This window comes from Oculatella sp. LEGE 06141, assembly GCF_015207605.1.
Lineage (GTDB): Bacteria > Cyanobacteriota > Cyanobacteriia > Elainellales > Elainellaceae > Oculatella.
Genome location: NZ_JADEWO010000040.1, coordinates 1 through 56,646, shown reverse-complemented (window position 1 = coordinate 56,646; position 56,646 = coordinate 1). Strand labels below are relative to the sequence as shown.

Genomic DNA, 56,646 nt, shown 5'->3' with positions numbered 1-56,646 from the left:
TCGTGGTTCAGAATCGCCTGCCCCCGTCGATACAGCTCCTGCGCGTATTCCGTCCACATTCCCTGTCCCCAGTAGCGAAAGCAGCTCGTTTGCAGCAGCAAGTTATAGAGTAAGGCGTTACGGTAGCGATGTTGTTGGGTGATGGGTTCTGCCGCATCCACTGCATCAAGTAACGGATCGGTCACCTGATGAAATAACGCGCTGAGCTGGTTGAGGGGGGTCAACACATTCTCGTATCCCTTCACCCAACTGATGTGATTTGTCCAGGAAGCCCCATCCATATGGAAGTTGGCATCTTCTTGTTGTAGACGATCGATCGCCACCTGTACCGCTTCCGGATTCGAGCCGTCTGGATCAACCCGTTCCCAAACTCGATGTTGGCCGATCGGTTGACACGCTGGATAGGCTTCGGGGGCGCATCCTGCCGCCTCGATTAGCTCCAGATACTCCGTTCCCGTCATGCCAACGGTGCCAGAGGTGCCGCCATCCTGGTTTGCCATGTCATACCAGGCGCGTTTGAAGGCATCTGGAAACTCGTTCATCATTACTCCACCGTTTTCGCCATCCCCAATCTGGGTGACTAAAGGCGGAATCGTTACCCCATTCACCGTTTGCGGCGACAGGGTTTTGGCTTCGTAATAGGGCTGCATTTGCCCCACCAGCTTTGTATCGGAGCCTTGAGTTTTAATCAAAGCGGTAATGCTAATGGTTTCGCCGTGCGAGTTGCGAGCCACCAGGCGATGCGGCAAATGTCTGTAGCCCAACGGTTGACCCGCTGGCGTTTCTACAGAATGTTCCTGCACCATCAGCCAGCGGTAGCCGCAGTCCTTTAAGGCTTTGATGAATTCATACAAGGTGTCGGGATGGTTGGGCAAATGCATCTCTGGGGGAGAGAAGCCCTTAACCCGCGACAATGCTTCTGCGCCAAAAATAGCGGCAAAATGGTGCTGCCATGCCTGGATCTGTAGCTTTAGATCGGGAATGGGGGTGGAAGGCGCAACGGCGTGGCTCCACATGGTGCCCAGCCATTCGACATAGGGTTGATAGGCGCGATCGCACGCCACCCGCTTGAGGTTGTCTAACACATCGTCACGACCCATTTGCCGCAAACCCCAGAGCAAATTGCCAGAATAATCCAGCATGACTCGGGGATTACAGCCCTGGCTTACCAGTTCTGGAATCAAGTCGCCCATGCGCGAGTAGCACCAGGTAAACGCAGCCGCATTGTGGTTGTCGCCTTCCTGGGGATGCTCGAACATGTATTGCAAATTGCAAATCAGCTCTCCATTCGCTCCGGCGGGAACCGTAGGCTGATGCATATGGAGCGCGATCGCAAAACCAGCGGAAATCTGTTCTAGCTTAAGGTTCGTTTGGGGAAGCCAAATCGGCTGGTTTTGACCAGTAATAGAACGAATTTGCGCTTCTTCCCCACAAATGTTGGGCAATCCGTCCACTAGCTCAGGCAAATCTAGCATGGGTAGGTACGGCTCAGGCTTACTGCACCCTCAGCATACCGTAGGCTGACGAGAATGGACGGGTTGCCTCAGGCGGTCTCTGGTTTGCCCTGGATTAATAAACCAGCACCGAACCCAATCCGACCCGTTCCGCGCTTCGCACACCTCATTTCTAAAAATGCTTCGATATAGGGAGGCGTTTTTCTACTGCCCTGGCATAAATTTAAGAAAGCTTCAAAGAAGCTCAGGGCAAACGCGATTGCCTTTAAGGGAAGGGATTGACATCGTTCGGCTGATTTAGTGTTTGCCTGGGTAGCCTAACTCTAACCACCTGCACCCATACACCTATCATGGATGACTCCCAAGACCTGTTTAAAACGGCTAACTACCTGATTCGCAAGGCCGACCATGCTAGATGGCATCGGCAGCAAAGCAAGATCCATATTTTGCGATCGCAGCTTGGGTTTACCGACAAACAGCCCTCCCGACCGATGGCCTGTCAGGGTTGCGAGTATTATCACGGCATCGCCTACGGTCAACAGCGAGACAAGCGCACAGTTTTAATTTGTGGATTTCATCCCTACGGTTGGCAAAGCGGCGATTGCCCCGATTGGAGTGGTGCTGCCAAGGTCTGATCGGCGATCGAGAAACTTCAACCCCTGCCTGCCACATTACTGCAACAACTCCGTACAATAGAGTTCTCTGACGAAACAAATTACTCCAGAGGACAACGATGCCAGAGGCGGTTGGCGTTATTCAAACGTTAGGATTTCCGGCAGTGCTGGCAGCAGCAGATGCCATGGTTAAAGCAGCACGTGTAACCATTGTCTATTACGACATTGCCGAAAGTGGCAACCAGGTTGTTGCCGTTCGCGGCACAACATCCGAAGTGAGACCATCTGTAGAAGCTGGAATCGAAGCGGCAAACAAAACAGTGGGTGGCGAAGTCATCACTTACTACATCGTGCCGAACCCTCCAGATAATGTAGTGTCCGTGTTGCCAATTGAATATACCGAGAAGGTAGAGCGGTTTCGGTAGCAGAGCCGCACCGTAACGGCCCATCGCCAAATAGGTGTCGCACCTCTTGAGGATCTGCCGTGTCCTACAGGTGGCTTGGAGGTCGATTTAAAAGTGCTGCATTCGCCTCCCCAATTCTCAGAGTTTAGGGCTTAGCGCCTGTGGCAAGCTAGAAAAGGGGCGGTTCGAGTGACCATCAGCATCTTTAAAACATCTTCTTCAATCTTGCAGGGTATTGAATTCGCAATCCTAAACGGCATAACGCTGCGTTTATATGGTTTATGCTTGACGCTTGATTCTTTTATTCTGACCGGGCTAAAGCCCCTAGAATGAAGGGTGGCGTTTTTTTCCTTTTATCCTTTATCGATGTAGGAGCTGGCAATGGCTGTCGCGGTTGGAGCATTAGAGACAAAAGGCTTTCCCGGAGTACTGGCAGCGGCTGACGCTATGGTAAAAGCGGGTCGCATTACTTTGGTTGGCTATCAGCGGTGTGGTAGCGCCCGCTATTGCGTGATGATTCGAGGTGATGTTTCGGAAGTTAAGACGGCAATGGCAGCAGGAATTGACGCTGCTCAAACCGCGTTCGGCTCCACATTAGAGTCTTGGGTGATTATTCCCCGTCCTCACGAAAATGTTGAAGTGGTGTTGCCGATCGCCTACACGGAATCCGTTACCCAATTTCGCGATTCGGTTGAGCAACCCAGATTACCCAGTCGCGGTTAATTCACCTATCTAAAGCGTATCGGCTGGAAAAACCGCCGTAAACCAATAGAGCCGCTCCTGACGGAGCGGCTCTACTTTTTTTTGATGATCCCGCCTGAGCGCTGACTCCGGCGCATCTTTACCAGAAGATAATGAAACACAGCATTGCCAGAATGCCAGTGACCGTATAAAACCAGCCCACAACCTGCGTTTCCGACCAACCCGTTAGCTCTAAATGGTGATGAAGTGGAGCCATTTTGAACAAACGCTTACCGATGCCATTTTCATCCTTGGTGGCTTTGTAGTAGCTCACCTGGGCAATCACAGACAGGGTTTCTACAAAGAAAACGCCGCTTAACAACAGCAATCCAAACAGGGAGTGAGTCAGGAGGGCTACCCCGGCCAACGCGCCGCCCAGGGCTAGAGAACCCGTATCGCCCATGAAGACGCTGGCCGGATTGCGATTGTGGCTCAGGAAACCCAGAAAGCTACCGCTGAGGCAGGCACAAAAGACCATGAGTTCGGGAGAGGTGGGTGCGATTAACGCTCCCAGACCCAGTAGCGCGATCGCCCCTGTTCCGGCTGCCAGTCCGTCTAATCCGTCGGTCAGGTTTGTGGCGTTACTCTCGGCCACCAACGCAAACCAGCCAATGGGAAAGACGAGTAAACCAAGCGGCAACGCCAACCCAAACGGCAACGCGATCGTCATCACATCCGCCGGTTGGCTCCAAAATGCCCAAAGGCAGAACAGCAACCCCGCACCCACCTGAAGCGCCAGCTTCAGCTTGGGTGAAATGCCCTTGTTTGACTTGTAGCGCAGAATTTGCCAGTCGTCTAAAAAGCCAATGGTGGCGTAGGCGAGGGTCAGGGCTGAAACAGCAATGACTGGAGCGGCAAACTGAGACCAGAGCAGTGCGATCGCCACCGCCACCGGAATAATAAAAATGCCGCCCATGGTTGGCGTACCCGCCTTCTTGAGATGCGCCTGGGGGCCATCTTGACGGATAAACTGCCCTGCTTTCCAGCGGCGTAACATGGGTACGGCCCAGTAACCTACTACTGTTGTAACCAGGGCACAAATAATCAGCGGTAACGTCAGTGCAACTAGCCCAAAGGTGCGAGCGGCAGACCAATCTAGAATGAGAGCAGCACTAATTAACGCGATTCCAAGGCTGACAGCTAGATGCGTCCCTGAGAGGCCAGTGATTCTGTCACGAACAAATTTTGCATCCACAATTTCGCTACTTCCACACTCCACACCAAACAATACTCCAAAGCCTGTCAGGCAGTCTTCGGAAAATAGGCAGACATTTTTGAAAACTTAATGCAAATCTTATCAGGCTTAGATTAAATTCACTGAATTTAACCCAAGCCTGACCGTTTCTTTACTCTTCGAGTTCTAAAACATCGTCGTCGTCGTCATCGGCATCGTAGCTGTTGTCTTCGCCAGCCATCAGCGCGTTGATTTCTGCTTCATCATCTGCGTAGTCAACATCAGTAGACTCACGAGCCAGCATACGACCGCTCGACTCTAGCCAATCTAAAATTGAAGCATCTCGCTGCAACGGAATGGGCACAGCAGGGCGCTCGCGGGGTTCTTGACGCAGTGCAGGATTTTGCATACCTGTAATCTAATTCACCTTATGAAGTTAATGGGTTCAAACGATTGCCAGAAGGCAGCGGTGCCGCCAGAAACCATCTTTCAGCTCAATGACTAAAATTGGATGGCAAAGACTTTAATCAATCCACTTTTTCAAGCAGATATCGGACAGTGTTAGCTCAAATTTCATCTCATGTCAACGAAACTGTCAAGAGATCAGCCGCATAAACATCCAACCTGGATGCTCTCAGCCATTCTTAGCCTATATGTACCTATATATCAATGTAATCCGTGTAAATGACACCCCTCTTTGGGGTAGAGGTTAGAGGTAAAACATAATGATTGGGAAACAAGCATTGCTAGAAGCGATCGCAGGCAAAAATCGAGGATTGCTAGCCAACGAATTTGATCGACAGGTGATCCTGGCGGCGATCGCCCAACTGGAGGATCACAACCCCACACCTCGCCCCTTAGATGCAACCGACAAACTAAACGGCAACTGGCGATTACTCTATACCACCAGCAGCGATCTGCTCCGCATTGACCAACTGCCGCTGTTGAAATTGGGACAGATTTATCAATACCTCGACGCTGCTGCCGCCAGGGTCTATAACATTGCCGAGGTGTACGGGGTGCCTTACCTGGAAGGAATCATCAGCGTTGCCGCTCGCTTTGAACCCGTCTCTGAACGGCGAGTTCTGGTTAAATTTGAGCGATCGATTTTGGGTTTGCAGCGACTTGTTGACTACCGCTCCTCAGAGTATTTTATTCAGCAAATTGCTTCCGGCAAACGGTTTGCGGCGATCGACTTTCCAATCAACAGTCAAAATCAGCAAGGTTGGCTCGACATCACCTATCTGGATGACGATCTGCGGATTGGGCGAGGCAATGAGGGAAGTGTATTTGTATTGACCAAGGCCGTTTAAAGAGCCATAATCTGCCTTTTTGTGCCGCTTGCCTTCTCGATTGCTTACTGAATGATGCTCATGCGTTTATCTCAAGCTCAGCTAAATTTGCTTGAAACCTGTCCGCGTAAGTTTCAGCATACTTATCTGGATCAGTTAGGTTCGCCCATGACTCCAGAGCAGCAAGACCGCCTAACCTGGGGCAGTCAGTTTCACCTCTTAATGCAGCAGCGAGAATTGGGGTTGCCCATGGTGCCGCTCGACGCAGAAGAAGGGCAGCTTAACCGCTGTATGACGGCCTTCGTTGCCGCCGCTCCCGACCTGTTTCAACCCAGGCCAGGCACTCGGCAGAGCGAACATCGCCGCACGTTAGAGTTTCACGGTTATTTGCTGACGGTGATTTACGACTTGCTGATCTTGAGCGATCGCCAGGCTCACATTTTAGATTGGAAAACCTATCCTCGACCGTCCCAATCCGAACGGCTGCGCCAAAACTGGCAGACGCGCCTCTATCGCTTTGTGCTGGCCGAAACGAGTGCGTATGAGCCAGAGCAGATTTTGATGACCTACTGGTTTATTCAGGCAGAGCACGACCAGGTGTTAACGCCTCAGAGCCTGTCATTTCCCTATACGGCTGAGCAGCAAGAGCGCGATCGCCAAGACCTGACCACACGGCTCAACCAACTGACGGAATGGCTCCAGCGCTATGACCAGGGCGAACCGTTTCCCCAAATTAATGAAACGTCATCCTGCCCATCCTGCCACTTTGTTGCACGTTGTCAGCGGGAGGCTGTTGACCTGTCGGCAGAATCGGTTGATGTGCTGAATCTGGATGACATTCAAGAAGTGGCGCTATAGGGGAATGCCAGCGTATCAGGGTTGCCTGATGTGGGTTATGCAGGCGAGCTAGCTCTTAAAGGATGTTTTAGTGCGGATTGCCACTCGAGCCGCCCCCTTTTCTGACCTGTTTTATGGCTGTATGGCAGCAACGCTACCTGTCTTTCACTCAAAAATGCATAATTGATGACATTCGTAAAGGATTTTTCTATAAAAATTTGCAATCCTTAAAATTAGTTGTTACATTTCGGATGAACCCTACATTCTGTGAGTGAGTCCTTATGGGCAGGTTTTTTGGCATTATTCCGACTCCTCCACCGCTGCAAGCCAAGTCTCGTGTGAATGACCTGAAGGCTCGGCTGGATTGGGGTGAACCTGCTTTAACGATTATTGATACCCGCGATCGCACCCAGTTTAATGCCAGCCACATCATGGGAGCGTTATCCATGCCGCTCGATGAACTGGTCGATCGCGCCACACGCAGTCTCGCATGCCACCGAGATTTGTATGTGTATGGGGAAACAGATGAAGAGACAGCCGTTGCCGCCGCTAAACTGCGTCAGGCTGGTTATTCAAACGTGGCGGAATTGAGAGGCGGTGTAGCGGCCTGGAAAGCGATGGGGTACCCGGTAGAGTCGATTAGTAAGAACCGAGCCGCCTAACTGCCGTTGAGAGGAATCAACTCCGGTTTACCATGTTTACGGCCTTCTGGCGGTCTAGAGGATAGTCTGAGGGCGATTTATATGACCTCGATACCGCAGCTTCATCGCTAATCACCCTATAGTTGATGAAGAACGAAGTCAGACGTCATAGGAGATGGTCATGTTTGGTTTAGGGTGGCCTGAGGTTGGATTGATTGCGATCGCAGCAATTTTGGTATTTGGTCCTAAAAAAATTCCTGAATTAGGGAGCGCTTTAGGTAAAACGCTGCGCGGCTTTAAGGAAGAGATGAACAAACCCGAGGATGACGACGAAGAGTTCGATCGCGAGTAGCAGTGTGGGCGCTTTACCTGAACGAAACTATCGGCTGCCATTAATGCCATTCAATAGCGAAAGGGGCGTAGGTTATACGCCCCTTTCTATTACTATTATTTAGCCGTTTAGCGTCCTATCGTTGCCCTAGCTGCCGGATGGGACATAGCTTTCCGACTCTGAGCCAATCCCCTGGAACCCATTGGTATCCTTGCTTGAGCCAGCACCATTGGTTGAATACGCCGACTGAGGCGACGGGGTAGTAATGGTCGGCTCGATGACTGGACGACGTGCGTCAATCATCTGAATTGCCCGCTGAACGCTCTCTGGCAAAATAACCACCAAACTGCCCTCAGGGGCTTGATCCAATGCGGTATTTACTGCCTCTGTTTCGTTCAAGATCGTTGTGTGGGGAATATCGACTTGAGCCTGCTCAATTCCTTGCAAAATCAACTGAGCGGCTTCTCCGCGTGGCCGACCACGGGTGTCGTCGTCTTCTTTGATGATGATGCGATCGAACATCTTCACCGACAGTTGACCCAGTGTCACGAAGTCTTCATCACGGCGATCGCCAGGGCCACCCACCACACCAATGCGTTCCCCTTGCCAGTTACGAACAAAGCCGCCCAACGCTTCATAGCTGTGGGGATTATGGGCATAGTCTACCAGCGCGTGGAATTTGCCTAGATTAACCAAATTCATCCGACCGGGGGTTTGGTTAATGGATGCCTGGAAGGTGATCAGCGCCGCTCGAATTTCTTCAATCGACAGCCCTTGAGCAAAAGCGGCCAAACTGGCGGCCAGCGCATTAGCAATCATAAACGGAGCTTTGCCGCCCATCGTCAGCGGCACATGAACCGCCTGTTCAATTCGCAGCGTCCAATCGCCCTTCAAAATAGACAGATAGCCGTTCTCGTAGACGGCAGCCAAACCGCCCTGTTGGGTATGGGACTTCACGAGTTCGTTCTCTGGATGCATACTGAAATAGGCGATCTGAGCTTTCACTCGCTTCGCCATTGCTGCTACCAGCGGATCGTCTGCATTAAGAACCGCATAGCCATCGGGTCGAGCCGTCTCAACCACCACACTCTTTAGATGGGCTAAGTCTTCAACGGTGTTGATGTCGCCGATGCCCAGGTGGTCAGCCGCGACATTTAGCACAATGCCGATATCGCATTCGCCAAAGCCCAGCCCCGATCGCAAAATGCCGCCTCTGGCCGTTTCGAGTACCGCCACTTCTACCGTTGGATCTTGCAGAATCACCTGGGCACTTTGCGGCCCCGTCGTATCTCCCTGTTCCACCAGGTAATCGCCAATGTAAATGCCGTCTGTGGTGGTATAGCCTACCGTTTGGTCTTGCTGCTTAAAGATGTGCGCCAGCAGCCGTGTGGTCGTGGTTTTGCCGTTGGTGCCTGTAACCGACAGAATTGGGATGCGGGAGGCGCTGCCGGGGGGAAAGAGCATATCGATCACCGGCTCGGCCACATTTCGCGGTAAACCCTGGCTGGGGCAGAAGTGCATCCGGAAACCGGGAGCCGCATTTACTTCGACAATCACACCGTCGGTTTCGCGCAGCGGACGGGAAATATCGGCGGTAACGATGTCAATTCCGGCAATATCTAGCCCAATGGTTTTGGCAGCTCGTTGGGCAATCCAGATGTTTTCAGGGTGAATATCGTCGGTGCGATCGATCGCAATACCGCCTGTGCTGAGGTTGGCTGTTGCTCTTAAATAACAGACCTCACCGTCTGGTAAGACCGTTTCCAGGGTATACCCTTGCCGATCGAGCAACTGCCAGGAAGTGCGATCGACCTCAATGCGGGTGAGAATATTGTCGTGTCCTTCACCCCGGCGCGGGTCGCGGTTGGTTTCCTCAACCAGTTCCGCAATACTTGAGTATCCGTTCCCTACCACATGGGCTGGAACCCGTTCTGCCACCGCTACCACTTTGCCATTCACCACCAGAACCCGATGGTCTTGCCCGGTGTAATAGCGTTCAACAATCACCCCTTTTGAGATTTCTTTTGCGGCATCATAGGCTTCTTCAGCCGTTTTCCAGGAGTCGATGTTGATAGTAATGCCCCGACCGTGATTACCATCCAGAGGTTTAATCACAACCGGGAAACCGCCTACTTCTTCGATCGCCGCCTCCAGTTCGTCAAAGTAGTAAACAACGGTTCCTCTCGGCACTGGAACCCCTGCATCCCGCAACACTCGCTTGGTTCCTTCTTTATCGGAGGCCAGTTCTACCCCTAGAATGCCGGTGAAGTTGCTTAACGTGGCCTGAATGCGCTTTTGATGAACCCCATGCCCCAGTTGAATCATGGCTCTAGCGCTGAGCGGCAGCCAGGGAATGCCCCGCGCTTCTGCTTCTTGCACAATGCATTCCGTACTGGGGCCAAGAGCCGCCTGTGCCCCCATCGCCTTGAGATCAATCAGGTCTTGCTCTAGTTCAGACAGAGGGTAATGTCCGGTATCAATGATGCTTTGGCAGAGACGAACGGCAGCCCTGGCGGCATAGCGTCCCGCCTGTTCGTCTATGTACTCAATCACAACCTGATACGTTCCTGGCGTTGTGGTTTCTCGCGTCCGGCCAAAGCCAACAGGCATCCCGGCCAGGGTTTGTAGCTCCAACGCGACATGCTCAACAACATGCCCCATCATGGTGCCTTCACGCACGCGGCTCAAAAACCCACCCCGGCACCCTGGGGAGCAAAAATGGTCAATCAGGCTGGGTAGTGCTTCAACCAATCCTTCATAGAAATCGGGGATCTGGTTGCTGGGCTGTTCAGCCAGCCTTTCTAGATCCAGACGCATGAGGATAAGCTTTTGGTGTCGAATGCTCCAGTAGTTTGGACCACGCAGTGTTTGAGTTTTAAGGATTTTCATAACGCTAAGCAAGACTCATTCGGGGTGTAAGCGGCGGCAGCAATAATCTAGTCTCGGTCGTAAGAAAACTTCTAAACCGTTCACAGAGAACACTTCTTCCAGGGGATTAACAACTCAAGCCATGAATTCTGGCTAGTTGACACCCTACATCAGGAGACACAGAAATCCTTCCACTGGGAAAACGTTGCCGCCAACCCGTGGACAAGATAGAAACGATTACAGAAGCATTATGCTCTGGGTGCAACGTTGGTATGGATGCCGGACACAATGCAAATGACCACTACTCCTCACAAGGTGATGCTATTCGTCAAAAAAGCGCTTCTTTCTGGATCTAGAAGCCCGCACACAGACGCTTCTTAAGCATAGAGCCGGAATTCATTTAAGAATGATGCAAAGGGGACAAAACTAATCGTTTGTTGATGTTGTAGCGATCGCCCTGGCTCAGGATATGAACCCGCAGGTTGTGGATACTGAGGGGATCTCCAGGGCTAACATCGGCTTGATTGGTGTAAAACACATGGTCGGCATCAACGATGGTGACGGTGCCTTTGCCAATCACCTGAAACACGCCGTCGCTTTCAAACAAAGCGCAGGTATCTTCATCGATTCCAATGCCGAGTTTATCGGGACAGGTGGCGATCGCGCTCATCAAGCGAGCCATGCGGTTGCGGTTATGAAAATGCTGATCGACAATCACTTCTGGAATAATGCCTAGCCCGGTGGACAAATCTACCAGCGAACGGTTAGGCGACTCCCCACTACCGCCACCTGCAATCATTTGGTGCCCCATTACGGCAGCACCCGCACTGGTTCCAGCCAGGGTAATTTCTCCCAGTTGGGCACGCATCCGTACCCGCTCCATAATCGAGGTGTTTGCGAGCAAATCGCACAAGCGCAACTGGTCGCCGCCCGTCATAAAGACACCCGTGCAATCGTCCAGAAACGTTTGCCAAACAGGGTTATCGCTCTGCTCTCGTTCTCGCACGTCGATAACCTCGATCGACTTTGCGCCCATTTCTTCAAAAATGTTGTGGTATCGGGTACCAATCGCATCCGGTTCACGAGACGCACAGGGGATGATGCCGATCCGAGCATCGGTTCCTCCAGCACGTTCAAAGAAAGTGGACAAGATTTGCCGTCCGTGAACCTTATCTTCGGCACCGCCGATTACCAGTACTGCGGTTCTCTTGAGCTGAGGCATCCTTTGCAGAAATTCAGGTTTGAGTTGCAGCGTCATAGCGCTCCTGGACTAGAAATCAAGCCAAACTGCCCCAGCAGCCTAGCGAGGACGTGGTCTTTCAGTTGAGCGACCCACTAACGGCAGTCTCATGGGTCGAGAAAGTCACATGCTATGGAGCAGCACTATTAACGACCGAAACCCGGTTGGGCGATCGCTCGTATTGAATTAGTATCTCACTTCGTAAACATTTCTGCACATTCTGCTGACGTATGAGTCAGGGTTTCCACACAGCCTGTATTTGGCTGAGCCTGTAGAACGTTTTGCAGTGCCGATTCACCTCAGGCTAGCTAGCTAAGCAAGCTGGCTAGAAAACGGTTGAGGGATGAATTCATCCGGTTCACCTGCGGCATCCAGGGTTTGCCAAACGGCTTGTAAGAGCTGATCCAGGCCGATTCCAGCCACCGCCGAGATGATGAACACGGGAGCCTGACTCAACTGGTGGAGCTGTTGAGCGATGTCTGCGATCGCCTCGGTGTCTGCGATCGCGTCTACTTTGTTTAGCCCCAAAATTTGCGGACGGTTGGCTAAGCCTCGACCATAGGCTTCTAGCTCAGTCTGGATGGTTTGATAATCTGCCACTGGATCGTCAACCGTTGCATCAACCAGGTGCAGCAACAGCCGGGTTCGTTCAATATGGCGCAGGAAATCGTGACCTAACCCCGCTCCCAGATGGGCACCTGCAATAAGTCCAGGAATATCGGCAAACACCGTTCCATCGCCAGTAGGTTTCCGCACAACACCCAGGTTGGGAATCAGGGTTGTAAAGGGATAGTCGGCTACTTTGGGTCGAGCCGCAGAGAGAGCTGAAATCAACGTCGATTTGCCAGCATTCGGCAGCCCAATAATGCCAACTTCTGCCAGCAGCTTTAACTCCAGGCGAACCGTGCGATGTTCTCCAGGCAAGCCAGGTAAGGCATGTTCGGGGGCGCGATTGCGGTTGCTCAAAAAATGCTTGTTGCCCAGTCCACCTTTGCCGCCCTGCGCCACTTTTAGCGTTTGCCCAGGGCTAACCAAATCGCCCAGCACTTCGCCCGTTTCGGCATCGTAAACCATCGTGCCACAGGGAACCTCAATGGTTAGATCCTGCCCTGAGGCTCCAGTCATACTTTTAGGCCCGCCCCTCTGCCCGTTGCTGGCTTTAAAGCGGCGAGCATATCTGAAGTCTAATAAGGTTTGCAGTCGGGTAACGGCAACCAGAACCACCGAGCCGCCATGTCCACCGTTGCCGCCCGCTGGCCCGCCTGCCGGAACGTACTTTTCGCGACGAAAGGCCACCATGCCATCACCGCCATCGCCCGCTTCGACTTCAATTTCTGCCTGGTCAATAAATTGCATTGCAAGAAAACAGGTGCTTCGCTCTGTCCATCATTATCTGTCCATCGTAGCGAGTCTTGACGACAAAGAGCGATTCAGCCGCAGAATGCCAGCAACGCCAATTGGATGCGAGCGGTTAACCGTGTCGATTCACTTCGTCTTGCAGCCACGGGTCAACGGGTTGCCCGTCGCGCCGCGTCAGTTCGATATCGATCACCATCACCAGACCCGAACCAGGAGGGGCAGGCTTTTGGTGAAAGGTGATGTCGTAGGCTGCGGGATCTTCATTACGCTCCCGCAGCCAGTCTTGAACTTTGGTAGTTGCAAAAAAGGATTGTCCCTGCTCAAACATCCGGGTGATTTGCATTTGCAGGGTGAAAGGGTCAAGTCGAGCCATAGCTGCGGTGAGGTAGATTGTCTGCTATTGACCCTACAATCTTAGCGGTTGCAGCGTGCCCTTTGGGATTGCCCCTTAGCGTTGACGGTGGGCAGGAGGTATCGCTTGCTGATGGTATTCAGGCCGTACGTTGAACCCAATTTTTAAGGATGGGTGAGAGTTTTAAGGATTGGTAGAGGTGCCCTGCTGCAACCGGATCAGTTCGTCTTGAATTTGGGTAGCCAATTCAGGACTGGATTGCAGGTTGGTTGTAATGGTGTTGAAGCGGGTGATGGTTAACGCGTTGCCTTCAACAATGCCAATGGCTTGATTGCAGTATTGGACGGCAATTCGGCGGATATCTCGCCCCAGGCTCGTCAGGCTATCGGGTCGATGGCAGGCGATCGCTGGCACCTGGTTAGAGCCGCTAATCCGCTTAATCTCGTCATAGGCCGTTTGGCGAATGGGTTCGATCGCCAGCACGGAACGAGCGTAGTTTCGCACCTCTTCCGTGGTAATCGCTACGGTCTGAGCAGAGGCAGTATCGCTGAAAACCAGTGTAGACGCTTGCGGTTGCAGGGTGGGTACCCCTCCAAACAGCAAGCCTGCCACTGACAAAATCCCAATCGTGAAGGAACGGGGTAAACCAGAAGGGGTGCCAGTTGGAAACAGGGAATTGAAACGCAGTCTGATCATAGGGTTGATGTTACAGGTCAGAAATCGACATTAGTGTCCGCAATTGATTTGAATTATTTTAAGTGAGGGAAGTTCCAGGTCAAGGCATTTCCTGATACACCTGCAACTCTTTTGAAGCGTACCTTAAACCTTCACGAACTATACCTTATCTCCTGCAAAAGAGGTGACATAGCTCTAGCACTTTAGTTTGCAAAAAGCTGAATTCGTCTGCGCCTTTTTTAAGACCAAATTCTAGCTCTAGCAAAATCGACAAGGCGCGTTTGAGCTGATGCAGCGGCAGCGGTTTGACATCTTGCTGCAAAAAATAGATTTGTCTGGGGTTGTTAACCTCTGCGGCCTGGGCAATGGTGCGATCGTCCCGTTCTCCCGATTCGGTCATCAGCTTGACCCATAGCCATTTACGAAATTGCCCGACCAATACCGCCACAATTCGCAATGCTGGCTCGTTGCGGTTAAATAATTCGGCAATCAATGTCAGCGCTTTACCCGTATCGCCCTGGCGAATGGCGCTCGCCAGTTGCAGACTGTTTTGGCTATAGGCAGCCACCAGGGTAGCCACCACAGTTTCCGGTAAGGGCTGCTGTGCAGAACCAGCATAGAGCCGCAGCTTTTCCAGTTCGCTGTAGAGTTGTCGGGTGTCGTTGCCCACCGACTCAGCCAGCAGTTGAGCGGCTTCGGGCGTTAGCTTAACCCCCACTTCTTGCGCCGCTTGCCGTACTTGCTGCATCAACAGATCGGTTTTCCAGGGTGGAATGCTGGTAAATTCTTTCACTTCGGCGTGTTTTTGCAGCAGCTTGGTTGATTTCAGCCGACCGTCGGGCTTGGTGGCTGTGGTCAGCAGCAGCACGGACGTGTCTGGAATAGCGGGTAGCGTGCGTTCCAGTTCAGCGAGTGTTTCCTCTGGGCATCGCTGGCAAACGGTGGTTTCTACAATCCAAACCAGGCGGTTGCCCGTGCCAAAGGGGGGAGTCATGGCTTGGTTAAGCCCCTGTGTGAGGCCATCGGGCTGTTCGGGTGGGATTTTGTCGTAGTTAAAGCTAGCCCATTCTGCTGCTATGGTGCGATCGCGCAGGGCGATCGCTGCCCGGTTAAGCGCAAATTCATCGTCTCCCCAGTAAACGTAAATTGGCATACGGCAAGTCATTCCAGTACACAGTCTATTCTGGCGATTGGCATGGATTCGCGCGATCCATTCACAAAGCGGCAGGGGATACAGAGATATTTAGCAGGAGAGACGATGGTATGGTAAGAGCGTTTAACCTCTGATAGTCCCATACGCTGTACTCATTTTCTTGAAGAGGAACTGTCTGCTTCACGGGGCTGCTTCACGGGGATCGGTTGCAGACAACCCTTTGGGTTTAACTTCTCCGTTTTAAGGCAGAATATCGTTAGATTAAAGAAAATGCGATTTCATTGTTCTCTCAGTAAAGGCGAGGCGACCGAGATTGGATGATACCTACGAAGTTTATGTAAACCGGGTAGCTCGAATGATGCTACCAGAAGCCTATCTATCGCAGGTGCAGCACATCCAGGCTTCACCAAAGTTTAAGCGGCTTCCGAACGGTGAATTTCAGCCGGTTCCGTTTGCGGGCTATTCGGTGATTACGCCACCCTGGTGTGACGAGACTGGCAATGAAGCATTTTATGCGCGGCTGCAAACGTTGCAGCAGCAGATGTTGCAGCAGCTTCCATCGGAGTTGGTTGTGCCTGTGCCGCCCGACAGTTTTCACCTGACGCTGGCCGATTTGATCTGGGATAGCGCCTATCATCATGCGGCTGACGACGATCCAACCTTTGAACCGAAGTTGTGCGATCGCATCGCTGACAGCTTTCAGAAGTTTCAGGTGTATGCTCAATCAGAACAGCCAATTATTTGGCAAGCGTTTGGGCTAATTGTCCGCACGCGAGGCGTTGGCGTTTGCCTGGTTCCTAAGAATGAAGAATCGTACGAACGCATTTTGCAGCTTCGACGCGCTATTTACCAGAACTCGGCACTGATGGGGTTGGGAATTGAGCAGCAGTATCACTTCACGGCACATGTGACGCTGGGCTATTTCAGCGATGCTACTGCTACGGTCGATCGCGATCGGCTGGGGCAAACGTTGACTCAGATTAGCCAAAGCTGGCTCGATCCAGATGCGGAGGATCGGCAAGAGTTCCAGCTTCGGGTGAATCGAGCTGAACTGCGTAAATTTGAAGACATGACGCGCTACGATCGCGATCCTGGCTGGGCTGTGTTAGAGCTTTAACGGCTTCTTGCGCTGGCTGCCGCTCCCGCCATGAGCGGAATCAATGGACAATAGATGCCGTTATGTGAGACGCGAGGTAGCTTGCGTCTCTACCCCTATGGGGGCGTTGCCGCATCGGGGCTGTCAACGTTTTCACGCCTTGTTTCTGCCTGTTCAGTGTTGAAAGCGGTGATATCGTCCATGACTTCACTTAACCATCCAATCCTGGAACAAAGCTTTGCTGTGATTGACCAGGAAATCGGGGAGCATCACTTTACGCCATCCGAGTATGCGATCGTGCGACGGGCAATTCACAGCACGGCTGATTTTGAGTTCAAGCACTTGCTTCGCTTTAGCCCGGGGGCAATTGAGGGCGCGATCGCTGCCATTCGTCAGCAGGTGCCCATTGTGACGGATGTAACGATGGTGAAGCAGGGAATTTGCACTCTGGTCGAAAAAACGTTCCAGAACCCACTGTTATCTGCGATCGAACACGCTCCAGCTCAAGCGCCTCCAGGCCAGACCCGTACCGAATTAGGATTACTGCACTGTTGGCAAATGGCTCCAGAAGCAATCTATGTGATTGGCAATGCCCCAACGGCGTTGCTGAGGTTGTGCGATCGCCTCTCGTCCAGTTCTCTGATGCCAGCACTGGTAATTGGGGCACCCGTTGGGTTTATATCGGTGGTGGAGGCGAAAGCGGCCTTAGCGCAAAGCCCGGTTCCCCAAATTCGAGTGGAAGGGCGCAAAGGGGGGTCTGCGGCAGCGGCGGCCATCTTTAATGCGCTGCTGGTTCTGGCCTGGGACACCAAATAACTGTTAATAGGATGGTTTAGAACTATTGAATGTCTGCGATCGCCCCCCAAATCCGCAACCTTGAGGACTTGCAAGCCGATTCTGTTTCAAAGTTCCCCAAAATGGGAGTTGTAGCACCTGCGAACAAAGAAACTGCCGAAGAGACGCTTAGTTAGCATCTCTTCGGCAGCCATCATTGAAACAGTTGTTTAAACACTCCCTTTCCGGGACAAGCTAGCAGCAGTCCTGTCGGAACAGGAAGTGATTAATCTGTTGTGCAACTGGGTCTTCATGCTCAACCTTTTGGGGCATGAAGGAACCTATCGGTGATGCTAAATTTCGTCTCTTCGTCCGGCAGGAGCGGTTACATTTGGATCTCTGTAACGAGTCGGTTCCTCGGATTTGCGGAATAAGTTTGCTAAACCCAGTAAACCAATTAAGCCTAACCATCCCCAATTGTTCGAGTCGGTTCTACTCTCGGCAAAGGGCGTGGTGTCTACGGTCGGGTTCGTGGGTGATGGATCGGTTTGAGCATTAGCGGTTAGGGTAGCAGGTGCCAAGGCTACACCCAATGCTAAAATACCAGCCCCAACAAAATTGATAGTATTAGAGCGTTTTGTCATATGGTTCCTCTCTTTCGAGATCGGCTTTTAAGGGTAGTGATGTAAACAGACTGGAGAGGGTTGAAAAGCCTTCTCAAGTTTCAGTTCTCAGCCAATCGTTGACTGAAGCTGAACGGTGAATCAACGGTTTAGTAGCGAGCGCCAGGACGGCTGCTAACTTCATCGGTTTCGCGGTAGCGAACGGTTTCGTTCTTGCGAGTCAAACCAGCTAAACCAATTAGACCCAGTAACCCTAACCAGCCCCAGTCAAAGTCGCGATCGGCGGCTGTATCGGTTTGAGTAGGAGTCGTATCGGTGGTCGTTGTGCCTTCCTGAGCAGAGGCGGCGACGGGAAGAATAGCAAGTGAAAGGGCAAGCGCACCAGCACCAGCAACTTTTTGTAGGTTGAATCGTTTCATGTTAAAGTCCTCAAACTGTGTTGATGTAAACGGGATGAGCAGCTAAATCAGCGTGGCACTATGTAGCGACTCAAACGTTACGTAATTAACAGTAGTCATTTGTTGTATTGCCTAAATCAATCTTTAGCCATAGAGTTAAAAGTCGTTTAGCTATCTCTATAGAAACAGAGGCGTTTTTATCAGAAATGAGGTTAGCAATACTTCTGTTATACGCCGTTCTCAGAATTGTTATTTAGGGTTAGTTGCTTTCTCATCTAAATTGTTGAACTGCCTAATTTTTAGTGATTGTTTCTAATAAATTGGCGGACTTTAAAGCGGTTGATGAAGCAGACGTTACAGCAGTTCTCAATCGAGTAAGCCACATCGCAAAAATGGGTGTGGGGTGTGGGGTTTGAGGCGTGGTGAATGCAAATGAAAATGGCTGTAAGAACGATAGGCCAAACGGCTGCATCCCGGACGCAGGTGAAGTTTGCTCAATCAAAAAAGGCACGACAGCCGCAACTGCCATGCCTATGGTTTTGGGTGAAGACGTAGATTAAAGGATGTTATACGCGATCGCGATCGCTTACTCCGGTTCCCACCACAGGGTCACTATACCGGGTCGCATCGACCGTGTTTCGCTTGTTAAGGCCAGCCAATCCTAGCAATCCAGCCAGACCAATCAACCCGACCCATCCCCAGTTTGGGCGCTGCTCTAGTTCCTGGACACGCTGTTGCAAAGTCGCATTTTCCTGAAGCAGGGCTTCTTGCTGTTGCTGAATATCGGTTTGTTGCTGTTGCAGTAGCTCAACCTGTACTGGATCTACTGTGGGTTGAGTCGTTGTCCCAAGATCTTGACCTGGAACAGCAGGCTGTTGACTGGTGGGAGCGGTTGGGTCAATGGGCGATGGCTCCAGTGGAGTCAATGGACTCGGAGATGCAGGGTCTTCAAGAGATGGCTGGGTAGTGGGGGCGGTTGTCTCTTGGGCAACAGTGGGCAGTGTCGAGGGCACAACTGCTAAGCCAAAGGCGAGGGCACCTGCTCCAAAAACTCTCAGGAGTTTACTCATCACGAACTATCCTTTATTTGCTAATGTTTGTATTTCTGTTAATTTGAACTGCGATCGCTCGCAGCAGATAGCACCAATCCGAAGGGAACGAAATAAGTTTGAAAATCGATGCTCTCAGGTTACTGAATTCAGTTAATTTCTAAATCGTTCTCTGGCTAGAACTTAATTGGTGGGATGCCTCATGCTGAAGAGGGAGTACACCCCATCACTTGATTCGATCTGTTCAGGTAAATCTTTGACTATCCTAGTTTTTGGTAGATGTGAATAGAGTATTGACGACGATTCATGGCAGGACATAGTAAGTGGGCTAATATTAAACGCCAAAAGGCACGAGTTGATGCAGTTAAAGGAAAAACATTTGCCAGGATTTCTAGAGAAATTATTGTGGCAGCTCGCACAGGTGTTCCTGACCCGGCAGGAAACTTTCAGCTCCGAACGGCGATCGAAAAGGCAAAAGCGGCAGGTATTCCCAACGACAACATTGAGCGGGCGATCGCCAAGGGTGCAGGGACGTTTGGTTCTGGCAACGATGCCTTAGAAGCCATTCGTTACGAGGGCTATGGCCCCGGTGGGGTGGCGATCTTAATTGAAGCGCTAACCGACAACCGCAACCGCACCGCCGCCGATTTACGAGCCGCCTTCAGCAAGAATGGCGGCAATTTAGGTGAAACGGGCTGTGTAAGCTGGATGTTTGAGCAAAAGGGCGTGGCCACGGTAACGGGCGTTACCGATGAAGATGCGTTGCTAGAAGCGTCCTTAGAAGCGGGGGCAGAGTCCTATGAACTCACCGAGATGGATGACCAAATGGGAGCAGACGTATTTTGTGCGGTCAGCGATTTAGAACCGCTCAGCCAGGCTCTGCAAGACAAGGGCTACAGCGTACAGCACGCTGAACTGCGCTGGATTCCGGGAAACAGCCTGGATGTATCGGATGCCGAGCAGGCGCGATCGCTGCTGAAGTTGATGGATGCGCTGGAGGATTTAGACGATGTACAAACGGTAACGGCGAATTTTGAGATGTCGGACGAGCTGATGGCGGTCAGCATGGTGTGAGGTTGGCGCAAGTCTGGCATCGCCCCACCCCCATAACCTATCCAAACAAAAAATCCCCAGCCGAGGCCAGGGATTTGAATCAGGGTGCATCTACCATACACTTCTACTGATTTGCCATATCTCATCCGGAATATTTCTGCGGAATGTTGGGCAGATTTTTTTAACCTCGGCTTGCTCCTGCCAAAACAGGCATTCAGGCGTTGCCAACTTGAAGGCGTGCCGCGATCGCGTCACAATAAAAGGGGTATAACTCCTTAACGCCCTGTTTTATTCGTTTGTAGCAATCGTGTTCAATCAGCGTTTATCGACCGATTTAGTAGCGTCATCCTGGCGATCGCAACCGGATAGGCAAAGGGATGGCGTGGTTCCAATGGCTCTTGATTACGACGTGGCGATCGTGGGCGGTGGTATTGTCGGGCTAACGTTGGCTTGCGCTCTTAAAGATGCCGGATTGCGGATTGCAGTGATTGAAGCAAAGCCGCGCAGCGCCGGGTTTCAGCGAGAACGAGCCTATGCCATTACGCTGATGTCGGGGCAGATCTTCACCGGGTTGGGGATTTGGGAACAAATATTGCCGCAGATTACAACCTTCCGCCAAATTCGGTTGGCCGAGGCCGAGTGTCCAGCCGTGGTGAATCTTAATCCTGCCGATTTAGGAACACAGGCGTTGGGCTATGTGGCCGAACACCGGGTACTGCTGCAAGCGCTTTACGATCGCCTGGAGGGGGCAACCAGTGTGGAGTGGCTATGTCCGGCAGACGTGGTGAACACGATCTACGCGGCTGACCACGCCGAGCTAACGCTGGCCGTGGCAGGAGAAGAACGGCAGGTTCGTGCCCGCCTGGTTGTGGCTGCTGATGGGGCGCGATCGCAAATTCGCCAGCGGGCTGGCATTGGTACCCACGGCTGGCAATATTGGCAGTCGTGCATTACGGCAGTGATTCGGCCTGAACAGCCGCATGGCAACATTGCCCGAGAACATTTTTGGGCGAGTGGCCCCTTTGCCACCCTGCCGTTACCCGGCAACCGCTGCCAGATTGTGATGACGGCACCCCATGCGGAGGCAAAGGCGTGGATGAAGGTGGATGAAGCCGATTTTCTGGCAGAGCTAAATCGGCGGTATGCGGGGCAACTTGGCAAACTGGAACTGGTGGGCGATCGCTTCCTGTTCCAGGTTCAGCTCATGCACAGCAATCGCTATATTCGTTCGCGGCTGGCGCTGGTGGGCGATGCCGCCCATTGCTGCCATCCGGTCGGTGGACAAGGCATGAATTTGGGTATTCGTGATGCGGCAGCACTCGCCCAGGTGATTCAAACCGCATTGAAGCAGGGTGAAGATGTAGGCAGCTTGCGAGTGCTGAAGCGCTACGAACGCTGGCGACGCTGGGAAAATTTCACCATTTTAGGGTTTACTGACCTGCTCGATCGCGCCTTTTCCAACCACTGGTTGCCGCTGCTGATGGCACGGCGACTGAGTTTGCGCCTGATGCGATCGCTGTCTCCGTTACGGTTCCTTGCGCTCAAGCTCATGACCGGATTGAGCGGACGCTATCCAGAACTGGCGCAGCGGTAAGCCAATAGAGATTGAACCCATGCTCCTATCCCAGCCGTTAACGTTCGTGTCGTATCTGGCACCTAACTGGTTCTGGTTTTATGAAGCGATCGCCGCGGCGTTAGGGCGAGTGCTAACCATAGAACCGCGCATCACCCAAAGCCCGTTTGATCCGCTACACGACCCGCAATTGCAGCACGACCAGTTAGATGTGGCTTTCATTTGTGGGCTGCCGTTCGTTCGCTATCATCGCCAGTTTCCAGGTCAGTTAGCGGTGCTGGCGGCTCCAGTGATGCGATCACCCCGTTATCAGAGCCGTCCAGTTTATTTTGCGGATGTTGTTGTTAGTGCCGCTAGCCGTTTTCGGGCGTTTGACGATCTGGCTCACACCACCTTTTGTTTCAACGATCCTGGTTCAAACAGCGGCTACAATTTGATGCGCCAGCGGTTGATGCAAGCTAAAGTACCGCCTCAGTTCTTGGGGCGTGCGGTGCAATCTGGTTCTCATCAACAGTCGATTCGCTGGGTGAGGGACGGACGCGCCGATTGTGCCACGATCGACAGCACGGTGTTAGAACGAGAATTCCAGCAGTTTCCAGATTTGCTGAACCAGGTGCGAGTCATTGATGCGATCGGCCCCTGCCCCATGCCGCCCATAGTGGCATCGAAACGGTTTGGCTCAACGGTGATTCAACAGATGCGCTCTGCCCTGCTGCACCCCGATGCCGAACTGCAAGCGGCCATGGATCAAGCCGATGTGCAGCGCTATGCTGCGGTAGACATGGCAGACTATGAGGCGATTGGGCGTGCTTATGATGAAGCGATCGCCGCAGGTTATGCCACCATTGGCGCTGAAGCGGTGCCGTCTGGCGGTTAAATTCCGGCTCCGTCTAAGAAGTCTTCAATCAGGTGATCCGATCGCTCTCTAGTGGCTTGAATTGGTGCCGCGTCTCCATTGCGAACAGTTGGATGGAGTTGAGCTTTCAACTGGTTGGTTTGAATTTCGAGCGACTTAACCCGCTCGAACAAAATGCTGATGACTTGCGCTTCCAGGTCGGGCAACAGTTCGTCGGTGGGCAACTGACCCGCATCTCGTTTTTGATACATCACGCGACCAGGAATGCCAACCACAATGCTGTTATCAGGAGCGTCGCGCAGCACAACTGAGCCTGCCCCAATGCGAACATTGTTACCCACTTGAATATTGCCAAGAATTTTGGCTCCGGCTTCAACAACGACATTTTTACCCAGTGTTGGGTGACGTTTTCCCGTTTCTTTGCCAGTGCCGCCCAATGTGACGCCTTGAAAGATCAACGTGCCATCCCCCACGATCGCCGTTTCCCCAATGACCACACCAAAACCATGATCAATAAACACGCCGTTGCCGATTGTCGCTCCTGGATGAATTTCAATTCCGGTGAAAAACCGACCAAAATGGGAAATTAACCGAGGAATAAAAGGAACACCTCGACCATGCAACCAATGGGCACCACGGTGAATCCACAGGGCATGCAAACCAGGATAGAGGAATAGTTCCAACCCGTTGCGGGCGGCTGGATCTTTATCACGAATAGCGTGTAAGTCAGTCCGCAATAGCTGTACCAAAGAGGCTGGTGGCGGATTGGTAACTGGAGCAGACGTTGTATTGGCGCTCCGTTCAGTTGGCTGGGTAGAACCTATGCGCGGTAGTTGAGAATTAGACATTGAACTAAACCCTACTGTTGAATCAGAATTAGCAATACCAGCCGTCACCGTCTACATTGGGCTTACCTTTTACGGTCAGGTTCAGCGCTTTTAGATACTCCAAGCCGTTGTGGATTTGTCGAATGGTGCCTGTCCACTCCAGATCGAAATAGCCCGATGTGTCCAAATTGCGGCCTAGCATCGCTTCGGTGATGTTGACCCTTAGCCCGGAGGTGGCAATGAGCTGAGAGAGGATAGGCTGGTGCTGGCACTGTTGAGGGAGGTAAACGCGAAGCCGCAGGTGAGTAACGCTGCTGTTGGGAACAGCCGCAATTAAACGTAAGGGTGGGCGATCGCGACGAGAGTGGCTCAGTGCTGGCATAGCCGTTTACCCCATGCAATAGGCAAATACATGACCGAGTGGAACGTTCAACGGCTCATTAGCGTTTAAACCAGGGTTGGGCTAAAGCAACGGAGGTGACAGAGTGAGCGGGCGATCGCCCATCATTGATTTCCTCTGCAACGGCTTGTAAGTCAAGCCATTGAGTGATGGATTCATTGGCGTTGCGATGATGAAAAGACGCTCTGGGTTGAAACCAGGATTCAGCATCAATGGATTCGAGTTCAATTTGGTTGCGCCACATAATCAATTCCTCCAGGACGATTGGTTAACGGTCATCAGTTGGTTCGTTGGGCTGAACGGCGGCTGTGTACTGCTCCAGTTCTGGCGTAGCGGGACAACCTGATTGTCTCAGATCGAGCCGTTCTGGAATCGTTCTTTGCCCTACCATTCGGGCGGCTTACGGTTGCAAATCAGCAATTAGCTGAACTGTTTGGCCGAAAGTGGAGAGGACAAGACATTGGTATGAATAGTTACGAATAAAAATCGGGCTGGGGAAATTGATGATTCAACGCCCACTCGCCAATACTGCGAAGCTTGTAATCTACCGGATCGTGCAAGGTAAACGTCCGCAAATTGCGCCAGTAGCGATCGAACCCATGTTTGGCAGAAGTGGCTCTGGCTCCCATCACATCAAACATGCGGTTGGCAATGTCTAGCCCCACCCGTGTTGCCGCTACTTTGGCAGTGGCAATGGCGATCGCACATTCGCCCCGCTGCTCGGCAGTGAGATCCCACTCTTGTTCCCAGGCTGCTTGCAGCAGTTCTCCGGCGCGATCGGCCAAACAGGTGGCTCCGTTCAAATCCACCCACATCTCGCCGTAGTGATGCAGAATGTAGGGGTCTTCACCTACCTGCTTCACGCCAGCGGTAAGCCAGGGGCGAGTAGCGGTGTTGGTGTAGTCTCTGGCGGCAGCAAAGGCTCCCTGAGCAATGCCTAAGTAGATATTGGTGAAGGTGATCTGCGTTAAACAGGAGCGAATGGTGCGGAAGGGTTCTTTCCCCTGCCCTGCAATACCCAATAGTTCCTCTGGATGAACCACAACATTGTTAAACGTGACGCTGCCGCTATCGGTTTGCCGTTGTCCCATGTTGTCCCAATCATCATTGACGGTAATGCCGTCTCGCTGGGTGGGAATAGCAAGGATTGCCAACTTAGAGGTTTCCGGCTCCACCGCTGTGATCGGCATGATATCTGAACCTTTGGAACCCGAACAAAAGCTTTTGATGCCGTTAAGCCGGAAGCGATCGCCCTCTGGAGTCAGGGTTGCCCGTACATCTCGCGGGTTGAGCGCGTTGCACCAAAACCAGCCCTGCTTCACCGTTTCAGAGTAATACCAATCTTTCTGCTCGGTTGAGCCAAACAAGTGTGGTACCACCACGCCTAAATGGTGGTATGAAAACACATGGGCGATCGAGCTATCCACCCTGGCAAACTCGCGTACAATCTTCAGCGTCGTTGCCCAGCTTTCACCTAAACCACCATAGGCTTGCGGAATAATCAGATTCAGCAAACCGCTTTGCCGCAGGCGATCGCGTTCATGGTATGGTGTGCCGCCTTTAGCATCGCGTTCGACAGCGGTTTCTGCAAACTCTGCCGTTAAGGAATTGACCAGAGCTGTGTAGTCGTCGGTTGCACGCTTCGCTAGTAATTGCATGGCAGACTCAAATGAAGGAATCAGGTTCTAATAGTAGGTTGCAACGGCGTTTACAACTGTCGCATCTCGCGCTGAAGCACGACTCGGTTGAGCTATCCTTACGTTTCAAACCTACCTTTCAAAACTACGGTAAATCGGTAGAGATTTAGTACTTTTTGAAGAATATCACACAGTCGCTTCAAAAGAGCAAGTCTTGGCGGTTGGTTTAAAAGTCTCTCATCCGGTAGCCGCTGCTGTTCGCGCTCTTAACGCCCCCTAAAATAACCCGTTCACTGCCCTGGATCTGGGTTCAGGCTCTATGTATCGCTGTAGCTGTAGCGTCGTTCAAAGTAACGTTGCAAAATATCCAGCAGGGTGGTTAATGCCCAATAAATAGCGGCAGCTTCCAACAGAATAGGTAATACAACCGCAGAGGCTGAGCTAATCTGGTCGGCCACATTGGTTAATTCTTGTACCGTAACCACAGAAGCCAGTGACGAGGCTTTTACCACATCAATCAATGAGTTCCAGATGCTAGGAATTGCTCGTCGCCATGCCTGCGGCAAAATAACATAAATAAAGGTATGAAATGGCTTTAACCCTAATGAGCGTGCCGCTTCCCATTGCCCTTCTGATATGGAAAGGATAGCGCCTCGAAACGATTCGGCAATGTAAGCGCCAAAGTGAAGCGATAACCCAATGACGATCGCCTGAAACGGCGTAAACCGAATGATGTTAGCAAGCCCAAAATAAATGATAAAGAGCTGTACCAGTAGCGGCGTTCCCCGAAAAAACGAGACATACACGCCAGCAAACCAGGCTAAAACTCGCATCCCCGACAGAGCCAGGATGGCAACCAGCAAGCCAATGACCAGCGCCAGTGCCATTCCTAGCAGGCTAATCCAAAGAGTAGTCAGTGCCCCCTGGAGCAATAGAGGCAGTGAGCGAATGAGAAGGTCAATTACTGACATCTTCACCAAACCATTTTTCTGAGATGCTTGCCAGTGTACCGTCTTGTTTCATCTCCGTCAGTACCTGGTTCACCTCATCCCGCAATGGCTCATTCTCCTGATTGAATGCAAAGGCTGTCACTTCTTCGTTAAACGGCTCTCCAACGGCTTGAACGTTATAGTTGGCCTCTTTCAGTTCGGTGAGAACATAGAGGCGATCGTTCAATGCGGCATCCACCCGATTCTGCTGCAAATCGCTGAGAACTTGAGCAATCCCAGAGTAGTATTTCACCTCGGCTCCCGCTTCCTCTGCGGCAGCGGCATAGTTGCTTCCCTGTGTGGTGCCCACTACTTTCCCGTTGAGGTCAGCGACGCTTTGAATCTGCTTAGGATTATCGTTGCTAACAATGACTACCGCTCCAGAGACGGTATAAGGTTCCGAAAAAGCATACTGCTGCTGCCGCTCTGGCGTAACCGATACTTGATTGGCAACAAAATCAAACCGCCTGGCATCCAGCGAAGCCAGCATACTTTTCCATTGAGTGGGTACAAATTCAATGGGGCGGCCTAACCGATTCGCCACTTCCCTGGCTACATCAATGTCATACCCCGCCAATTCGTTGGTCTGCAAATCTCGAAAACTAAACGGAGGATAGGTTCCTTCTGTGCCCACCACTAAGGGTTGTCCGGCTGTATCGGTTGCGGTGTCGCTAGCGGTGGAGCCAGTGGGGTTGGAGGCACAGGCAATGAGAACCGCTGCACTGGCACACCCCAGGGCAAAGAGACGTAAAAAACGCGATCGCGTCAGTTTTTGAACCTGCTGTGTAGCGTTAGCCATTGGATACTTTGACCTTGAGTAATGTTAATAACTGGTTGGTGGCATCATTCATTGACACCAGACGGGTAAAACCGTCTGCTTCAATCTGCAATGTGCAGAACTGCTTTACCGACAAAACGGCGATCGAGCAATTTCTGTGCCCAGTCGGCTATTTCTAGCCAACTGGCTTCGGCATCAATATGAGGCTGTAACTGGCCGGCAGCCACCAAATCAGCTAACCGTTTCAGCCCGATCGCCGCCGATTCACGCTTCAACTCATGAAACAAAAGCAGACCATACAGCGTTGAGCCTGCCGTTGCATAAAATTGTGATGCGTTGAACGTGACCTCTGATCCGCCTGAGGTGCCAAATAGAACCGTGGTGCCATCTAAAGCCAACAATCCCAGCGCTGTTGCCAGCGTTGATCCGCCCACGGATTCCACAATCAGGTGAAAAGGGCCATGCGCTTTTGCGGCAGAGAGGTCGTCTCCAATCACAATGTGGTGCGCTCCTGCGGCTTTCACCAACGCCTCCTGCTCTGGCCGTCGGATGTGGGCTGTCACCTGCGCTCCTGAGAGGCGAGCTAACTGAATAGCAAAATGACCGACTCCACCAGAAGCACCTGTAATGAGCACCGGGCGACCTAAGAGCGAACCGCCTTTTGCCAAGGCGTGATAGGCGGTTAACCCGGCAACAGGCAGGGTTGCCGCTTGGGCAAACGAAACGGCAGAAGGCAGTTCAGCCAGCGAGTGAGTGGGGACGGCAACGTGTTCAGCCCATGCTCCAGAGCGAAGAAATCCTACGACTCTGGCTCCTTGCGGTGGCCCCGACCCATCAGCGGCAGATGTTTCAACCACTCCAGCCAAGTCCCAGCCCGGTCGCCATCCAGCCTCGGCTGTGGTCGATCGCCTCACTTCTCCCCGGTTGAGGGAAATCGCAGTAACTCGCACCAGAGCTTCATCTGGAGCAGGTGTGGGTTCATCTACATTCCGCAAGGCAAGCCGTCCAGAGACGTTGGGATCAACAACAACAGCACGGATGCTCATACGAAGTGCCTCATCTCAAGTTGATTGGTTTAAGTGATGCGTGCCGATAAACTACTTTAATCCTATCGGTTTACCGTATTATAATGATGAAAGGTGATACCATTCGTTACGTTTATCGCTGGTTTCCAACGCTACATTAAGGTTAAACAAAACCCTCAAAAATCATCGATTTACCGTAGTATACTCAGTGCCATTTGAGTGTCACTTGAACGGTACGCCACTCGAATGGTAGTGATATCAACGTTACAACGGTTTGACTGGTTTGATTGCCAATCCCTTTAATCCATTGAGGTGAGACCCATGCAGATTGCAAACGATGTCACGGAGCTGGTTGGTAAAACTCCATTAGTCCGCTTAAAGCGAATCCCCCAAGCGGAAGGATGTGTTGCTCAGATCGTTGTGAAGTTGGAGGGCATGAACCCGGCAGCATCGGTCAAAGATCGAATTGGTGTCAGCATGGTTCAGTCGGCTGAGGATGAAGGATTGATTCATCCAGAGCAAACCATTTTGGTGGAACCCACCTCTGGTAATACCGGAATTGCTTTGGCAATGGTAGCAGCGGCCAAGGGATATCGGCTAATTCTGACGATGCCAGACACAATGAGCCTGGAGCGTCGCGCCATGCTGCAAGCCTACGGTGCTCAGTTGGTGTTAACTCCTGGTAGCAATGGGATGAAGGGAGCAATTCGGCGGGCTGAGGAAATTGCAGCCAGCCTTCCCAATGCCTTTATGCCCCAGCAGTTTAGCAATCCGGCCAATCCTAAAATTCATCGCGAGACTACGGCTGAAGAACTGTGGGTCGATACCGACGGAGCTATTGATATTTTGATTGCAGGGGTTGGCACAGGCGGCACCATTACAGGCGTGGCAGACGTACTCAAGCAGCGCAAACCTGGCTTTAAGGCGATCGCCGTTGAACCCGTTAACAGTCATGTATTGTCTGGAGGGCAACCTGGCTCCCACAAGATTCAAGGGATCGGTGCTGGATTTGTGCCTCAAGTGTTGCAGCGTGACTTAATTGATGAGGTAATACAAGTGACCGATGACCAGGCGATCGCCTTTGGCCGTCGTCTGGCGCGAGAAGAAGGATTACTCTCTGGTATTTCGGCTGGAGCCGCGCTGGCTGCCGCGATCGAAGTGGGTAAACGTCCAGAAAACGCCGATAAGCTGATTGTGATGATTCAACCCAGCTTTGGTGAGCGTTACCTCAGCACTGTTTTGTTTAAGGATGTGCCCCCGGTTGAGTTTGTTACCCTCCCTTCGGCTGAAAAGACTCTGGCACCGACGGTGTAATGGTTGATGCTTCAGTGGTTGTAGAAGCTGTAAAACGATCATTGATACGTTTTCTCTGGAGAACCATGTGAGGAGAAAGTGTACAACTTGCTCCTTTTTTTGAACGATGTACAGCAAGAGGGGCGATCGCCCTCACCATTCAATTACTGGAATTGAATCTGCCGCAGCAATAGACTCATCATGTCGCCATTGTTGGGAGTGATGATCAGTTGATGGTTGGGAATGGCAATCAGCGGACTCCACAACCCCGCTTCCACATAATGCAAGTTATGCAACAGGTGAATCGTGTGACGAATAGCGCGAGGAGAGCCAATCAGCAGATGCTTAAGCGGGTCGCGTTCGGGGGGAAGGGCGATCGAGGGATGGCACGCTGGAGCGCTGGTGGCTCCAGGAGAATTCAGTAACAATTGCGTCATGGGTTTTCACTTCCTTGGAATAGGACAGGCCAGGAAAACCCAAAAATTTAGCCACCCCGTGCCAATGCTCATAGCAAATCGGGGTGGCTGGGAAGAGTTAAAATACTTCCTTAGCCCACCAACTGCCGTTTTCAGTTTGGCTGGGTCAGCGGCTCGGAGTTGTTGAGAGCAACTTCGGGTCGCGTTTGACTAAATTTTCGGGCGGTGCGATCGCGACTCAGTAGAGTGGCGATAAGATCTCAACCTACCGTATCTGTAAAACAGAGTCAATATCCCAAATTTTATGCTGATGAGCATCGGCAACTGTCGAGCCATCGCTCCGTTTCAGACCTCCTCACACTGCTGAAATGCCCGTAAACCTGTTGACCTGACCGTCGGGACGTGGATTTCGACTTCGCTCAATCCACTAAGCTCAATCGACTTGGCTCAATCCACTCCGCTCAATCCACTTCACCCTTACCACTACCGCAGGCTGAGCGAAGCCGAAGCCGAAGCCGAAGCCGAAGCAAGAGATGAATCAAACATTTCAGCAGCGGTTGTCAGTCAAGGCTAACAACAGTTGAGTGCCTGAAATTTTTATCCCCTCTTCAAACAATTTAATTCGACATAAGGATTGTGTGAAGATGCCTTAGCAGCTACAGCACAATAACGGTGCTGCTTTAGAATGACGAGCATTCATATAGACTGCTATCTGTCCAACTCAAGCTTCTCTGTCAAGCTGTGCGGTTCTGTGCAGTCCGGGTGTGCCGCCATTGCAGCAACCCAGGATAATTGTGCCATTCAATAATGACACTCGTTCGGTGGGTCTAAGAGGTTGTCTTAACAGTCTAGTTTGTAGCCCAACACGTGTAGGGGCTTAGCATACCCTGCGGGAAGCAATCTACGGGCAACAGTTCTGGGTCTATTACTACAAGGGCTATCTGCCAAATGCTGCGCCCCCACAGGAATGCTCACACGAATGTAGTATTCAATCCATGCACCGTTGAGGCAATCGATCGCGTCTATGTTCATCTAGCCCCTTAATCTACCACCATGAGCAATCCTTGTCTCAGTATCATTATTCCCACCTACAACCGTCCCCATTTAGTATCGCGTGCCGTAAACAGCGCTCTAGAGCAAACGCTGGAGGATGTGGAAGTGGTTGTGGTTGATGATGCATCTCCTGAGCCAGTGAGCCTGCCCGACCATCCCCGGCTGACGGTGGTTCGCCTGCCCGAAAACAAAGGAACGGCTGCCGCTCGAAATGTAGGTGCCCACACCGCACGAGGCCGCTACATTACCTACCTGGATGATGACGATCGGCTGTTGCCCCACATGGCAGAGGTTTCGCTCACGGCACTGGCTGAGTCAACGCTGCCCCAACCCGTAGCGGTACTGTCTGGGTTGGAGGTGGTTAATCAGAGGGGTGAAGTTGTTCAAACTCGCCTGCCGCCCACGCTGCCCCGTGGCTCCCATTTTTTCCTGGAAGCGATCGATGTAGGACAATCCTTCCTGTCAAAACAAACCCTGGTGGTTGAACGGGAACTGCTGCTCAGTATTGGCGGGTATGACGAGTCTTTTCAGTCTCGCGTTCATACGGAACTATTCCTGAGGCTAAATCCGGTCTGCTCTATCCTCGGTTTGCCGAATGTTACCTATCAACTGATGGTGCATGAAGGCCCCCGCATTTCCCGCAACCCGGCATTGCGACAGGTCAGTTTTCATCAACTCATCCGCAAGCACCACGCGATCTTTAGGGCGCATCCCAAAGCGTTTGCCGACTTTGTATTAAAACACGCTCTCATCTCTTACGAGATGGGGCAGAGTCAGGCTGCGATCGCCAATCTACTGTGGGCTATACGAATTCATCCGCGTCACGTTTTGGGTCAAGCCTCCTGGAATCTGCGAAAAAGCTTACAGAAACGTGGCTGGCAAATGCCGTCCGTTCCCTCAAGTAATTGAGTAGAAGCCAGGTAAAAGGGGCGAGTGCAATAGGGGCGAGTGCAATCCAGAAAACGGGTTAAACCGTCTTCAATTGCAACTCATTGTACCCTGAGCCAAGCCTCGTGATGGGTATCATTTTATGTTCATTCCCCTCCAGGAGAGCGACTGTGAAAAAGGCATCTGTACTGTATATCATTCGAGGTTATCCTCAAATCTCGCAAACCTATATCAAGACAGAACTTGAAGCCGTTTGCGACGACTATGATGTCACTATCGTGTCTCGCAAGCCTTCTAATGTACCGTACAACAATCACCTGCCCTATCACCATTTAACGGAACAGGATGCGATTAAAGACCTGATCGCCCAGGTGAAACCCGATGTCATTCACACTCACTATCTTAACCAGTTAGAGTTTGTGGCACCCCTGGCAACCGAACTGGGAATTCCGTTCACGGTGCGATCGCACTCCTACGACACGCTTGCCCTCCGTCCTAAACCCTGGCGAGGCCGCATCCGGCAATTTCTAGAACGAAACACGCCGCAATTTCAAAAAGTAGCCAAGATCAAAGAAAACCTGCATTGGGCCAACCATGAACTGTGCCTGGGCGTATTGGCGTTTCCGTTTGCCCGACCGTATTTAGAACAGCAAGGCATCCGGGCAAACCAAATCATTGATTGCTATCCGGTTGTGAACTATGCCCTGTTCTACGATCGCTCCCCCAACGGGAATGCCATCATGAATACGGGAGCGGCCATTCCCAAGAAAAAAATGGAGGACTATATTCAGCTTGCCTCCTGCTTGCCCGACCGCGAATTTAATCTTTATGCCCTTGGTTACGAGGTGCAAACGCTAAAAACGCTCAACCAGGCGAAGGGAAATCCGGTCAACATCATTTTGCCAGTCGAGCCAAACGAAATGCCTCCAGAGTATAAAAAGCATCAATGGCTGGTGTATACGGCTGCGTTTGATCTGGCAACGGTGGGGTGGCCGATGGCGATCGCAGAAGCCCAGGCCGCCGGAGTTGGTGTTTGTATGCCAAATATTCGTCCCGATCTGCAAGAGTATGTGGGGAATGGAGGGTTCCTCTACGACTCAATTGAGCAGGTGCAAGCTATTGTGACCCAGCCCGTTCCCACTGAAATCCGCGAGGCTGGTTTTCTTCAGGCGAAAAAGTCAGACATTCAAGACCACAAGCATCTGCTCACCGATTTGTGGGACAGGGCGGCGATGAAGTCGTCTGCGGTGGAGGACTTGACACGGTATCGCTAGAGGAACTATCGAGACTTTGCGGCTTATCACGAACAATTAAGAATCGTTTCAATTAAACCAGACGAGTTGGTTCGCAAGGATGCACTCTATCCTAAGGCAGATAAGGGTTTGGGCGATCGTTCAAACCCTTATCTGCGTCTAACCCCCGGTTAAGTCACCGCTCGCGATCGCTGCATCTTTGAGACAATCAAAAGCAACCTTAGCCTCAGATCCTTGGCTCAGTTCAGCCTTCCTGGGCAGTTCGCACCTCAGCATAATGGAGATCACTTTATGAAATTGGCTTACTGGATGTATGCCGGACCCGCCCACATCGGCACGCTACGCATCGCCAGTTCCTTCAAAAACGTTCATGCCATCATGCACGCGCCGCTTGGTGATGACTACTTTAACGTCATGCGATCGATGCTAGAGCGGGAGCGTGATTTTACCCCAGTCACCACCAGCGTTGTTGACCGAAACGTGCTGGCGCGAGGCTCTCAAGAAAAGGTGGTTGATAACATCACGCGCAAGGATGCAGAAGAACATCCCGACCTGATTGTACTGACTCCAACCTGCACCTCCAGCATTTTGCAGGAAGATTTGCAGAATTTTGTCGAACGTGCCCAGCTCGAAGCCAAGGGTGATGTGATGCTGGCAGACGTGAATCACTATCGGTTCAATGAACTGCAAGCCGCCGACAGAACCCTGCATCAAGTGGTTAAGTTTTACCTTGAGAAAGCCCGTCGCAAGGGCACCTTGCCAGACGGCAAAACCCAGAAGCCGTCAGTGAACATTATTGGTACTTCTACGCTCGGCTTCCACAGCCAGCACGATTGCACCGAACTGAAGCGGTTGATGGCTGATTTGGGGATTGAGGTCAACGAAATCATTCCCGAAGGCGCATCGGTTCATAACCTCAAAAACTTGCCCCGTGCCTGGTTTAACCTGGTGCCCTATCGTGAACTGGGTTTAATGACCGCCCACTATTTGCAGGAGGAGTTTGGCACCCCCTTTGTAGACATCACGCCGATGGGCGTTGTGGAAACGGCTCGTTGCCTTCGCAAAATTCAGCAAGTGCTGAACGAACAGGGGGCTGATGTGAACTACGAATCTTACATCAACGAGCAAACCCTGTACGTTTCGCAAGCGGCCTGGTTCTCGCGATCGATCGACTGCCAAAACCTGACGGGCAAAAAAGCCGTGGTCTTTGGCGACAATACCCATGCGGCGGCCATGACTAAAATTTTGGCACGGGAAATGGGCATTCATGTCGTGTGGGCAGGCACCTACTGCAAATACGATGAAGAGTGGTTCCGCGACCAGGTGAGCGAGTATTGCGACGAAGTGATCATCAGCGATGACAATGGTGCGATTGGGGATGCGATCGCCCGTGTTGAACCCTCTGCCATCTTTGGCACCCAGATGGAACGCCATGTCGGTAAACGCCTGGATATTCCTTGTGGGGTCATTGCCTCGCCAATTCATATCCAAAACTTCCCCATCGGCTACAAGCCATTTCTGGGTTACGAAGGCACCAACCAGATTACCGATCTGGTGTACAACTCCTTTACCCTGGGGATGGAAGACCACCTGCTGGAAATTTTTGGCGGCCACGACACCAAAGAAGGAATCACCAAGGGAATTTCTGCCGACTCTGACCTCAACTGGAGCAAAGATGGTCTGGCAGAACTCAACAAGATTCCGGGGTTTGTGCGCGGCAAAGTGAAGCGCAACACCGAGAAGTTTGCCCGCGAACGCAACATTGAACAAATTACGGCAGAAGTGCTGTACGCGGCCAAAGAAGCTGTCGGGGCTTAACTGAACGTCAACCGTTTCGGTTGCAACAGCTAGTTTGAGTAGGGTGGGCTAATGCCCACCCTTTTTTTCTCCGTAATTCGCCTACTTGACGGTGAAGTTACTCTTCCGCGATCGCAAGGATGTAGATCCTGAGGCAGGTAATTAAAATGAGTACTGATGGAAAGCAGCAAGTCGGCTCAATCCGGCCACTTTGGGCTGGTGTGCTGTCTACTCTGTTGCTGGTAGGATGCACCAGTGGCAGTGTCATTCCACCGTCATCCGATTTAAATCAAAAGTCGTCTGAGTTAAACGATGCAGCGAGTAGTTCGCCATCTGAGGTAGTTCAAACCGATACGCAAGCCCCTGCCGAACAGCAAGACTGGCGAACCCTTCTCCCTACTCAAGCCGTTGATGGTCTCACCTTCACCGCAGACGGTGAGCTTGCCTATGGAGATGAAGTGCTTCTATCCGAAATCCCGGTCAGCTACAGCAGCGATGACACCGTCACCTATGCCAAGCGGCTCATCGTTTCGCCGTCGTCACCGTCAGGCGCGTTTCGCTTTGTCAAAGCGTGTGAGGCAGAAGGTTCGGAAGATGGGTTGTGTTGGTCTGTATATTTGGTCAATACCCGCGAGGCCACCGCTGAAAAAGTGGATATTGGCAAGTATGGGGGATCTGCCTGGGTGCAGTGGACGGCAGATGAACGCTATGCCGTGTTGGTAGAGCAGCACGATGGAGCAACCTGGTTTGTGGTGGTTGATTTGGCGGCGGGTGAATCGCAACTCTCGGAAGAATTGCCGCCCAATGTGGAGATCAGCAGCTTTGAATGGATCGACGATCGCACCTTCCATGTAGACTTTCGCGATTGCACGACAGCGGAATGTGACTTCACCGGAAACGTTGAAGATATCTTTAGCGCCAATTCGTACTAACCTGTACTGGCGATCGCCACACCAAAGGATCTGCAACGGATCTGCAACTGATTCATTGTTCAAGGTTCGTTATTCTAAGGGAGTCACTTAGGCGACTCCCTTGTTTTGTAGTGTGGTTATGTCTCTTCCCCAAAAACCAACTAAAGCCGAAATTCAAGCGGCCTACGGTACCACCATCCCCGATATCATTGCTCCCCATTTGCAGGTGCTATTTTGCGGCATTAATCCCAGCCTTTACAGTGCCGCTGTTGGGCATCACTTTGCCCGTCCCGGAAACCGCTTTTGGCGATCGCTACATGTGGCAGGCTTTACCGACCGATTATTCTCTCCATTTGAAGATCGTGATCTGCTGCAATTGGGATATGGACTCACCAACATCGCCGATCGGGCAACCGCAACCGCCGATCAGCTGACCCATGCAGAACTGATTGCCGGACAGCAATCTCTGGCTACCAAAGTTGAGCGCTATCAACCCCGGTATTTAGCCATATTGGGAATTAGCGCCTATCGCACTGCATTTAAGCGACCCAAGGCGATCGTGGGGCGACAAGATGAACCATTGCATAGTGCCACAATCTGGGTGTTACCCAATCCCAGCGGCTTAAATGCCCATTATCAAATTGACGATCTCAAACGGGTGTATCGAGAATTGCTGCTGGCCGTTGGCTAGCCCCTATGGGTTACAACTGCTGCAATTCACGCTGCTTCGAGCGATCGGCTGTTCCCACACCCCGGTACGTTAAGTGGGAAGTAATGACAAACACCGCCAACCCAATCAATGGACTCAGCAGGGTAGGAATACCATCAAACTCGCTGGTAAAAATATCATTGGGAATATACAGCAGCGTGTTCTCAATGCCAAAGGTAACGGGCATGAGCGCAAACAGCACCAGTCGCGATGTAGAGCCAGTCAGGATACAGGCGATCGCCGCTGGCATGGTCGCCTTGGGCCAATACAGCCCACCCGCCAATGGTACCAATAACCCTGCAAACCCAATGTCAAACGCCAGCAAAAGCAGCACCCCAGTTTGAGGCACCCGCAGGGCAAAGAAAATTCCCAACAGTGTAATGGGAATCGCCATCAGGCGAGTCATGAGCAACAGCCTATCACCCCCGATGCGATCGCCCGTTTCCCTCACGCCAAACACGTTTTGAGCCAACACAGAAGACGTTCCCAAAATAGCGCCATCCCCCGTTGAGAGCGAAGCAGACACAATTCCAGCCAGCACCACCATTGCAATGACAGGCGGAATCACATTTTGCAGCAATGCATACAGCACTGGCCCGTCGGCTGTGACCCCCACTTGCTCTAGAATTTGATTCGCAGAAAGCGCCACAATTGAAAATGGCACACCAATGATGATGGTGCCGATCGATCCCATGAAACAGGCTCGTTGTGCCGTTTGTGGGCTATCAGCCGCAAATACACGTTCCATAAAGTCGATCGCCACAATATCACCCAGCCCCAGCGCAAACAGCGTCGCCCAGTTCACCAGGGCTCCGGCCTGCGGATCGGCAAGCTGTTCAAAGGCAAATGGCCCATTGCCGTTGGGAATGTTAATTCCAAACGTGAAACCGATATACAGAATCAGCGCAACTGAACCAATGAAGGCCACCAAGACCTGAATCGCGTCTGTGTAGGCAACGGCAAACAGTCCACCTGCCACCGTGTAAATGAAGATGATAATGGCAATGATCATCACACCTGCGATGTAGCTCGTTCCCAAAAACGTTTGGAACAGAAATCCACCCGCCACCAGGTTGCCTGCCAGCAGGAATGAAAAGCTAAGTACCATCACAATAGAGGCGATAAGCTCAGTCAGCCGACCATATTTCAAACGGTAAAAGTCTGGCAGCGTAATTAGCCCTAAACGGTTCAATGGTTTAGCAAAAAATAAACCCGTCAAAAACAAACAGAGAGCCAGTCCAATCGGTAATGCTGCCCCAGCCCAAAACCCAAATTCAGCCGCCAAATCTGTGTTGCCCAACGTTGCGTTGGAATCGACGGATTGAGCCATGAGCGTCGCCGTTGCCAGTGGCAGCAACAGTCCCCGTCCTGCAACGATATAGTTAACGCTGTCCCCTTTAATTTTCTTTGATGTATACACTCCAACACCGAGCATCAAGAAGAGAAAAATCAAGATGCCCCAAAACAGGATTCTGTCTGTCATTGAGGATTTACCCTGGCTATAAATTATTAAGAAAAGCTGAAGCCGGACAACCAAATCCTAGAAATAGCGACTCGATAAAACTGTAAAGAGGCACACATTCAACCAAAGTTGCTTGGGGGCAATGCATTCAAGAAATGTGGGCGATCGATTCAGAGCCTACGTAAAGAGTCTGGGGATGGCAAAACCTGCAACATGACAGCCAGTTTCATAGGACTGTGGCTTACCCAATCACTAACCAGTAACCGCTGCAAGTCAGCCCGTTCTTCTATCGCTCAATTACGGTTGGATTGTTCACGTCCTTGCTTTGTCCAATTGATCTAAATACAGCCTGATAAATTCCGTTGCGGCTTCTAGTTCTAGTATTTCAGGCGTGTCTCGAATACCAAGAATAAACGTTACCGAATCCTGGGCATCACTTATCCACTCAAGCGAGAATAACAGAGGATTTGTTTTGCAACAGGAGATGTATATGGTTTCTGTCCGTTGGCAGCGGGTTCTTGCTCCGCTGCTGCTTAGCTTGCTGCTGTTAGTCTCGGCGTGCAGCTCCCCCCAGGAGCCGTCTCGATTTGCCCAAACTCAAGAAGAAACCACTCAAAAAGGTGCGCCTCCAGCGGTCGATCCAGACGCGCAGAAAGGCGGCAGCTTTAATCAGTTCTTCCCCCGCTCGGTAGAAGGCTACGAGATTGTGCCAGCCCAAGAAAAACAGGGCTTTGCCGAATACAAAGTGAACCAGGACGGGGTCAATGTCGCCATGCTAGCCATTAGCGACACGACAGGTAGCGGTGCCGCCGATAAATTTCAGAGCAGTACCGAAACGATCGCAACCTATCCAGCAGTGGAACAGGGTCAAACCGCAACCGCCATTCTGGTGGGCGATCGCTACCAGGTAAAGGTGCTGTCGCGCGCGCCCTCCTTTACCCAAGAAGACCGAGCCGCCTGGATTGAAAAATTTGACCTGAACGGCCTCGCGAATTTGCAATAAGCTCCCCTGAGCCGATCGCACTTCAACACTGCAACCCTCCCAAAGGATCTGACTGTGAGTAACTCCATTTATGAATTGGTCGATAAGCTGCCCACGGGTGGTTTAACCGTTAAAGCATTAAAGTCATTGGATTTTGTGGTTCCCGGTCAGTGGCAAAACTTGACTGGCTTTGAAAACACCATTCGCAGCGTCACTGGTGAAACCGATGAAAAACTGATTCAGCAAATTGGCGATCGCGCCGTCACCCTCTACAACGACAAGTCCCAGGGCTACCAGCGAGCGCTATGGCTTTATCAAACGGTTGATTCTGCATCGGGGGCGCTGGGTACGGCTGCTCTGGCAAATAAAGTGGGGCAAGATGTCTCCTTTCTCGGCTTCCTCAAAAACCTCACTCCTAAGCCGGAACGGGCACAGAGCATTGACCTTACCGTCAAACTGGTGGTTGAACTGGTGGCCTTTTGCCAAATCAACGGCATCCCCGGAGACAGTATTGGCGACTTCCTTGCAGCCTTGAAAGACTACAGCGGCGAATCGCTAATGCGAATGGCTGCACTGGTTTGCTTTGATGGTCTGGTGCCGCTTGGCCCCGATTTTGCGCTTAAAGCTCTGTCGTTTGTCAAGCAGATGAGTCCATCTGACTTGCAGCAAAACCAGACCTTCAAGGCGGTTAGTCCCTTGATTCCAGGCGGAGATCCATCCGGCCAACTGAGCTTTATTACTCAGAGTTTTGACTCTACTAAGGGTTGGATGCAGCACTTTGTCGCCTCTCACAACCTCACCCCCGACAAAGTAGTGAACAACCTGGAACGATTTGTCGAAATTTCCAAAGACAAATTAGACTATCTCGGTGCGTTTCTGGATATGTATGTCAAATACTACGAGCATACGGGCATCCAAACCTTGTCTCGTCGTCTGATCGAACGGGCTGTCGCAGAAATTTAAGCCTCGTTAGGAACAAAACGCCTCAACTGGCTTTCTATTAACCTGGACGATCTCACACTTTGCGTTTAATTGCTACGGCAAAAAGGGGAAAGGGATATTAATGCCTTTCCCCTTTTTTTATTTCTTTTTTATAGGGCTTACTGCAAAACATTGCTCGTTTGAAATGCGATCGCCCCTATTAAGACTGATGATATTAATTAGAATAAAAATAGCCCACTTGCCTTTAGTAAATAAGCCGTTTTTCACCCGTTTGGCTGGGAACATTCTGCTAATCTTCACGTCCGAAGAACCCCTCGAAACAACGAGCTGGCGACATTCGTTACGGTTTTTGAAACCAGTTGTGTGTGACAGTTTGCAAACAGCCCATTCCACCCCAACAGGTTCCATTGCGAAAAACTATAACAGAAGTATCGAGAGCGAAGTCACCATTAACCCAACAAGTTCAAACTTCTAAGGTTAATGAACCGCCAACAGAATGATGACAAAACCGATCTGAACCTCTCGATAGTTACTGCAAACGTGTTGAATGAAATGCACAAAAACAACAGGTTTGCGATCGGTTCAGTACGTCTAGTTGCCCTGAAATTGAAACGTCTAATTCTCCAGGAAATTACCATGAAATTCTCTCAAAAAATCGCTGCAACTCTTTCTGTTCTATCTGCTGTTGCGCTGGCCTCTGGTTTCCTTGCTAGCTCTGCATCAGCCCAAACCGTTCCTACTCGCGGCATGGATGGAAGCTACGTTGGCGCGGGTGTCGCTGCTGGCTTAAACGAAGACACAGACATCGGTGGCAACATTCAAGGTCGTGTTGACCTGCCCGTGGCTCCAGTCTCTGTGCGTGGTGCCGTCCTCTTCAGCGATGACAACAGCGCTATCATGCCTCTGCTCACCTACGATTTGCCCGTTGCCCGCAACACGAACGTCTACGCTGGTGCAGGCTACTCCTTCGTCGAAAACGATGGCCGGGGCACTCCCCTGGGCAATCAGGACTCTGTGGTGCTAACCACCGGTGTTGAATCCTCTGTCCTGAGAAACCTCGTTCTCTACGGTGACGTGAAGCTCGGAATCGACGCGTTCCAAAACAACTCCAACGCGGCAGTTAGCTTACAGGCCGGTGCAGGCTACCGATTCTAAGCCCCTTTCTTAGTCACCTTGCTCAGTCAACGGTGTGAACATGAGTTCAACCAGGGCAGGGTTTGCGATCGCCTGATGGTGCGGTAACTCCAACGACCTGGCCGATCAATTCTCTCCCAACCTGCCCTGGCCTTCTGTAGAATAAACACTATCAGCCTCTAGTTTTGACTGGGGGCTGTTTTACAATTTAAAACTTTTCCTGACGATCTAAGGCAATTCGTCTTGAGGATGCGATGCTAAGATTGGACTATTAAATTCACCTTAATTCCGACCGGATTACCGGAAAAATCTGTAGAGAGTAGAGTCCGCCTGGTAGCATTGATGGTTAAAACTCCCGTACCTTCTTCCACGACCTCACAACCGCCCAAAAAAGTATCTAAAGTTGAGGGCCTCAAAGAACGCAGTAACGCTCTGCGTGAGCCTGTTGCCACCGAAATTCTGCAAGATACGACCCACTTCAGTGAAGATGGGATTCAGATTCTTAAATTCCACGGTTCCTACCAGCAAGATAACCGAGACAATCGGGTGAAGGGGCAGGAAAAAGATTACCAGTTCATGTTACGGACTCGAAATCCGGCTGGTTTTATTCCGCCACAGCTTTATCTTGCGCTCGATCGCATGGCCGATGAGTACGGTAACGGCACGCTCAGAGTCACCACGCGCCAGGGGTTTCAAATTCATGGCATCTTGAAGCGCCATTTGAAAACGGCGATCGCCACCATCATTCAGAATATGGGGTCTACGTTGGGTGCCTGCGGTGACATTAACCGTAACGTCATGGCTCCCCCTGCTCCGTACAAGAACCGTCCAGAGTATGCCTATGCCCAGCAATATGCCGAGTCGGTCGCTCAACTGTTGACACCGCAAACAGGTGCCTATTACGAAATCTGGCTGGATGGCGAAAAAGCAATCACGGCGGAGGAAAATCCAGAGGTGGTTGCAGCTCGGCAGCGCAACGGCAACGGCACGCTGGTGCATGAAGGGGAGGAACCGCTTTACGGTACTCACTACATGCCGCGTAAGTTTAAGTGCGCGGTCACGGTTCCCGGCGATAATTCGGTTGACCTGTTTTCTCAAGATGTCAGCCTGGTCGTTATCACTAACGATAAAGGGGAGTTGCAGGGGTTTGATGTGTATGCAGGGGGTGGACTGGGTCGCACGCACAACAAGGAAGAAACCTTTGCCCGGATTGCTGATCCCATTGGTTATGTAGACAAAGACGATGTTTATGACCTGGTGAAGGCGATCGTTGCCACTCAGCGAGACTATGGCGATCGCGCCAACCGTCGTCATGCTCGCATGAAGTACTTGATCCACGACTGGGGCGTTGATAAATTCCGGGAAGCAGTAGAGGGCTACTTTGGTAAACCCATTGAGCCGTTTAAGCCATTGCCAGAATTTAAGTACGAGGATTATCTGGGGTGGCACGACCAGGGCGACGGCAAGAAGTTTCTCGGAATTTCTATTGAAAATGGCCGCGTTAAAGACGACGGCTCATTCAAACTAAAAACGGCGCTGCGAGAAATCGAGCAGCAATTTGCCCTACCCATGTATCTCACGCCCAATCACAATTTAGTGATTACTGAGATTGAGCCAGAACAGCAGTGGGACATTCAGCAAATTCTCGATCGGTGCGGCGTTAAAAAAGAAACGGAAATCGATCCGCTCGTTCGTTACTCAATGGCCTGCCCTGCCCTGCCGACCTGTGGTCTAGCGATTGCCGAGTCCGAGCGAGTGCTGCCCAGCATTCTCGATCGCATCCGTGCCCTGCTCGATCGGCTGGGTCTAGAGCAAGAGCATTTTGTTACCCGGATGACGGGGTGCCCCAACGGCTGTGCCCGTCCTTACCTGGCGGAGCTAGGGTTGGTGGGGCAAGCACCTGATGCCTACCAGGTCTGGCTCGGGGCCAGTCCAAACCAGACTCGGCTGGCGGAACCCTATCTCAACAGCATGAAGATTGACGATTTAGAGGCGACTCTGGAGCCGCTGCTGGTCTACTTCAAGCAGGAGCAAGCGCGCCACTCTGAGCCAGAAAGCTTTGGAGATTTTTGCAATCGGGTTGGGTTAGAGGCGCTACGGCAGTTTGCTACTAGCTATAAACAGGGTGCGGTTAGCATTAAATCCAGTCACCGCATTGGGGTACGAAATGAGATGTACGATCGCCTCAAATCGGCCTCGGTGAGCCAGGGTAAACCGATGACTGAGCTGGTTCATGCAGCGCTTGAGGCATATTTAGACACGCTGAACTAAGCCGAATCTAGATATTAAACCCGTGTTGGTCAGCATCTAAATCACCAACACGGGTTTTTGATTGGGCAGCACTGGCGGTTGCCCTAATCAGATGGTTTCTTATTCTGTTGGTCACTCTTCGCTTCTGGCAAACGCCAGCCCGGTTTGACCACCTGGCGAGCACGAGCGATCGCCAGGGAATCATCCGGTACATCGTCTGTCAGGGTGGAACCTGCGGCAACGGTAACATCGGCACCTACAGTAATCGGCGCAACTAAAACGCTGTTCGACCCGGTTTTGCTGCGATCGCCAATTACAGTGGGATGCTTGTTCACGCCATCATAGTTGGCTGTAATCGTTCCTGCGCCCACATTAACCTGGGTGCCCACCGTTGCATCTCCGAGATAGCTTAAATGAGCCACGTTGGTGCGATCGCCCAGCGTGGTATTTTTCAGCTCCACAAAGTTACCAATGCGGCAGGTTTCTCCTACCTCCACTCGTCCGCGCAGGTGGGCATAGGGACCCACACGCGAGTTAGCCTGAACCACACTGTCAGTGACCACCGAGTACAGCACCGTTACGTTTTTACCAATCTGGCTATTTTCCACCAGGCTGCCGGGGCCAATGCGACAACCCGACTGAATCGAGGTTTTGCCGCGCAGATGCGTTTGCGGTTCAATGATGACATCGGGCGCAATCTGCACCGCGTCGTCAATGGTGATGCTGTCTGGATCAACCATCGTTACCCCAGCGGCCATCCAATCTTCTTTGACTCGCGTTTGCAGAATGCCATAGGCAGACGCTAACTGCTTGCGATCGTTAATTCCTAAAATTTCCTGGTAGTCGTCCACATCAACCGCCATCACAGGTTCCAGATAGTTGACTGTGTCGGTCAAATAATACTCCTGCTGATCGTTGTTCGATTGCAGTTGAGGAAGTATCTCTGCCAGCGCTGACCAGCGGAAACAATAAATACCAGCATTAATTCGTCGGTTTTGCTTCTGTGCCATCGTGCAGTCTCGATCTTCTACAATCTGCTTCACGATGTTTTGCCCATCGCAAAACACCCGTCCATACCCTTTCGGATCGGGCAGGTGTGCCGTTAGGATCGTAGCGGCATTTTGCGCCTGCTGATGCGTATCTAACAACAGCTTGATGGTTTGCGGACGAATAAGAGGCACATCACCATTCAGAATCAGCAGGTCGCCTTCAAACCCCTGTAGATGAGGCATTAATTGCTGTGCCGCATGACCCGTTCCCAGTTGTTCGGTCTGCAACACAAATTCCAACCCGGCCTCTAGCTGCAATGCATCTTGCACAGCATCGCCACCGTATCCAATGATCACCAACCGTCGGGATGGTTGGATGTCAGAAAGACTGTCTAAAACTCGTTGAACCAGCGATCGCCCCCCTAAGGAATGGAGGACTTTAGGTAAGTGGGATTTCATCCGTGTCCCACGGCCAGCCGCCAGAATTGCTACCGCTATCATGCTCATACAAACCAGATTGCTCCACCGGAGTATATCGCGCTTCTGGCTGTTATACGCCGTTTGCCCCTGCTTGTTTTTGATTATTCATTGCTGCTTAATATGCTTGCAGCGATGTACTAAATTGCCGCCCCCCGAGCCGACTGCATCAAAGTTGCATGGATCAGGTTGCATGGATTAGCAGGTGTGCTTAATCCACAAACACATGTTCCTTATCCTGCATTGCTTCGACACTGGCCGTTTCCTCAACATTCGACTGAATGAATTGGGTAAACTGCTCGATCAACTCTGGATTACGCCATCCCCTTTTCACCTCTTCCGCCATAATTTCCAATGATTCCTCGGCAGAGAAGGCGCATTTATAAGGGCGATCGCTCGTTAGCGCATCATAAATGTCAATTACCTGAAAGATTTGGGCAAGATAGGGGATATCGTTGCCCATTAGCCCATCTGGATAGCCAGACCCATCCCAGCGCTCGTGATGGTGGCGAATGATCGGCACAACTCCTCGCATCGTCCGTAACGGCTGACAAATTTGCTCGCCAATGACGACATGCTGACGCATCACATCCCATTCATCTGGGGTCAGCTTGCCCTGCTTTAACAACACAGCATCAGGAATGCCCACTTTGCCGATGTCGTGCAGATAGCCTCCCCACATCAGGTTGCGAATTTCTAGCCGCGACAGGTTAAGGAATTCGCCAAAGGTTTTGCTGCGAACCACAAGCCGCTCACAGTGGTCGCCCGTATTGGGATCGCGGCTTTCAACGGTGCGAGCAATGGAAAATAGAACCTGCTCAGCGTGGTCTAGATCTTCATTGAGTCGTTTTTGCCGAATTAATGATTTCACTCTGGCTGACAGTTCGAGTTGGTCAAATGGTTTAGTGAGAAAGTCATCGCCCCCTGCTTCAATGCCGCGAAGACGAGCGCGGCGATCGTTTAAGGCAGTGATGAAGATAACAGGGGTGAGCCGGGTCTGCTCATCTTGCTTAAGATAGCGACACACCTCATAACCATCCATCCCCGGCATCATCACATCAAGCAAAATCAGGTCAGGATTAACTTGCGTAATACAACGGAGTGCAGCAACGCCGCTATCTGCTTCGATTACATCGTATCCTTCGACAGATAACAGCGCAGCCGCAGTCATCCGACTGGAAGGATGATCATCAACCACTAGAATTTTGGGACGATCTGAATCAAGATAACTCACAGAAGAAGGTCTCACTTTGATGTCTGTAGAGGTGCCTGGCTCAAATTGATGTATGAGTTTTTACCAACGCTGTCTACTGAACGGTAGGTTTATCCACAGGTGTTCCCTCAGTATGGGCAATTCACCAGAGCAGGGAATCAGGTTTTTTACGGAGATCTGGAGATGATCAATGCGGTTCCTGGCGAATGAAGTACGTGAAATTCATTTAAGCCGATTTAATCACATTGAAAAAAATACAATCTGCCAACAGGTCTAAATCTACCCGCTCGACCAGAATAATGGCTGAGCTGTGCTTGAGCGAACTGTTTGTTAATACGATGGCATCGAGGAAGTGGATGCTCATTTTATGATGAGGCTACACGACTAAAGCCCGCATCCTGCTCTTGGTTTGGAAAAGGCCGCGTCGTTTTGGGGTTAATACTTAGGTTTTCTCACCTATGCTGATGGCTACTGACCGCATTGCTATTTTGCTCCATGAGGGGCTGCAAACCTCAAAAGGTAAAACGGGCTTATCGCTGTTACGCTATGGCGAGAACCCAGTTGTGGCCGTGGTGGATTATGAGAGTACCGGACGATCGCTGGCAGAACTGACCGGAATCGATCGCCCGGTGCCCATTGTGTCATCGGTGATGGAGGCATTGGTTTATCAGCCAAACGTGCTGGCGATCGGCATTGCTCCATCGGGCGGAGCCCTGCCAGATGATTGGTGGCAAGAGGTTAAACAAGGAGTCGCGGCTGGGTTGTCGGTGGTAAACGGCCTGCATACTCCGATGGCAACTGATCCCGAACTCAACCAACTGCTGCGTCCTGATCAATGGATTTGGGATGTTCGTCGAGAACCCCCAGGCTTAACTGTTGGCAGTGGTAAGGCGCGATCGCTCTCATGCAGACGAGTGCTAACCGTTGGCACCGATATGAGCGTTGGCAAAATGTCGGCCAGCTTGGAACTGAACAAAGCCACACAACAACGAGGCTTGCGATCGCGCTTCATCGCCACGGGGCAGACAGGACTGATGTTAGGGCATGACGGGGTGGCTTTAGATGCCGTTCGGATTGACTTTGCGGCAGGAGCCGTTGAACAGGCGGTGATGCGCTGGGGAGATAACCATGATGTGCTGTATGTAGAAGGGCAGGGATCGCTGATGAATCCAGCCTCTACGGCAACGTTGCCGCTGCTGCGAGGCACTCAGCCAACGCAACTTGTATTGGTTCATCGGGCTGGCCAGACGCAGATTCAGCACTTTCCGGAGGTGCCCATTCCCCCATTGCCTGCTGTGATTCAGGTGTATGAAACGGTGGCCGCAGCAGGGGGAGCATTTGCCCCCGCTAAGGTAGTGGCGATCGCCCTCAATACCTTTCATCTCAGCGCCGCCGCAGCGCAGCGTGCCATCGAACAAGTGCAGGCTGAAACGGGGTTGCCCTGTACCGATGTGATTCGCATGGGTGCCGCGCCATTGTTGGATGCGATCCTATCATCCTAAGTTGGCAGACCCTACGCAAACTGCTGCTGCACCACCTGAGCGAGACGATCGGTCCAATACTGCACTAGCTCAGCCGTTGCGGCTTCAACCATGACTCGAATCACGGGTTCTGTTCCCGATGCCCGAACCAAAATCCGGCCTTGATCCCCCATTGCTGTCTCCGCTTGGGCGATCGCCTGCCGCAGTATGTCATTGGTGTGCCAGTTGAGGCGGCGATCGCGATCGTCTACCCGCACATTCCGCAGCAGTTGAGGATAAGGGCTGAAGCTTTGGTCTACCAACTCGGCTAGTGAAGTGCCCGACTGCCGCACCATTGCTGCCATGTGTAACGCAGTAAGCAAGCCATCACCTGACACTCCATAGTGGAAGTTCAAAATATGCCCCGACTGCTCACCTCCTAACATGGCTCCAAGGCGATGCATTTCGGCATGAACATATTGATCGCCAACAGCGGTGCGAATCAAGACTCCGCCTTGCTTTTGCCAGGCTCGCTCAAAGCTCAGATTCGCCATGACGGTGGAAACAATGGTGGTTTGAGGCAGCAGATTGGCCTGACGCAGCACCTGCCCCCAGAGATACAGAATATAATCCCCATTCACGGCTCGTCCCTGAGGATCGACAGCCATGACGCGATCGGCATCGCCATCGAAAGCAAAGCCCAAATCGGCCTGGTGTTTGGCAACGGCGGCCTGGAGCGAGGCCAGATGGGTTGAGCCACAGTTCACATTGATGCGATCGCCATCGGGCTGATCGTGCAAGCAGATGACCTCGGCTCCCAGGGCAGTAAATACACAGGGTGCCAACTGAGCAGCAGCACCCCATGCCAGATCCAGCACGATCTTCATCCCGGTCAGCGAGCCATGCTGCGACAGAGATTGCTGTAGCGACTGGGTATACCGCTCTAACAGTTCCGGGCGGTGATGATAATGACCTGGGTTGGCGATCGCTGCGGTGAGGCTAATGGGGCGATCGCCCCGCAGGGCTGCTTCAATTTGGGCTTGCATGGCGGGAGACAACTTCGTGCCATCTGCGCCAAAAAATTTAATGCCGTTATCTTCGGGTGGGTTGTGGCTTGCCGATATCATCACTCCCCCAGCGGCAGCAGAGTGGGCCGTAAGGTAGGCCACGGCAGGGGTTGGGCACAGTCCCAGATGCCACACTTCCAGGCCAGCCGCCGTTAGTCCGGTTGCCAGGGCTTGAGCCAGCATGTCGCTGGAGTTACGCGAGTCTTGACCCAGGATAATAGGCCCTATCCCTCTGCCGTTCGCTTGCAGCACTTGACCTGACCAATACCCCACCTGAAGCGCAAGGGGGGCTGTTAGCAGGTCGCCAACTTTACCACGGATGCCGTCCGTACCGAAAATACTGGTCGTTGGCAGTGACAGCACTTGACACAGATCGTGCTTTAACCCAGCGGGCAGATTTTGCAGAAAAGACGCATCGGGACGATTGGGTTGTGGAAATTGGTTAGAAACAGGGGAAGAGAGTACCATTCAAGCGAACACTCCATATCTCACACTCACACACGTGAGAGCATAGCATCTCCCTATTCAAGATCCACTATCTTCTGTGACGGACGAGAAACTGTACTTGCTAAGGCCATCAGGGATGTGTCGGTACACTCTTCTATGTCAGTAGTAGGCGATCGCCCCACCGCTCCACCGCTAGCGTCCTACCTCTACAGCCCCACCTCTGCCAACAATTCCTGCATTTCTGCCCACGTTAACCCCTGCTGAATGTAGCGAGGATGCTGGGGATGGTAGGGACTTTCGAGGCGATCGATCGCCGTAATCGTAGCGTTATCTGGCAGCACAGGTATATCTGGGTCAAATGCGGTGGGATTGACCAGAGAACTGGAAAACCCTTTAAAGATGACAATTTGATCGATGTCTGCCCCAAGGTCAACCGTAACCATTAACACTTCATGGGGGCGCTTGAGTGTGTATTGCTCCAGTCGATAACCCAGGGAAGCCGCCACAACCATTACCTCAGTTCACGCCAATGTTACCAGTCTTGTTCAGAATAAAAGGAAGAGGCGACATCGCCAACCTGATGTCGAATTCGCTCGATTTCGGACGGGCTTAACCCCGACTTCCAGGATGTAATGATTGCCCGACTGTCTCGTTTGGAAAAGCCAAGCTGCGGATTGGCGGCGATCGCCTCATCCGGACGGCTATAGTCTGCAATTGTGGCTTGAATATCCAGCGAAAAAGCAATATTGAGCTGCTGAAACAGTTTGGCAAACTGCGCGATCGGGTCACGGGAGAGATCTTCGTGGCGCACAAAGATCCAGTTAGAATGGTGAACCTGATACATAGAAACCCTGTAGTGAATCAGTTTCCATAACAGCGCTGCCTGGTCGATAATGTCTTTTTCGCTCGCTGCATACTCGCTGATCTGCGCTGCAAACGGGTGCAGGTAATCTCGCATCAATAGCGGCTGTGCCAGAAAGTGGGAGAAATCATGTGTCCAATTGGCTCGTTTTAGGCTGTAAGCAAATGCCGCAGGATGACGGATGGTTAAAACAACATCCATATTAAAGGTGTTTGCCAACCACTCGGCTGAAAACAGCGCGATCGGATCTTTGACTAATGGTCTGGCTCCAGTCCATCGCTTTTTGAGAGACTGAAGATAGGTTTGAAGCAACCGCTGGCGATCGCGCCCGGTTTTGATCGTGTTGGCATCCAGAACCAGGTTAAATTTTGCCTCGATCGCTGTTTGAAGATACTTAAAATAGCGCTGTTCGTTTTCAGGCAAGACGTAAGTAAACCAGTGGTCGAATATAGTGGGTTGAAACAGCAAGTGATGATAAAGATTGAATGGTTCATCCACGTAAACTAGTTCAGGAGATGCCGTTAACATCTTGCCAATCCAGGTTGACCCCGAGCGATGGGAGCCTGTAACTAATATTGGCTTGCCAGATACCATTTTTGTTCAAATGTTGATGGATGATGTTCACTGAAAGTATAGGGCGATCGCGGCTCCTAGCCTCCCCATTCTTCACCGGGTGTTGGGGCATTTGCAACGTAAAGCCAAGGCGACAGCGTATACTGTCTCCAGTTCTGCATAGTCCGCTGGCGCGGATTATATTGGTGTAGCTAGCCGTTACAACGGCACAGTGTAGGGTGGTCTGCACTGCAACCGAACCAAATGTAGACGGCTGTCCAGGATTGACGGAAATCCACACAAGGCGCACCATCAGGTGCAAGATAGAATAAGTTCAGTGAACATTTGCAACGCTCGATCAGATTAGGCGAGGAGCATCGCGGCGCATGGGTAAAGTAGTCGGCATTGACTTGGGCACAACCAACTCAGTGGTAGCCGTTATGGAAGGCGGCAAACCCGTTGTCATTGCTAATGCAGAAGGGATGCGGACTACGCCCTCTGTGGTTGCATTTACGCGAGAGGGCGAACGCCTGGTGGGGCAGATGGCGCGTCGCCAATCGGTGCTGAACCCCCAAAATACGTTTTATGCCGTCAAACGCTTTATCGGGCGCAAGTATGCCGAGCTAAGTCCAGACTCGAAGCGGGTTCCCTACACCGTGCGTCGAGACGAAATGGGGAATGTCAAAATTAAGTGTCCTCGCCAGCAAAAAGACTTTGCGCCCGAAGAAATTGCCGCAATGGTGTTGCGGAAGCTGGCTGATGAAGCAGAACGATATCTGGGGCAACCCGTCACGGGTGCTGTCATTACCGTACCAGCCTATTTCAACGACTCGCAACGGCAGGCCACCCGAGATGCGGGGCGAGTGGCTGGTCTTGACGTGATGCGAATTTTGAACGAACCCACAGCGGCGGCGCTGGCCTATGGTCTCGATCGCCAGGAAAGCCAAACCATTCTGGTGTTTGACCTGGGTGGCGGCACGTTTGATGTCTCGATCCTGGACGTTGGCGATGGCGTGTTTGAGGTGAAAGCGACGAGCGGCGATACCCAGTTGGGCGGAAACGACTTTGATAAGAAGATTGTTGACTGGCTGGCCGAGCAGTTTTTAGAGCAAGAAGGGGTTGAGTTACGCAACGATCGCCAGGCGTTACAACGGCTGATGGAAGCGGCGGAAAAAGCCAAAATTGAGCTATCGGGCGTAACGGTGACCGACATCAACCTGCCGTTTATTGCGGCTACGGCAGATGGCCCCAAGCATATTGAAACTCGGCTGACCCGATCGCAATTTGAAGGACTGTGCGGCGATTTGATCAGTCGATTGCGGCTACCCGTCAAGCAAGCGCTGAACGATGCCGGACTCAGCCCCGTGCAGATTGACGAGATTGTGCTGGTGGGCGGTTCGACCCGGATTCCCATTGTTAAAGAGTTGGTGCGATCGCTGATTGACAAAGAGCCAAACGAAAACGTCAACCCGGATGAAGTGGTGGCGGTTGGTGCGGCGATTCAAGCGGGAATTTTAACCTCGGAAGTGCGGGACATCTTACTATTAGATGTCACACCTCTATCGCTGGGGCTAGAAACCATTGGCGGCGTGATGAAGAAGCTGATTCCGCGCAACACCACCATCCCGGTGCGGCGATCGGACGTGTTCTCAACGTCGGAAAATAATCAAACACTGGTTGAAGTTCACGTTCTTCAGGGAGAGCGGGAAATGGGAGCCGACAACAAATCCCTGGGTCGCTTTAAGCTGATGGGAATTCCGCCTGCACCACGGGGCGTTCCCCAGATTCAGGTGTCGTTTGACATTGATGCCAACGGCATTTTGCAGGTCACCGCTGTCGATCGCACTACTGGTCGAGAGCAGGGGTTGACGATTCAGGGCGCTTCGACGCTGAGCGAGTCAGAAGTGAACCGCATGATTCAGGAAGCCGAACGCTATGCCGACTCAGACCGGGAACGCCGTTCTAAAGTCGAGAAACGAACCAAAGCGGAAGCGTTGACCTTTCAAGCCGAACGGCAACTGCGCGAGGTAGCGCTTGACTTTGGCATGCAGTTTGCCAGCGGCCACCGCCGCCGCATCGAAAATTTGGTGCAAGAGTTGCGCGATACTCTGAAGCGAAATGACGATCGCGGCATTGACATGACGCAGGCCAATTTGCAGGATGCGTTGTACGACCTGAACCGTGAAGTGTACGAGTTTACTAAAGACGAAGAAGACGAGACTGACTTCTTTGGGTCGATTCGTCGCACGGTATCGGGCATTGGTGAACTGTTCTCGGATGACTACGACGACGACTTTTTCGACCGCGATCGCGACCCCTATGCAAACCGCGACCCGTACGCTCGTGACCCCTATGCAAACCGCGACCCCTACGCCCGTGACTCCTACGATCGCGACAACCGTGATACTTATGAGTCTTATCCTAAGAACCGTTATCCGGCAGATGAACCCCGGGGCGATTTACCGCGTAACAATCCTGCCCGCAGTAATCCACCGCGCAACGATCCCTACGGCGATCGCGACCCCTATCGCGACAACCGTTCCTCGCCACCCAATCGTCGTCCGCCATATGATGGTGGCTCAACTCGTTATGGGAATGCTAACGACGATGACTGGGACGACGATGATGATTGGTAGTTAGGTCATCGTCCGGCGAACGGATTGCCAGTCGGTGACCAGTTGAACGAGTCGTTCAATCGATCCTGTCTCAAAACCTGCTAAAACTTGAGAGACTCCGAGATCACCTCGCAATTTCCCTGACCGACGCGCCAAATTACTGTAGCTGTTTATAATTCCACTTCTGTTGCCTGTTGCCCATCGCTTCTAACCCATGCAAAACTTTCGGAACTATTACGATATTCTGGGAGTTCCCAGAGACGCTACCGTTGAAGAGATCAAGCGAGTTTACCGAAAGCTAGCGCGGCAGTATCACCCGGATATGAATCCGGGCGATAAGGCGGCAGAGGAAAAGTTTAAGGATGTGGGTGAGGCGTATGAGGTTCTCTCTGACCCAGGTAAGCGAGCGCAATACGACCAGTTCAGCCGCTTCTGGAAGCAGAGAGGTTTTCAGTCCTCTGCGACCCCTCGCGCTAAGACGTGGGGTGGACGAGCCGGCAGCCGCACTGCTAATACTGATGTTGATTTTAGTCAGTTTCCAGACTTCAACAGTTTTGTAGATCAGTTGCTCAACCGGGATGAAGACGGAGAAACGGCTGAACGGCGATCGGCACGCGATCCGTACCGGCCTGGCACAACCCGAACCGCCTATACCGTCTCGCGTCCGGGGCCTCGCAATGCCGAAGCCCGCTTAACGGTGCCGCTAGAGAAAGCCTATCAGGGTGGACGAGAGCGGATTCGTCTGGAAGATGGGCGATCGCTGGAAGTGAACATGCCTCCCGGTATGGTAAACGGCCAAAAAATTCGTCTGCGGGGGCAGGGAGTGTCTGGAGGTGACCTCTACCTCAAAATCGATGTGTCTCCCCATCCTTTCTTTCGCGTGGAAGGGTCGGATGTGTATTGCCAGGTGCCGTTAACGCCCAGTGAAGCGGTGCTAGGTGGGGCGATCGAAGTCCCGACTCTGGATGGCCTGGTGAAGATGATGATTCCGGCTGGCGTTCGCTCGGGGCAGAAGCTGCGGCTGGGCAGCAAAGGCTATCCGCTCGATGGCCGCAGAGGCGATCAAATTGTCGAAATTCAAGTGGTGATTCCCAGAGATATCACTCCCCAAGAGCGCGACATCTACGAGAAGTTGCGGCAAGTAGAAACGTTTAACCCTCGCGCGGGGTTGCCCGTGTAATTTCAACCGCAATCTTGCCATCAAACTCCGGAATGGGAGCGGCAACTTTAGTGAGCCGTACCTGTACCTGCTCCACGTTAGATGATGACAGCACGGTGTCTGCAATCGCCCCTGCGGCGGCTTCAATCAGGTTAAATTTACGAGTTTTTAACAGGTTCTGAATCGCTTTGACATCAGCCCGATAGTCGTGGGTATCTGCCAGGCGATCGCTAGCGATCGCCGCCGACAGATCCAGCCAGAGCGTCAAATCGACCTCAAACCATTGCCCTAACACCTGCTCTTCTGGCAATGCCCCGGTGTAGCCGTAGGCACGAATTCCATTGATTTGAATACAGTCCATATCAAGAGACCAGTGAGGAGGAACGTGCCGATCGCTAAGCTAAATCTCGGTGGGTGAAGGGTTTTGCATTGGTTCCAGAGTAAGTAGACACAACGTGACCGTTGCCCACAACACGATACTTGTAGGTGACTAGCCCTTCTAACCCAACCGGCCCACGCGGCGGCATTTTTTGGGTACTGATGCCGACTTCTGCCCCAAAGCCATAGCGGAAGCCGTCTGCAAAGCGGGTCGAGCAGTTGTGAAATACGCCAGCCGCATCCACCTGATTGATAAACGTTTCAGCCGTTTGCTGATTTTGGGTAACGATCGCCTCGGTGTGACGAGACCCGTAGGTATTGATGTGGGCGATCGCCTCTTCCAGCGAATCCACCGTTTTAATAGACAGAATCAAGTCGCTGTATTCCGTTGACCAGTCGGCCTCGGTGGCCGTAGCAATATCAATGAGTTCGCAGGTACGACGATCGCCCCGCAGTTCAACGGCGTGGGCGTGCAGCGCAACGGCCAAGGCTGGTAACACAGTGGCTGCAATGGTTTGATGCACCAGCAGCGTCTCAATGCTGTTACACGCCGAAGGATAGCCAACCTTGGCATCAGTGGCGATCGCTATTGCCTGGTCTAAATCAGCCGCCTGGTCAATATACAGATGACAAATGCCGTCGGCATGTCCCAACACTGGAATTCGGGTATTGTCTTGCACAAACCGGACAAAGGAATTGGAGCCTCTGGGGATAATTAAATCAACATACTGGTCTAACCGCAGCAGTTCCCGTGTCTCTTCGCGGGTGGTCAACAACTGCACCACGGCTGGGTCAACTCCAGCGCGGGACAAACCAGCATGGATGGCCTGAGTTAACGCCTCGCAGGAGCGGATCGCTTCTTTGCCGCCTTTGAGGATGACACCGTTTCCCGACTTGATCGCCAGGGTAGCAATTTGAACCAGCGCATCCGGTCGAGATTCAAAAATAACGCCCAATACACCCACCGGACAGGTGACTCGCTGCAACACCAGCCCTGCATCCAACTCGCGGTGAATCTGGGTTGCGCCCACTGGGTCAGGCAGCTTACCCACGTCTCGAACGCCTGCGATCGCTCCCTTTAACTTCGCCTCATCTAGCTTTAACCGCCCATATAACGGCCTGGCCAGTCCCTCTGCTAGCGCGGTTTCGCAATCTGCCTCGTTGGCGGCCAAAATCTGCGGTGCTGCGGCTTCAAGCGCCTGGGCGATCGCCTCGATCGCCTGGTTACGAGCCTCAGTTGAAAGAACGGCTAGCGCTCGGGCGGCTCCGCGAGTCTGTTGCGCCAGTGTGGTTAGGGAGGAAGAAGCAATTTGGGAAGCTGTCATAGTAGATCTGCAATGCCAACCTGGAAGCGCAGTTGGTTAAAGAACGATAACTCTATCCTAAACGGTTGCGGGGATGCCGTTAAAACGGCACATCATCGGCGCTGTCTTCACCCGCTTCCGCTTCACTCGGATCGGCAACAAACTCTGCTGCATTTGGATCAATTACTACCGGGTCTTCCATGCTGACGATTTGGCCGTTAAACATCTGTGCCAGACTTTTGGCAGCTCGTACCACTTCATCTTCGTCTTGCCATCCCATTGGTATGGCGGGCGATCGCTCCACGTCAGTGGATACTGTCGGTTGCATGCTCTCTCTGGCAGGGCCAGGGGTAGGACGCGGTGCAGACGCAATCGGCATCGGCGACGCATTGGAACTGCCGTTGTGTGGAGTCTGGAACGGCGGAGAGGGAGAGGCAGATGGAGCAGCAGGTGCTGCATTCGTAGACGGATAGGCAGAGGGCGACTCACTAACCGTCGTTGGCATACTCTCCGCTGCGATCACCTCCAAACTGACTTTGACCGGATGGTTGAAATAGGCTGCAAATGCCGCTTCAACGTTTGGCAGTCTGTCTTTAGCCATTTTGAACAACGGCTGCGACCTGGTGCCAATTCGCGCCTCTTTGCCGCTAAAAGACAATAAGTTGCATTGTTGCCGCAGCATAATCTGAGTCGAGTATGGCTGAACCAGGCTCAAGATCTCCTGCCATGTTTGCCCCAAATCGACCAACTGAGCGGCTGGACTCGCTTCGACTGGGCGATCGCTCGGTGCTGCTTTCCGTGGCGGCTCTGGGGGCAGGGG

56 protein-coding genes and 1 pseudogene (1 of these 57 only partly in view) are annotated in these 56,646 nt (G+C 52.1%); 26 read left to right on the top strand and 31 right to left on the bottom strand.

Annotated features, from left to right (window positions below):
* A protein-coding gene (locus IQ268_RS22645) for a glycosyl hydrolase family 57 (protein WP_193883993.1) crosses the window boundary here: on the bottom strand, positions 1-1,475 show its 5' portion. Its footprint begins 7 nt before the window's first position; the window shows 1,475 of its 1,482 coding nt (coding positions 1-1,475); the start codon lies at positions 1,473-1,475; its stop codon lies off the left edge, out of view.
* Between the two features lie 329 nt (positions 1,476-1,804).
* Between IQ268_RS22645 and IQ268_RS22640 the strand changes: the two genes are divergently transcribed.
* The 3 genes from IQ268_RS22640 to IQ268_RS22630 all read left to right on the top strand — a co-directional run bounded on the left by IQ268_RS22640 (position 1,805) and on the right by IQ268_RS22630 (position 3,195).
* A complete protein-coding gene (locus IQ268_RS22640; RefSeq protein WP_193883991.1) occupies positions 1,805-2,089 on the top strand; it encodes a hypothetical protein in 285 nt (94 codons plus the stop codon).
* Between the two features lie 98 nt (positions 2,090-2,187).
* Positions 2,188-2,493, top strand: a complete 306-nt coding sequence (locus tag IQ268_RS22635; protein ID WP_193883989.1) for a BMC domain-containing protein — start codon at positions 2,188-2,190, stop codon at positions 2,491-2,493.
* Positions 2,494-2,853: 360 nt separating this feature from the next.
* On the top strand, positions 2,854-3,195 hold the full coding sequence (locus IQ268_RS22630; RefSeq protein WP_193883987.1) for a carbon dioxide-concentrating mechanism protein CcmK: 342 nt from the start codon (positions 2,854-2,856) through the stop codon (positions 3,193-3,195).
* 118 nt (positions 3,196-3,313) lie between these two features.
* Here the strand turns inward: IQ268_RS22630 and mraY are convergent, their stop codons facing one another.
* Together mraY and IQ268_RS22620 are read right to left on the bottom strand one after the other, a co-directional pair.
* Complete coding sequence (gene mraY, locus IQ268_RS22625; RefSeq protein ID WP_193883985.1) at positions 3,314-4,408, bottom strand: phospho-N-acetylmuramoyl-pentapeptide-transferase; 1,095 nt, start codon at positions 4,406-4,408, stop codon at positions 3,314-3,316.
* Positions 4,409-4,559: 151 nt separating this feature from the next.
* Positions 4,560-4,796: a DUF3134 domain-containing protein gene (locus tag IQ268_RS22620; RefSeq protein WP_193883983.1), complete on the bottom strand. Its 237-nt coding sequence runs from the start codon at positions 4,794-4,796 to the stop codon at positions 4,560-4,562.
* A 316-nt stretch (positions 4,797-5,112) separates the two neighbouring features.
* On the opposite strand from IQ268_RS22620, the gene IQ268_RS22615 reads away from it, so the two are divergent.
* From IQ268_RS22615 to tatA, 4 genes are all read left to right on the top strand, one after another.
* Entirely contained in the window at positions 5,113-5,700 is a 588-nt protein-coding gene (locus tag IQ268_RS22615; protein WP_193883981.1) for a PAP/fibrillin family protein, read from the top strand.
* A 60-nt stretch (positions 5,701-5,760) separates the two neighbouring features.
* Entirely contained in the window at positions 5,761-6,537 is a 777-nt protein-coding gene (locus IQ268_RS22610) for a PD-(D/E)XK nuclease family protein (protein WP_193883979.1), read from the top strand.
* Positions 6,538-6,797: 260 nt separating this feature from the next.
* Positions 6,798-7,178, top strand: a complete 381-nt coding sequence (locus IQ268_RS22605; RefSeq protein WP_193883977.1) for a rhodanese-like domain-containing protein — start codon at positions 6,798-6,800, stop codon at positions 7,176-7,178.
* Positions 7,179-7,338: 160 nt separating this feature from the next.
* The gene (tatA, locus tag IQ268_RS22600; protein WP_193883975.1) at positions 7,339-7,509 is read left to right on the top strand and encodes a twin-arginine translocase TatA/TatE family subunit; all 171 of its coding nucleotides are present in this window, start codon (positions 7,339-7,341) and stop codon (positions 7,507-7,509) included.
* 126 nt (positions 7,510-7,635) lie between these two features.
* Here the strand turns inward: tatA and cphA are convergent, their stop codons facing one another.
* The 6 genes from cphA to holA form a co-directional block, all read right to left on the bottom strand.
* Complete coding sequence (gene cphA, locus IQ268_RS22595) at positions 7,636-10,377, bottom strand: cyanophycin synthetase (RefSeq protein ID WP_193883972.1); 2,742 nt, start codon at positions 10,375-10,377, stop codon at positions 7,636-7,638.
* 379 nt (positions 10,378-10,756) lie between these two features.
* Entirely contained in the window at positions 10,757-11,614 is an 858-nt protein-coding gene (locus IQ268_RS22590) for a cyanophycinase (RefSeq protein ID WP_228035639.1), read from the bottom strand.
* A gap of 294 nt (positions 11,615-11,908) precedes the next feature.
* Entirely contained in the window at positions 11,909-12,952 is a 1,044-nt protein-coding gene (gene obgE, locus IQ268_RS22585) for a GTPase ObgE (protein WP_193883970.1), read from the bottom strand.
* A 115-nt stretch (positions 12,953-13,067) separates the two neighbouring features.
* The gene (locus IQ268_RS22580) at positions 13,068-13,328 is read right to left on the bottom strand and encodes a hypothetical protein (protein ID WP_193883968.1); all 261 of its coding nucleotides are present in this window, start codon (positions 13,326-13,328) and stop codon (positions 13,068-13,070) included.
* 162 nt (positions 13,329-13,490) lie between these two features.
* The gene (locus tag IQ268_RS22575) at positions 13,491-14,003 is read right to left on the bottom strand and encodes a DUF4168 domain-containing protein (protein ID WP_193883966.1); all 513 of its coding nucleotides are present in this window, start codon (positions 14,001-14,003) and stop codon (positions 13,491-13,493) included.
* A 145-nt stretch (positions 14,004-14,148) separates the two neighbouring features.
* Positions 14,149-15,135 carry a DNA polymerase III subunit delta gene (holA, locus tag IQ268_RS22570; protein WP_193883964.1) on the bottom strand — a complete coding sequence of 329 codons (987 nt, stop codon included), beginning with the start codon at positions 15,133-15,135 and terminating at the stop codon, positions 14,149-14,151.
* A gap of 313 nt (positions 15,136-15,448) precedes the next feature.
* Here holA and IQ268_RS22565 point away from each other — a divergent pair, with 313 nt between their 5' ends.
* A complete protein-coding gene (locus IQ268_RS22565) occupies positions 15,449-16,252 on the top strand; it encodes a DUF1868 domain-containing protein (protein ID WP_193883962.1) in 804 nt (267 codons plus the stop codon).
* A 180-nt stretch (positions 16,253-16,432) separates the two neighbouring features.
* On the top strand, positions 16,433-17,047 hold the full coding sequence (locus IQ268_RS22560; protein ID WP_193883960.1) for a cobalt-precorrin-8X methylmutase: 615 nt from the start codon (positions 16,433-16,435) through the stop codon (positions 17,045-17,047).
* Between the two features lie 311 nt (positions 17,048-17,358).
* Here IQ268_RS22560 and IQ268_RS22555 read toward each other — a convergent pair whose 3' ends face one another.
* From IQ268_RS22555 to IQ268_RS22545, 3 genes are all read right to left on the bottom strand, one after another.
* Positions 17,359-17,649, bottom strand: a complete 291-nt coding sequence (locus IQ268_RS22555; protein WP_193883958.1) for a WGxxGxxG family protein — start codon at positions 17,647-17,649, stop codon at positions 17,359-17,361.
* A gap of 128 nt (positions 17,650-17,777) precedes the next feature.
* Positions 17,778-18,047 carry a WGxxGxxG family protein gene (locus tag IQ268_RS22550; protein WP_193883955.1) on the bottom strand — a complete coding sequence of 90 codons (270 nt, stop codon included), beginning with the start codon at positions 18,045-18,047 and terminating at the stop codon, positions 17,778-17,780.
* A 545-nt stretch (positions 18,048-18,592) separates the two neighbouring features.
* Complete coding sequence (locus IQ268_RS22545; protein WP_193883953.1) at positions 18,593-19,096, bottom strand: hypothetical protein; 504 nt, start codon at positions 19,094-19,096, stop codon at positions 18,593-18,595.
* A 285-nt stretch (positions 19,097-19,381) separates the two neighbouring features.
* Between IQ268_RS22545 and IQ268_RS22540 the strand changes: the two genes are divergently transcribed.
* From IQ268_RS22540 to IQ268_RS22530, 3 genes are all read left to right on the top strand, one after another.
* Positions 19,382-20,149, top strand: a complete 768-nt coding sequence (locus IQ268_RS22540) for a YebC/PmpR family DNA-binding transcriptional regulator (RefSeq protein WP_193883950.1) — start codon at positions 19,382-19,384, stop codon at positions 20,147-20,149.
* Positions 20,150-20,519: 370 nt separating this feature from the next.
* Positions 20,520-21,722, top strand: coding sequence for an FAD-dependent hydroxylase (locus IQ268_RS22535; protein WP_193884010.1), 1,203 nt, complete (start codon positions 20,520-20,522; stop codon positions 21,720-21,722).
* Positions 21,723-21,741: 19 nt separating this feature from the next.
* On the top strand, positions 21,742-22,578 hold the full coding sequence (locus tag IQ268_RS22530) for a phosphate/phosphite/phosphonate ABC transporter substrate-binding protein (protein WP_193883948.1): 837 nt from the start codon (positions 21,742-21,744) through the stop codon (positions 22,576-22,578).
* Here IQ268_RS22530 and cysE read toward each other — a convergent pair.
* From cysE to IQ268_RS22495, 8 genes are all read right to left on the bottom strand, one after another.
* Positions 22,575-23,405 carry a serine O-acetyltransferase gene (gene cysE / locus IQ268_RS22525; RefSeq protein WP_193883946.1) on the bottom strand — a complete coding sequence of 277 codons (831 nt, stop codon included), beginning with the start codon at positions 23,403-23,405 and terminating at the stop codon, positions 22,575-22,577. The genes IQ268_RS22530 and cysE overlap by 4 nt on opposite strands.
* Positions 23,406-23,433: 28 nt before the next feature.
* Entirely contained in the window at positions 23,434-23,766 is a 333-nt protein-coding gene (locus tag IQ268_RS22520) for an NIL domain-containing protein (protein ID WP_193883944.1), read from the bottom strand.
* 58 nt (positions 23,767-23,824) lie between these two features.
* On the bottom strand, positions 23,825-24,028 hold the full coding sequence (locus tag IQ268_RS22515; RefSeq protein ID WP_193883942.1) for a hypothetical protein: 204 nt from the start codon (positions 24,026-24,028) through the stop codon (positions 23,825-23,827).
* A 24-nt stretch (positions 24,029-24,052) separates the two neighbouring features.
* The gene (locus IQ268_RS33040; RefSeq protein ID WP_255527249.1) at positions 24,053-24,175 is read right to left on the bottom strand and encodes a hypothetical protein; all 123 of its coding nucleotides are present in this window, start codon (positions 24,173-24,175) and stop codon (positions 24,053-24,055) included.
* A gap of 82 nt (positions 24,176-24,257) precedes the next feature.
* Positions 24,258-25,442, bottom strand: a complete 1,185-nt coding sequence (locus tag IQ268_RS22510) for an acyl-CoA dehydrogenase family protein (RefSeq protein WP_193883940.1) — start codon at positions 25,440-25,442, stop codon at positions 24,258-24,260.
* A gap of 296 nt (positions 25,443-25,738) precedes the next feature.
* Positions 25,739-26,392 carry an amino acid ABC transporter permease gene (locus IQ268_RS22505; RefSeq protein WP_193883938.1) on the bottom strand — a complete coding sequence of 218 codons (654 nt, stop codon included), beginning with the start codon at positions 26,390-26,392 and terminating at the stop codon, positions 25,739-25,741.
* Complete coding sequence (locus IQ268_RS22500; protein ID WP_193883936.1) at positions 26,379-27,209, bottom strand: transporter substrate-binding domain-containing protein; 831 nt, start codon at positions 27,207-27,209, stop codon at positions 26,379-26,381. Before IQ268_RS22500 ends, IQ268_RS22505 begins: the two co-directional genes overlap by 14 nt.
* An 80-nt stretch (positions 27,210-27,289) precedes the next feature.
* On the bottom strand, positions 27,290-28,234 hold the full coding sequence (locus IQ268_RS22495; RefSeq protein WP_193883934.1) for a zinc-binding dehydrogenase: 945 nt from the start codon (positions 28,232-28,234) through the stop codon (positions 27,290-27,292).
* 300 nt (positions 28,235-28,534) lie between these two features.
* Here IQ268_RS22495 and cysK point away from each other — a divergent pair, with 300 nt between their 5' ends.
* Complete coding sequence (gene cysK, locus IQ268_RS22490; RefSeq protein WP_193883932.1) at positions 28,535-29,527, top strand: cysteine synthase A; 993 nt, start codon at positions 28,535-28,537, stop codon at positions 29,525-29,527.
* A 143-nt stretch (positions 29,528-29,670) separates the two neighbouring features.
* Here the strand turns inward: cysK and IQ268_RS22485 are convergent, their stop codons facing one another.
* Positions 29,671-29,943 (bottom strand): hypothetical protein, encoded by a 273-nt coding sequence (locus IQ268_RS22485; protein ID WP_193883930.1) that lies wholly within the window; start codon positions 29,941-29,943, stop codon positions 29,671-29,673.
* 421 nt (positions 29,944-30,364) lie between these two features.
* Here IQ268_RS22485 and IQ268_RS33035 point away from each other — a divergent pair, with 421 nt between their 5' ends.
* From IQ268_RS33035 to mug, 6 genes are all read left to right on the top strand, one after another.
* Entirely contained in the window at positions 30,365-30,496 is a 132-nt protein-coding gene (locus tag IQ268_RS33035; protein WP_255527248.1) for a hypothetical protein, read from the top strand.
* A gap of 479 nt (positions 30,497-30,975) precedes the next feature.
* Positions 30,976-31,884, top strand: a complete 909-nt coding sequence (locus IQ268_RS22480) for a glycosyltransferase (protein ID WP_193883928.1) — start codon at positions 30,976-30,978, stop codon at positions 31,882-31,884.
* A 149-nt stretch (positions 31,885-32,033) separates the two neighbouring features.
* Positions 32,034-33,137, top strand: coding sequence for a glycosyltransferase (locus IQ268_RS22475; protein ID WP_228035638.1), 1,104 nt, complete (start codon positions 32,034-32,036; stop codon positions 33,135-33,137).
* A 270-nt stretch (positions 33,138-33,407) separates the two neighbouring features.
* Complete coding sequence (gene bchB / locus IQ268_RS22470) at positions 33,408-34,934, top strand: ferredoxin:protochlorophyllide reductase (ATP-dependent) subunit B (protein ID WP_193883925.1); 1,527 nt, start codon at positions 33,408-33,410, stop codon at positions 34,932-34,934.
* A gap of 146 nt (positions 34,935-35,080) precedes the next feature.
* Complete coding sequence (locus IQ268_RS22465) at positions 35,081-35,845, top strand: hypothetical protein (protein WP_193883923.1); 765 nt, start codon at positions 35,081-35,083, stop codon at positions 35,843-35,845.
* A gap of 118 nt (positions 35,846-35,963) precedes the next feature.
* On the top strand, positions 35,964-36,515 hold the full coding sequence (gene mug / locus IQ268_RS22460) for a G/U mismatch-specific DNA glycosylase (RefSeq protein WP_193883920.1): 552 nt from the start codon (positions 35,964-35,966) through the stop codon (positions 36,513-36,515).
* Positions 36,516-36,525: 10 nt separating this feature from the next.
* On the opposite strand, the gene IQ268_RS22455 is transcribed toward mug, so the two are convergent.
* Positions 36,526-38,016: a sodium:solute symporter family protein gene (locus IQ268_RS22455; RefSeq protein WP_193883918.1), complete on the bottom strand. Its 1,491-nt coding sequence runs from the start codon at positions 38,014-38,016 to the stop codon at positions 36,526-36,528.
* A gap of 469 nt (positions 38,017-38,485) precedes the next feature.
* Between IQ268_RS22455 and IQ268_RS22450 the strand changes: the two genes are divergently transcribed.
* The 4 genes from IQ268_RS22450 (at position 38,486) to sir (ending at position 43,324) form a co-directional block, all read left to right on the top strand.
* Positions 38,486-38,998: a hypothetical protein gene (locus IQ268_RS22450; protein WP_193883916.1), complete on the top strand. Its 513-nt coding sequence runs from the start codon at positions 38,486-38,488 to the stop codon at positions 38,996-38,998.
* A 54-nt stretch (positions 38,999-39,052) separates the two neighbouring features.
* On the top strand, positions 39,053-39,940 hold the full coding sequence (locus IQ268_RS22445) for a hypothetical protein (RefSeq protein WP_193883914.1): 888 nt from the start codon (positions 39,053-39,055) through the stop codon (positions 39,938-39,940).
* A gap of 615 nt (positions 39,941-40,555) precedes the next feature.
* Positions 40,556-41,074 (top strand): outer membrane beta-barrel protein, encoded by a 519-nt coding sequence (locus tag IQ268_RS22440; RefSeq protein WP_193883912.1) that lies wholly within the window; start codon positions 40,556-40,558, stop codon positions 41,072-41,074.
* A 321-nt stretch (positions 41,075-41,395) separates the two neighbouring features.
* Positions 41,396-43,324 carry a sulfite reductase, ferredoxin dependent gene (gene sir, locus IQ268_RS22435; protein ID WP_193883910.1) on the top strand — a complete coding sequence of 643 codons (1,929 nt, stop codon included), beginning with the start codon at positions 41,396-41,398 and terminating at the stop codon, positions 43,322-43,324.
* A gap of 83 nt (positions 43,325-43,407) precedes the next feature.
* Here sir and glmU read toward each other — a convergent pair whose 3' ends face one another.
* The 3 genes from glmU to IQ268_RS22420 form a co-directional block, all read right to left on the bottom strand.
* Positions 43,408-44,793, bottom strand: coding sequence for a bifunctional UDP-N-acetylglucosamine diphosphorylase/glucosamine-1-phosphate N-acetyltransferase GlmU (gene glmU / locus IQ268_RS22430; RefSeq protein ID WP_193884006.1), 1,386 nt, complete (start codon positions 44,791-44,793; stop codon positions 43,408-43,410).
* Positions 44,794-44,980: 187 nt separating this feature from the next.
* Entirely contained in the window at positions 44,981-46,003 is a 1,023-nt protein-coding gene (locus tag IQ268_RS22425; RefSeq protein WP_193883908.1) for a two-component system response regulator, read from the bottom strand.
* 205 nt (positions 46,004-46,208) lie between these two features.
* Positions 46,209-46,346: a hypothetical protein gene (locus IQ268_RS22420; RefSeq protein ID WP_193883906.1), complete on the bottom strand. Its 138-nt coding sequence runs from the start codon at positions 46,344-46,346 to the stop codon at positions 46,209-46,211.
* A 94-nt stretch (positions 46,347-46,440) separates the two neighbouring features.
* Between IQ268_RS22420 and IQ268_RS22415 the strand changes: the two genes are divergently transcribed.
* Entirely contained in the window at positions 46,441-47,484 is a 1,044-nt protein-coding gene (locus tag IQ268_RS22415; RefSeq protein ID WP_193883904.1) for a DUF1611 domain-containing protein, read from the top strand.
* A gap of 11 nt (positions 47,485-47,495) precedes the next feature.
* Here IQ268_RS22415 and glmM read toward each other — a convergent pair whose 3' ends face one another.
* The 3 genes from glmM to IQ268_RS22400 form a co-directional block, all read right to left on the bottom strand.
* On the bottom strand, positions 47,496-48,977 hold the full coding sequence (gene glmM, locus IQ268_RS22410) for a phosphoglucosamine mutase (RefSeq protein WP_193883902.1): 1,482 nt from the start codon (positions 48,975-48,977) through the stop codon (positions 47,496-47,498).
* 185 nt (positions 48,978-49,162) lie between these two features.
* Positions 49,163-49,462, bottom strand: a complete 300-nt coding sequence (locus IQ268_RS22405) for a hypothetical protein (RefSeq protein ID WP_193883900.1) — start codon at positions 49,460-49,462, stop codon at positions 49,163-49,165.
* 26 nt (positions 49,463-49,488) lie between these two features.
* Positions 49,489-50,412 carry a sulfotransferase gene (locus tag IQ268_RS22400; protein WP_193883899.1) on the bottom strand — a complete coding sequence of 308 codons (924 nt, stop codon included), beginning with the start codon at positions 50,410-50,412 and terminating at the stop codon, positions 49,489-49,491.
* A 344-nt stretch (positions 50,413-50,756) separates the two neighbouring features.
* Between IQ268_RS22400 and dnaK the strand changes: the two genes are divergently transcribed.
* Both dnaK and IQ268_RS22390 read left to right on the top strand, forming a co-directional pair.
* Positions 50,757-53,006 carry a molecular chaperone DnaK gene (gene dnaK, locus IQ268_RS22395; RefSeq protein ID WP_193883897.1) on the top strand — a complete coding sequence of 750 codons (2,250 nt, stop codon included), beginning with the start codon at positions 50,757-50,759 and terminating at the stop codon, positions 53,004-53,006.
* A gap of 193 nt (positions 53,007-53,199) precedes the next feature.
* A complete protein-coding gene (locus IQ268_RS22390; protein WP_193883895.1) occupies positions 53,200-54,165 on the top strand; it encodes a DnaJ C-terminal domain-containing protein in 966 nt (321 codons plus the stop codon).
* Here IQ268_RS22390 and folB read toward each other — a convergent pair.
* The 3 genes and pseudogenes from folB to IQ268_RS22375 form a co-directional block, all read right to left on the bottom strand.
* Positions 54,137-54,505, bottom strand: a complete 369-nt coding sequence (gene folB, locus IQ268_RS22385) for a dihydroneopterin aldolase (RefSeq protein WP_193883893.1) — start codon at positions 54,503-54,505, stop codon at positions 54,137-54,139. The two genes, IQ268_RS22390 and folB, sit on opposite strands and share 29 nt — an antisense overlap.
* 34 nt (positions 54,506-54,539) lie before the next feature.
* Entirely contained in the window at positions 54,540-55,847 is a 1,308-nt protein-coding gene (locus IQ268_RS22380) for a glutamate-5-semialdehyde dehydrogenase (protein WP_193883890.1), read from the bottom strand.
* 79 nt (positions 55,848-55,926) lie between these two features.
* Positions 55,927-56,646 (bottom strand): annotated as a pseudogene (locus IQ268_RS22375) (DNA polymerase III subunit gamma/tau); the annotation flags it as partial.

What these genes read in the sequence shown, in the direction of transcription:
- IQ268_RS22545 (WP_193883953.1), bottom strand. Translation starts at nt 19,096, where the DNA reads ATGAGTAAACTCCTGAGAGTTTTTGGAGCAGGTGCCCTCGCCTTTGGC.
- tatA (WP_193883975.1), top strand. Translation starts at nt 7,339, where the DNA reads ATGTTTGGTTTAGGGTGGCCTGAGGTTGGATTGATTGCGATCGCAGCA.
- IQ268_RS22520 (WP_193883944.1), bottom strand. Translation starts at nt 23,766, where the DNA reads ATGCCAGCACTGAGCCACTCTCGTCGCGATCGCCCACCCTTACGTTTA.
- IQ268_RS22620 (WP_193883983.1), bottom strand. Translation starts at nt 4,796, where the DNA reads ATGCAAAATCCTGCACTGCGTCAAGAACCCCGCGAGCGCCCTGCTGTG.
- obgE (WP_193883970.1), bottom strand. Translation starts at nt 12,952, where the DNA reads ATGCAATTTATTGACCAGGCAGAAATTGAAGTCGAAGCGGGCGATGGC.
- folB (WP_193883893.1), bottom strand. Translation starts at nt 54,505, where the DNA reads ATGGACTGTATTCAAATCAATGGAATTCGTGCCTACGGCTACACCGGG.
- glmM (WP_193883902.1), bottom strand. Translation starts at nt 48,977, where the DNA reads ATGGTACTCTCTTCCCCTGTTTCTAACCAATTTCCACAACCCAATCGT.
- dnaK (WP_193883897.1), top strand. Translation starts at nt 50,757, where the DNA reads ATGGGTAAAGTAGTCGGCATTGACTTGGGCACAACCAACTCAGTGGTA.
- cphA (WP_193883972.1), bottom strand. Translation starts at nt 10,377, where the DNA reads ATGAAAATCCTTAAAACTCAAACACTGCGTGGTCCAAACTACTGGAGC.
- holA (WP_193883964.1), bottom strand. Translation starts at nt 15,135, where the DNA reads ATGCCAATTTACGTTTACTGGGGAGACGATGAATTTGCGCTTAACCGG.
- IQ268_RS22590 (WP_228035639.1), bottom strand. Translation starts at nt 11,614, where the DNA reads ATGACGCTGCAACTCAAACCTGAATTTCTGCAAAGGATGCCTCAGCTC.
- cysE (WP_193883946.1), bottom strand. Translation starts at nt 23,405, where the DNA reads ATGTCTAATTCTCAACTACCGCGCATAGGTTCTACCCAGCCAACTGAA.
- mug (WP_193883920.1), top strand. Translation starts at nt 35,964, where the DNA reads ATGTCTCTTCCCCAAAAACCAACTAAAGCCGAAATTCAAGCGGCCTAC.
- IQ268_RS22540 (WP_193883950.1), top strand. Translation starts at nt 19,382, where the DNA reads ATGGCAGGACATAGTAAGTGGGCTAATATTAAACGCCAAAAGGCACGA.
- bchB (WP_193883925.1), top strand. Translation starts at nt 33,408, where the DNA reads ATGAAATTGGCTTACTGGATGTATGCCGGACCCGCCCACATCGGCACG.
- IQ268_RS22630 (WP_193883987.1), top strand. Translation starts at nt 2,854, where the DNA reads ATGGCTGTCGCGGTTGGAGCATTAGAGACAAAAGGCTTTCCCGGAGTA.
- IQ268_RS22380 (WP_193883890.1), bottom strand. Translation starts at nt 55,847, where the DNA reads ATGACAGCTTCCCAAATTGCTTCTTCCTCCCTAACCACACTGGCGCAA.
- IQ268_RS22465 (WP_193883923.1), top strand. Translation starts at nt 35,081, where the DNA reads ATGAGTACTGATGGAAAGCAGCAAGTCGGCTCAATCCGGCCACTTTGG.
- IQ268_RS22635 (WP_193883989.1), top strand. Translation starts at nt 2,188, where the DNA reads ATGCCAGAGGCGGTTGGCGTTATTCAAACGTTAGGATTTCCGGCAGTG.
- IQ268_RS22610 (WP_193883979.1), top strand. Translation starts at nt 5,761, where the DNA reads ATGCGTTTATCTCAAGCTCAGCTAAATTTGCTTGAAACCTGTCCGCGT.
- glmU (WP_193884006.1), bottom strand. Translation starts at nt 44,793, where the DNA reads ATGATAGCGGTAGCAATTCTGGCGGCTGGCCGTGGGACACGGATGAAA.
- IQ268_RS22500 (WP_193883936.1), bottom strand. Translation starts at nt 27,209, where the DNA reads ATGGCTAACGCTACACAGCAGGTTCAAAAACTGACGCGATCGCGTTTT.
- IQ268_RS22390 (WP_193883895.1), top strand. Translation starts at nt 53,200, where the DNA reads ATGCAAAACTTTCGGAACTATTACGATATTCTGGGAGTTCCCAGAGAC.
- IQ268_RS22530 (WP_193883948.1), top strand. Translation starts at nt 21,742, where the DNA reads ATGCTCCTATCCCAGCCGTTAACGTTCGTGTCGTATCTGGCACCTAAC.
- IQ268_RS22415 (WP_193883904.1), top strand. Translation starts at nt 46,441, where the DNA reads ATGCTGATGGCTACTGACCGCATTGCTATTTTGCTCCATGAGGGGCTG.
- cysK (WP_193883932.1), top strand. Translation starts at nt 28,535, where the DNA reads ATGCAGATTGCAAACGATGTCACGGAGCTGGTTGGTAAAACTCCATTA.
- IQ268_RS22455 (WP_193883918.1), bottom strand. Translation starts at nt 38,016, where the DNA reads ATGACAGACAGAATCCTGTTTTGGGGCATCTTGATTTTTCTCTTCTTG.
- IQ268_RS22440 (WP_193883912.1), top strand. Translation starts at nt 40,556, where the DNA reads ATGAAATTCTCTCAAAAAATCGCTGCAACTCTTTCTGTTCTATCTGCT.
- IQ268_RS22505 (WP_193883938.1), bottom strand. Translation starts at nt 26,392, where the DNA reads ATGTCAGTAATTGACCTTCTCATTCGCTCACTGCCTCTATTGCTCCAG.
- IQ268_RS33040 (WP_255527249.1), bottom strand. Translation starts at nt 24,175, where the DNA reads ATGGTAGGGCAAAGAACGATTCCAGAACGGCTCGATCTGAGACAATCA.
- IQ268_RS22560 (WP_193883960.1), top strand. Translation starts at nt 16,433, where the DNA reads ATGACTTCACTTAACCATCCAATCCTGGAACAAAGCTTTGCTGTGATT.
- IQ268_RS22485 (WP_193883930.1), bottom strand. Translation starts at nt 29,943, where the DNA reads ATGACGCAATTGTTACTGAATTCTCCTGGAGCCACCAGCGCTCCAGCG.
- IQ268_RS22605 (WP_193883977.1), top strand. Translation starts at nt 6,798, where the DNA reads ATGGGCAGGTTTTTTGGCATTATTCCGACTCCTCCACCGCTGCAAGCC.
- IQ268_RS22450 (WP_193883916.1), top strand. Translation starts at nt 38,486, where the DNA reads ATGGTTTCTGTCCGTTGGCAGCGGGTTCTTGCTCCGCTGCTGCTTAGC.
- IQ268_RS22550 (WP_193883955.1), bottom strand. Translation starts at nt 18,047, where the DNA reads ATGAAACGATTCAACCTACAAAAAGTTGCTGGTGCTGGTGCGCTTGCC.
- IQ268_RS22480 (WP_193883928.1), top strand. Translation starts at nt 30,976, where the DNA reads ATGAGCAATCCTTGTCTCAGTATCATTATTCCCACCTACAACCGTCCC.
- sir (WP_193883910.1), top strand. Translation starts at nt 41,396, where the DNA reads ATGGTTAAAACTCCCGTACCTTCTTCCACGACCTCACAACCGCCCAAA.
- IQ268_RS22495 (WP_193883934.1), bottom strand. Translation starts at nt 28,234, where the DNA reads ATGAGCATCCGTGCTGTTGTTGTTGATCCCAACGTCTCTGGACGGCTT.
- IQ268_RS22580 (WP_193883968.1), bottom strand. Translation starts at nt 13,328, where the DNA reads ATGGCTCGACTTGACCCTTTCACCCTGCAAATGCAAATCACCCGGATG.
- IQ268_RS22535 (WP_193884010.1), top strand. Translation starts at nt 20,520, where the DNA reads ATGGCTCTTGATTACGACGTGGCGATCGTGGGCGGTGGTATTGTCGGG.
- IQ268_RS22615 (WP_193883981.1), top strand. Translation starts at nt 5,113, where the DNA reads ATGATTGGGAAACAAGCATTGCTAGAAGCGATCGCAGGCAAAAATCGA.
- IQ268_RS22555 (WP_193883958.1), bottom strand. Translation starts at nt 17,649, where the DNA reads ATGACAAAACGCTCTAATACTATCAATTTTGTTGGGGCTGGTATTTTA.
- IQ268_RS22575 (WP_193883966.1), bottom strand. Translation starts at nt 14,003, where the DNA reads ATGATCAGACTGCGTTTCAATTCCCTGTTTCCAACTGGCACCCCTTCT.
- IQ268_RS22400 (WP_193883899.1), bottom strand. Translation starts at nt 50,412, where the DNA reads ATGGTATCTGGCAAGCCAATATTAGTTACAGGCTCCCATCGCTCGGGG.
- IQ268_RS22420 (WP_193883906.1), bottom strand. Translation starts at nt 46,346, where the DNA reads ATGAGCATCCACTTCCTCGATGCCATCGTATTAACAAACAGTTCGCTC.
- IQ268_RS22510 (WP_193883940.1), bottom strand. Translation starts at nt 25,442, where the DNA reads ATGCAATTACTAGCGAAGCGTGCAACCGACGACTACACAGCTCTGGTC.
- IQ268_RS22515 (WP_193883942.1), bottom strand. Translation starts at nt 24,028, where the DNA reads ATGTGGCGCAACCAAATTGAACTCGAATCCATTGATGCTGAATCCTGG.
- IQ268_RS22640 (WP_193883991.1), top strand. Translation starts at nt 1,805, where the DNA reads ATGGATGACTCCCAAGACCTGTTTAAAACGGCTAACTACCTGATTCGC.